We start from the raw sequence: 53,771 nt of genomic DNA on the forward strand, positions 1-53,771 counted from the left end.
AATGCCACACACCGCGCAATTTCATGCAGGGCCTGAAATCGGGTGAGCGCTTCTCGGGCGCGACGCAGGCGGGCTGGCAGGCATACAACATCACGCCGGACCGCGCGGCCGGCATCGGCGGCTGGAGCGACGAGGCGCTCGTGAGCTATCTCGTCACCGGCGTGGCCGTGGGCCACGCAAACGCCGCCGGGCCGATGGCCGAGGTCGTGCAGAACTCCACGCAATACCTGAGCGCCGAGGACCAGCGCTCGATCACCGCTTATTTGCGCGGGCAACGGCCGGTGGCGGGCGGCGTGACGCGCTCGCGCGATTCGTACGGCAAGCCCGCCAACGACGACGTCACCACGCTGCGCGGCGCCACCATCACGAGCGTGAACGGGGCGCAGCTATTCGTGGCGAACTGCGCGAGCTGCCACAACTGGACCGGCGCGGGCGTGGGCGCGAGCGCGCCGCTCGCCTATCCGTCGCTCATCCACAACAGCGTCACGGGCGCGCCGAGCCCGAGCAACCTGACGATGACGATTCTGCACGGCGTGCAGCGCCAGACCAAGAGCGCCGACGTGCTGATGCCGGCATTCGGCAGCGAGCTGAGCAACGACCAGGTCGCGGCGATTGCGAACTACGTGACGAAACAGTTCGGCGACCCTCGGGCGAGCATCACGCCCGACGAAGTGGCGGCGCTGCGCGCGCAGCCGCAATGACGCGCGGCCACAGTTACCCCTGCTGTGCGAAAACCGCTCGCGAAACGATCATTGGCGCGCATACGCTGTGGACACGCAGCGCTATGATGAAGCGATGACTCCCACTCTCGCTCCTGTCGTCCAGCATCACGCAGCCAATGCGGCCGGTCGCGATTTCGTGATCGGCGACCTGCACGGCTGCGTGGACGCCTTGCGCTATCTGCTCCACAAAGTCGGGTTCGACGGCACGCGCGACCGCCTGTTTTCGGTGGGCGATCTCGTCGATCGCGGCGACCAGTGCGAGGAAGCGCTCGCGCTGCTCGACAAGCCCTGGTTTTACGCCGTGCTCGGCAATCACGAAGACATGCTGTGCGCCGTCGCGCAAGGGCGGCTCGCGCGATTCCGCTGGTACGGCATCGGCGGGGGCTGGGCCCAGGGGCTGCCCGATCAGGTACTGGCCGGACACGCGCAGCGGCTGCGCGAGCTGCCGCTCGTGCGCGTAGTGGGCGAGGGTGCGACGCGCTTTAACGTGCTGCACGCAGAATTCTTCGGCGACGACGCCGCGCTCGACACCGGCCAGTTCGACGCCGAAGTGCGCGAGCGCATGCTGTGGGGACGCGAGCTGGCGCTGAACACGGCCATGCAGCCGCCGCCGTTGCATGCGGCGCTGTCGCTCACCTACTGCGGGCACACGCCCATGCGCGAGCCGCGCCAGATCGGCTCGCAGATGTTCATCGACACCGGGGCGTTCATTGCCGAGGGGCGTCTCACGATGGTCGAGGCGCTCACGCCCCGGCACTGGTCGATCTCCGTGCAGGCGGCGCGCGCGATGGGCGCGGCCGCGATGGCGCTGCCCTGAGGGCTTTCCGCTGCCGGCTTTCCAATCTCTTTTCGTGCTGGATTTTTGCCAATTTTGGTTCGATATAATCGCGAGCCGATCCAGGTGGGACAGGAACGATTATTCGAGGAGGGGACGGCGTGCGGGCAGTGGCAGTGATGGTCGCGGCATGGTGGATGTCGACGTCGATGGCATGGGCCGTCGCGCCGACGGTGGCGCAGCACGGTGGACCGGGCGGCAGCGCGACGGCGCACAGGCAGGCCGCTAAGGCTGGGAAGCCGGCTGGGACCGGGATGCAGCATGGCGCGAAGCACACGAAGGGTACTGCGAGCGCGTCACACGTGGCACGATCCACGAAGGCGGTGAAGTCAGCGAAGCCCACGAAGACCGCTCAAGGAGCAGGCCATGCACAACCTCGTGCCAAGGCCACGACCAAGTCGGCGGCCCATCGTGCACCGGGAGCTTCGCAACAGGCGAGTAGCGCACGTGCGCATCCATCCAGATCGGCCACACCGGCCAGGCCCGCCGTGGCGCACCCGCCATCGAACCACAAGCTGATGGTCGACGTGCCCTCAGCCCAGTCGCGGCGCGCGATTCCGCAGCCGCGCGAACTTCCGCCGATTTTGAGCTGATTCCGGGCTAGCGCCGCGACCGGCTGCGTGCCGCTCTGAAAGCTCTTCCTGCCTTCATCCCCCACAGCACCCTTCAAACCGCGCCAAGGCTCGACGCGAGCAACTGCAGCGTTGCTGCCGAACGCGGCTCGCGCACGCGCGAATGCAGCGTCACCCGCGAGACCGGCAACGATGGCAGCGCGTGCTTCGCGCCAACGTCGACGAGCGCTCGCGGCGCCACGCGCCGTGCGAGCGCCGATACGGCAAGCCCTGCCTCCAGCGCCGCACCGACCGCGGCCACGCCACCGCCCACGAACACCTCCTGCCAGGCGATGCCCGCCGCGTCGAGCGCGCTGATCGCCGCCGCGCGCACCGCGCACGGCCCCGCGAGCAGGGCGAGCGGCAGCGGCGTGCCCGGCTCCCAGCGCCATTCGGGCGCGGCGAGCCAGACCAGCGGCTCGTCGAAAAGCGGACGTGCATTGGCGCGCGATGCCTCGCCGGTTTCATAGCCCGCTTCATAGCCTGCTTCATAGCCCAACTCCTCGCGCACGATCACCGCGTCGAGCCGGCGCTCGTCGAACTGCTTGAGCAACTGCGCCGAAAGCCCGAGATGCAGCGCGATCACGAGCCCCGGGTCGTGATCGCGCAGGAGTGCGAGCTGGCGGGCGAGCTGCGCGTCGGCCACATGCTCGCTCAACCCCAGCGACAGCCGCCGCGAGTCGCTGGCGAGCGTGCCGAGCGCGCGCTCATGGGCGCCGAGCAACTCGCGCGCCGCGCCGAGAAACGCGCGCCCGTCCGGTGAAAGCCGCACGACGCGCGGCGTGCGTTCGAGCAATTGCCGGCCGAGATGGGCTTCGAGCCGCTTGAGCTTGAGGCTCACGGCGGATTGGGTGGTGTCAAGCGCATCGGCGGCGCGCGTGAAGCTGTGCAGTTCGGCGACCAGGACGAACGCGCGCACAGCATCGAGATCGAGCGGTTTCATTTCAAATGAAAATGAATGAAATATTCAGTGATATCTTTTTATTATGATAGAGCGAGCCTAAGCTGTTGTCATGGCCAATCGATCACGGGCCATCTCACTCACGCTGAAGGAGCTCGACATGCCATTCACCCGTATTGCCGTACGCGCGGGCAAGCCCGCCACCTACCGCAAGGCGCTTATGCAGGGCGTACACCTCGCGCTCATGGGAGTGTTCAAGGCGCCGGAGGACGACCAGTTCATGATCGTCACCGAACACGATGCCGACAATTTCGTTTTTGGGCGGCACTACCTCGGCATCGAGCGCAGCGACGACCTCGTGATGATTCAGATCGCCGTGAGCAATACGCGCGGGCAGGATCAGAAGAAGGCGCTATTCGCGCAGATCGCCGAAAACCTCGCGCGCGACCCGGGCGTGCGGCGCGAGGATGTGTTCGTCAATCTCGTGGATGTCGCGCGCGAGAACTGGTCGTTCGGCAATGGAATCGCTCAGTACGCGACGTGAACCCGCTCAAAGCGCGCGGCTCACCAGCAGCGGGTCGATCGCACCGATCGCGGCCGAATCGCGGCGCGCATAAGGCAGCTTGTGCAGAACGTAGCGCATGGCGTTCAGCCGTGCGCGCTTCTTGCAATCGGAGCGCACCACGGTCCACGGTGCGTCGGCGGTGTCGGTCTGGGAGAACATCGCCTCTTTGGCCTGCGTGTATTCGTCCCATTTGTCGAGCGAGGCGAGATCGACGGGGCTGAGCTTCCACTGTTTGAGCGGATGCGCGCTGCGCTCCTTGAAGCGCCGGCGCTGCTCGGCGCAACTCACCGAGAACCAGAATTTGACGAGGTGAATGCCGCTGCGGATCAACTGGCGCTCGAACTCCGGCGCCTGCTGCATGAACTCCGCATACTCTTCGGGCGAGCAAAAGTCCATGACGCGCTCGACGCCCGCGCGGTTGTACCAGGAGCGATCGAACAGCACGATCTCGCCCGCCGAAGGCAGGTGTTGCACATAACGCTGGAAATACCACTGGCCGCGCTCGACCTCGGTGGGTTTTTCCAGCGCCACCACGCGCGCGCCGCGCGGGTTCAGGTGCTCCATGAAACGCTTGATCGTGCCGCCCTTGCCAGCGGCGTCGCGCCCCTCGAAGACGATGACCACGCGCTGCCCGGTCTCGCGCACCCACGCCTGAAGCTTCAGCAACTCGACCTGCAACCGGTATTTCTGCCGCTCGTAGGCCCGCCGCGACATCAGGTTGCGGTACGGATACTCGCCGTCGCGCCAGCCCTCCGCAAGCTCTTCGTCGGGATGGCGCGGGCGCGTCTTGCGCCACTCCGACGGGTTGCCTTCGAGGATGAGGCTGCGCAATTGCGCGGCTTCATCGGGTGACAGGCCTTTCATGAGCGCGGCGACCGAATCGAACAGCGAAGCGTGTGATTGGCCCTGCGCCGCGCCGTTGGCGGCGACGAGGTCATGCATCGCGCCGGCGATGACCTCGGTAGCGGCTTCGACAGCGTCGTTGACGGCGTGCAACTCGGCGCTGCGTGCCGTGAGTTCGGCCGAGTATGCGGCCGCGTTGTGTTCGCGTGGTTGGTTTGGCGTGTCGGGCGAGGGATTCTGGGAGGCAGGGGGAGTGACCATCTTGGGCATGGGAGTGGTTTTCGCTACTTGTTGCTACGGCGGTTGCGCCGTAGCTGAGGGGGCCACGGCGCCGCATCGCGCATCGCGCGCCATGCGGCTGTTCCGGTGCTGGCGCCTGAGGTTGACGCCGATCTTTAGACGCTTTCGGCCTTGCGCAGGATCTGGTAGAGCGAATCCTTGAGCTGCAACTTCTCTTTCTTGAGTTGCTCGATGGCCATGCCGTTAGCGGGGACGATGCCCGCTTCCATGTTCTTGATCTGCTGATCCAGTTCGTTGTGGCGATGGAAAAGCCGTGCGAAATGATCGTCGTCCGTTTTGAGGCGGGAGATCAGGTCTCTGAATTCTGGGAACACTCAACACTCCTTACAGAAATACGACACACCGGGTCGATGTGTAAGTATTCATTTTTCCACTTCCGCCTGGCTGCGGTTTTGATCGTGGTCATTCGGATCAAGGGGGGCGGGTTGGCCCATATGGGTTAGGGTTGGCCCATATCGGGCTGCTCCCGAGAGCGCCGGTGCGATCGCGCGTGTACTATCGAGTGCGGTAATCCCATTATTGCCAGCGTCGTTATCAGATTGATCTCACCCCATCTCTTTGCCGTTTTCACCGCTTTCTGCCGCCCCACCGACTCTTCGGAGCGTTCATGAACCGCGTACTGGAAATCGTGCTGGATGTCGTGAGCGTCACGCCGCAAGCCTCGACCGAGGCCGTTGTCCCGCCCGGGCAGATTCCATCCGATGTCGTGGCGGCCATGCGTGCCGCTTTGCCGCAGTGCGTGTCTCAAACCGAGGCGGGCGAACCGGTCGCGACCGTCATGTTCGACCGGGCCGGCGGGCTGGCACGGGCGGGCTGGCGGATCGGCGTCGAGACGCGCGGTGCCACGCATTGCGTCGTCGTTTCCAGCCGGCGCGCATGGGCGCCGGGCATCGTCGTTGTCGAACCGATTTTCACCGCGAGTCTCGAAGCCAACGGTCTCGATACCGCGCTGTTCGATGCCGCGCCCGAGGTGTTTCGCGAGATGCTTGCGGCGGCCGGGCCGCTCGAACCGTCGGCGTCGCTGTCGGCGGTGCGCAACCGCTGGCAGTGGCCGCGCGATGGCGTCGATGTGGGAATCGTGCTCGATGCCGGTGTAGGCGCGCCGCAGGACGCGGGCGCATGCCTGCACGAACTGCGTGTGAATGTGCCGTGGGCCGAAGACGAAGACCCCGCGCCGCTCGTCGACGCGCTGTTCGCCTGCGCGTTCGAACTGGCCGGGGCGCTACCCGCGTTTGTGCGCTTGATCGATGCGCTCGAGCGCGCGGCGGCCGGCAGCGTGGTCGGCGACGCTTGCGCGGTGCGCGCGGAGCCGGTCGATCTGGGCGGCGCGTGCACCGCCGAGGCGGCGCTGCTGGCGATCGGCGCGAACATTAGCGCGCACTGGTTCGGCAACAACTGGGGCGTGCGCGATTCGACAGTCAGGGCAAACGCAGTGAGCACCGAATTCATTCACCAGATGCGGGTGGCGCAGCGGCGCTTGCGCACCGCGATGCGAATCTTTTCGCATTGGCAGGATGAGACGTGGTGTGAGCGCATCAAGCCCGAGCTCGATTGGCTCGGCGCGCTGCTTGGCGAGGCGCGCGACCGCGATGTGTTTGTCGAAACCACGCTGCCCGCGCTCGCTGCCGCCGACGACGAGCCCGCGCGCTGGCGCGCCGTGCTCGACGAAGCCGAGGCGCAGCGGCTCGTGGCGCGCGCGCGGTTGCGCGAAGCATTGGCGGAGCCGCGCTACGCGCACGTCGCGCTCGCATGGCTGCAGTGGCTGGAGGCGCTCGCCCGCAGGGTGCGCGCCGGCGGCACCAACACCCGCGCTTTGCACCGGCATGCAAACAAACGCGTGCGCCGCTATTACCAGCAACTCGCCCAGGCGGAAAAGCTTACCGTCATCGACGATGCGGGCCGCCATCGTGTGCGGATCAACGCGAAGTACCTGCGCTACACGCTCGAATTTTTCGCCCCCATTGCCTCGCGCCGCACGCGCGCGGACACGGTGCGCACGCTCACGCGTCTGCAAAGCGTGCTGGGTGACGGCAACGATGCCGCCGTGGCATTGCGCTATCTCGAGCGCATGGATGCAGAGCCCTATCAACTCGGCTTCGCGCGCGGCTGGTGCGAGGCGATGAAGCGCTATACGGCGAAAGAGGGCGAGCGGCTCCTGCGCGAATTGCATCCGCCGAAGATCACGCGCGGCGCTTGAGTCGAGCTTGAGTCGAGCTTGAGCGGGTTTGATCGCGGCGCGCGGCGTGTTTCGCGCGCCCCCGTCTCTATAATCGACGTCACCGTTTGCACTCGACAAAAGCCCTGCGCGATGACGACTCCCTCTTCGACTTCTTCCCCGGGCGGCTTGGCCGTTGCCGATCAACCCGCTGGCGCGGAATCGGCCTCGCTGGGCGTGGGCGGCTCGGTCTGGTTTCAGGCCGGCCCGCAGGTGCTGGGCGGCGCGGCCCGCATCGCGCTGTTGGCTGCGATTCGCGAAACCGGCTCGATCACCGGCGCCGCCAAGGCCGTCGGCATGAGCTACAAGGGCGCTTGGGATGCCATCGACGCCATGAACAATCTCGCCGGCGAACCGCTCGTCGTGCGTGCGACGGGTGGCAAGGGAGGCGGTGGGACTACGCTCACGTCGCGTGCGCAACGTCTCATCGCCACATTCGGCGCGATCGAGCGCGAGCATCGGCACTTTCTCGAGCGTGCCGCCCAGGCGGTACGCGCACTCGGCGGCGAAGCGCACGGGGAAGCCGACGCGGATACGGCGGGCAGTCTGGGCAACGATCTCGCCGTGCTCGGACGTTTCGCACTGCGCACGAGCGCGCGCAATCAGCTTTACGGCACCGTCACGGCGCTCGTGCGCGGAGCCGTCAACGACGAAGTCTCGATCGCGCTGCCGGGCGGACAGCAACTCGTAGCGGTCGTCACGCGCGAAAGCGCCGAGGCGCTGGGGCTTGCTGTTGGCGGGGCGGTGGTGGCGCTCGTCAAGGCCTCGTCGGTCGTGCTGGTGGCGGGCGGGGCGCAATCATCCGGGTACGCCGCGCGTCTTTCTGCGCGCAACCTCTTGAGCGGCGTGGTGAGCGGCGTGCGCCGCGGCGAGGTCAACGCGGAGGTGATGCTCGAATTGCCGGGCGGCACCGTGATTGCCGCCGTGGTGACGGACGCTAGCGTCGATGCGCTCGGCCTCGAAACGGGAGCGAGCGCGACGGCGGTGTTCAAGGCGTCGAGCGTGCTGCTTGGGGTAGGCGGCTGACCGGCGCGGTCAGCCCGGCAGGCGTACGCGGGAGCGCAGTGGCATCCCGCGCCAGCGATCTCAAGCGTGCTCGCGGCGCGCGGGCGCGAGCGTATTGCGAGTCTGCGAGACCGGCGCGGTGATCGTGCCCGGCTTGTGCACCGGCCGGTTGGCCTTCCACTTGGCGCGGATATAGGGTTGATCGTGCCCCGAGACGGTGAGCGCAAGATGCGTCACCCAACGGTGGGTGGGCACGCGCACGTCGTGCAAGCCAAAGGTGAGCGCCGCGAGGCTGAGCGCGACCACGGCCGCGGAGAGCCGGCCCGATTGCGCTTCCCACCAGTAGCGCACGAACACGAGCGCCGTAAGTGCGCCCACGATGCAGCCCGTGACGGCTTCCGACGGCGAATGCGCATCGAGCACGACGCGCGAGCATCCGACCGCGATGCCGATGGCCAACCCGACGACGACGCCTGCGGCGCGCACCACGGGCCGCACGCCCTGCATCATCAGGAAAAATGCCACCGGATAGACGGCCGTAGACAGCATGGCATGTCCGCTCAGCCCCGTGAAATCGTACGAACGCACGCCGACGCCCCAGCCAAGGAAGGCGATCTTGGTGAGCGTGACGAGACAAATTGCCGCGCCAAGCAACAGCAGCCAGCTTGTTGCCATGCGCCAGGAATAGCCCGTCACGAGCCATAGCGCGATGGCCAGCGCGAGCGGCAGCGTGAGGCCCGCGCTGCCGAGGTTGGTGATCGAATACCAGAGGTGGAGCGGTAAATCAGGCATGACTTGGCGCCGCTGGGGCGCGTTCCAAAAGCATCGTTTGACTGGCGCCTGGGCGCCCCGATAGGGCAACAGGAGCATCGTCGGATCTTCCAGTATAGCGGTGTTCGGGGCCGATTAATGCGATGCGCCGTACATGGCCACGCGGTTGAAATTCGTTACAGCAACCAGATCTCGTAACAACGACGTTCGATGATTGATGTTATTGTGCGTCGCACAATGAAGATCGCCATGGCTTGTGCCTTGGCGTATTCGACCCCCTTTCACGAGGCCACTGATGACGAAAAATCTGACGAAGCTGTGGGCAGGTGGCATACAGCGTCTGCTCGCCATCCAGAACCGCGCTGCCCGTGAGGCACTGCGCGAGGCCGGCCGCCGCGCCCCCGAGGCGCAGGCCATGTGGCGCACTGCCCAGACCGCGGTGGCGCAGGCCGCCGCTGCCGCTGTGGCGGTACCTGCCGCCAGCGAAGTGCACGAGGCGCAAGAAGCGCGGGCGCCCGCCGCGCGCAGCGGTGCGCCGGTGCGCGAGTCGCGCGTGGGGCCGCGTGCCGCCGCCTGGGCGGCAGGCGAATGGCAGCGCGCCGAGCATCTGGCGCCGGGCGCATCGCGCGCACTCGCCTATGGGCTCTACGTACCACCGGGCTGGCCCACCGAGGACATGCCGCTGGTCGTGATGCTGCACGGTTGCAAGCAAACGATGGACTCGTTCGCCGAAGGCACCCGCATGAACCTGCTCGCGGATAAGCATGGCTTTGCCGTGGTCTATCCGGAGCAATCGATGCAGGCGCATCCGCATCAGTGCTGGCACTGGTACGACGCACGCCAGTCGGCGGGCGGCGGTGAGGCTGCGGCGATTGTTTCGCTCGTCGACACGCTGGTGCAGGAGCACGGTTTCGATCGGTCGCGCGTCTATCTGGCCGGACTTTCGGCGGGTGCGGGCCTGGCCGCGCTGCTGGCGGTGCATGCGCCGGGCCGCTTCGCGGCGGTCGCGTTCCATTCGGGGCCGGCTTTCGGCGAGGCGCAGTCGGGCGTGGCGGCGCTCGACGTCATGCGGCGCGGCCTGCACCATGACCCGGTGGCGCTCGTCGAGCGTGCATTGGCGGGCCGCGCGCATCCCGGCATGCCGGCGCTAATCATGCAGGGCGATGTCGACGCGGTGGTCGCGCCGCTCAACGCGGAGCAGCTCGCGACGCAGTTTCTGCGTCTGAACCGCCTCGCCGATGCTCAAGGCGTGCACCAGGGCGTGGTCTCGCACGAGCACGACGGCGACGGCTATACGGTTCAGAACTACGCGCGTGACGGCAGGAGCGTGGTGCGCCTGTGCCGCGTGAGCGCACTGGACCATGCGTGGAGCGGCGGCGACGATGCCGTGCCATTCCATTCCGCGACCGGACCGGACGCCAGCGCGATGATTTGGGAATTCTTCGAAAATCAACGGCGCGAAGCGGTTGACGACGCCTTCGGCGACGAACTGGCCGTGGGAGCGGGCTGAGCGCGCAGCACGCGGCGCAGGCTAGGGGTTTACCTTGACTAGGGTTTACCCTATAATGGCTTCATTCATTCCGAGGGCACTCGCCCGCTTACCGGAGCCAGACCATGTACCTGCTCAGCCGCATTTTCCTGTTCCTCACGAAGTCGTACGAAACCGCTCAAAAAGAGCGCGAGGAAGCATACCTGGCCGAATCGGCCGACATCTACGACCTCGAATTCCGTATGCGCAAGCTCGATCGCGAAAAGGCGGGCCGCAACCCGTCGTGGATGAATCACTACAGCTAAGCAACTGAAGGTTCACGCAGTGTAGATATGAAACGGGGCGCACATAGGCGCCCCGTTTGGTATTTGTGCGATTTGCACGCGGTGGGTACTAGCCGTTCAGCGGCCCGAGTCCGGCATGTCGGCGTCGGTCTTTTCCTGCACGCCGTAGCAGCCGCGATAGGTCGCGTAGAACGAGCAATAGAGCATCGTCGTCACGAGAATCAGCGCCGGCATCAGGATCGCCAGCGCGTACTCGCCCGCACCCATTGCGCGCAGCAGCGTCGAAAGTCCCAGCGACACGCCGATCGACACCGCAAACCACAGCGCGCCATACACCACGAACGCGCCCTTGTTGCGCCAGCAGCTCACGATGCTGAAGAACATCGCCTTGACCGGCGGCACCTCGTGCCAGGCGGTGAGGACCGGCGCGAACCAGAACAGCATCGAAACCGGCACATAGCACGCGAGCGAGGCGAGCACGGCGAGCGGCACGTTGCCGTCCGCGACGGCCTCCGTATCGAGCGTGCCGCCCAGCGTCATCAGGCGCAACAGCGTGCCGCCGTCGACCAGCGCCGACGCCGCGAGCACCACCGTCATCGCCACCACGTAAATCCCGCCCAGCACGAACAGATGCTTCGTGACCGTGTGCCCGTATGAGCGGAAACCGTCGACGAGAATGGTGGGGAACACCGGCTTGCCCGCCACGGTGTCGCGGCACGCGGCCATGAAGCCCACTGCCACGCCGGGCACGAAGATGAGCGGCAGCACGCCGCCGATCACCGGCACGGCGGAGATCAGCGTCATGGCGAGCAGGTAGGAGAAGAACAGCGTGAGAAACGCGAGCGGGTTGCGGCGGAACAGCCAGATGCCCTGGCGGAACCAGACATAGCCCTGCTTCGCGGGAACTTCGATCAGTTGCATGGGCGGGGCAGGTCGGAGAGTGCGTGGAAAGCGGCCGGCGTGCCGGCCGCGCTGCCCGCGCGGCGCGCGCGCAGGATGCGCTCGAAATGGCCGGGGTCGTGCGGCTTGAGCATCTCGGCCGAACGCGGCAAATAAAAATCGTACAGACGCGATACCCAGAAGCGATACGCGCCGGCGCGCAGCATGTCGACCCAGTGCCGGCTTTCGGCGGGCGTGAATGGGCGGACGGTCTGATAGGAGCGTAACAACGCCTCGACGCGCGGCGCGTCGAGCTTGCCCGTCGCGAGATCGACGCACCAGTCGTTGACCGTCACCGCGACATCGAACACCCACTTGTCGCAGCCAGCGAAATAGAAGTCGAAGAATCCGCCGAGGCGCACCGTATGGCCCGTTTCCGGCTTGACGTGCGCGAACAGCGCGTTGTCGCGGAACAGGTCGCAGTGGCACGGGCCGCCGGGCAGCGCCGCGTAATCGTCGCTGGCGAAGAAAGCCTGCTGATGCGCGAGCTCGGTCGTGAGCAGTTCGCGCTGGGCGTCGTCCAGGAACGGCAGCACGGTGGGCACGGTTTCTTCCCACCACGGCAGGCTGCGCAGATTTGGCTGGCCGAGCGTGAAGTCGCGGCCCGCCAGGTGCATGCGCGCGAGCATCTGCCCCACTTCCGCACAGTGCTCCACGCCCGGGGCGAGTTCCGGCGCGCCGTCGAGCTTCGTGACGATGGCCGCCGGCTTGCCGTGCAGCAGGCCGAACAGGCTGCCGTCGGCGCGCGGCATCGGGTCGGGCACCGGCACGCGGTGCGAGGCCAGATGGCGCATCAGCTCGAGATAGAACGGCAACTGCTGCGCCGTGAGCTTTTCGAAGATCGTCAGAACGTATTCGCCGCGCGTCGTCGTCAGGAAGAAGTTGCTATTTTCAATGCCCGACTGAATGCCGCGAAAATCGACTACGTCGCCAAGATCGTAGTCGCGCATCCATTGAATGAGCTGGGGTTCGGTGACAGCGGTGAAGACGGCCATGCCAGAGAGGTCGTGTGGTTATCGTAGTCGGGAGCCTTGCTCGGGGGCGAGGCCGCTTGCGGGAAAGCCGCTTCGGCGCGGCTTCTCACGCTCGTGCAGGCGGCGGCGCGGGACAGCGCACGCCGCCCGCGCGCGAAGGGGGTGGATCAGTAATGCAGGTTGATCGACGGCAGGCGCGTGCTTGCCTGGCCGTTCGGACGCACTTGCGGCGACGTGTCGGGATTCGAGCTCATCGAGTAGCGCGTGCCGAAGTTCGAATGCACGTTGATCTCGACGGGCTTGCCCTTGTCGCGGTATTCGGTGACCTCGGTGCCGTTCGGGCTCACTTCGTGGAAGCTCGGCGTGCGCGGCACGTCGTTGATATTGACCTTCGAGGTGACGTGCGCGGCAGGCTTGTTGTTGATCGCAGCCAGATCGGGCAAGCCGGCCCGTTCATTGGCGGACTGGGCCGATTGGGCTTCAACGGCGGTCTTCGCGTCGTCGGCTGGCGTGGCCATGGCGAACCCGCTGAACGCGAGCGTCGCAGCGAAAGCGGCTAGAAGGTGCGACTTCATGGTGATTCTCCAATTGGATATGCCGATTCTAGCAAATTCGCGTCCCGCTCCCCGTAGCGGTGGGGCCGCGCGAGGGCACGCCGATGTTCGTGTCGGCCGAATCTCCCGGACCGGCGAAGGGCGTTGTCAGAATGTCGTTCTTCCGTGCTAATGTGGTTCCATATGAACCGAGGCGAACGAACATGAACAACGAGATTCACCGGCGCAGCTTCATGACGCCCCCGCACGATTTTCCCGCTGAAGCCTTCGAGGACGCCGCCGACGCCGTCGCGCGCCTCTCAGCCATCTACGAGACGAACACGGCGTTCCTGCGCGATGCGTTCGCGCGCTACCGGCGCGGCGAAGCGTTCGACCACCGCGTGCGCGCCTGTTATCCGTTCGTGCGCGTGCACACGGAGGTCAATACGCACATCGACTCGCGGCGTTCGTATGGTTTCGTCGCGGGCCCCGGCGTGTTCGAAACCACCCTCACGCGCCCGGACCTGTTCGGCAACTACTATCGCGAGCAATTGCGGCTGCTTGCGAAGAACCATCATGTGTCGATCGAAGTCGGGGTTTCGGACCAGCCCATTCCGATTCATTTCGCGTTCGCGGAAGGCATCCACCTCGAAGGCGATCTGGACCGCGAGCGGCTCTTCGCGATGCGCGACATATTCGATACGCCCGACCTTGCCGAGCTCGACGACCGCATCGTGAACGGCACCTACGAGCCAGCGCCGGGCGAGCCGCAGCCGCTCGCGCTCTTCACGGCGCCGCGCGTGGACTTCTCGCTGCATCGCCTCAAGCACTACACGGCAACCGCGCCCACGCACGTCCAGAACTACGTGCTCTATACGAACTATCAGTTCTATATCGACGAATTTGTAAAGCTCGGCCGCGCCATGATGGCGCACACCGACGACGCCGACCTGCGCACTTACCGCAGCGAATACACGTCGTTCGTGGAGCCGGGCGACGTGGTCACTTACAACGCGAATCTCGGCGAGCAGGACGACGAGGGCTCGCCGCCCGCGCGCCTGCCGCAGATGCCCGCCTATCACCTCAAGCGCGCGGACGGCAGCGGCATTACGATGGTCAATATCGGCGTGGGGCCGTCGAACGCGAAGACCATCACGGACCATATCGCAGTGCTGCGCCCGCATGCGTGGATCATGCTCGGCCACTGCGCGGGGCTGCGCAACACGCAGCGTCTGGGCGACTATGTGCTGGCGCACGGCTATGTGCGCGAGGATCACGTGCTCGACGCCGATCTGCCGCTGTGGGTGCCGATTCCGGCGCTGGCCGAAGTGCAGGTGGCGCTCGAGCGCGCGGTCGCGCAGATCACGCGGCTTGACGGCGTGGAACTCAAGCGCGTGATGCGCACGGGCACGGTGGCGAGCGTCGACAATCGCAACTGGGAATTGCGCGAGCATCGCGAGCCGGTGCAGCGTCTTTCGCAGAGTCGCGCGGTTGCGCTAGACATGGAGAGCGCGACGATTGCGGCGAACGGCTTCCGTTTTCGCGTGCCGTACGGCACCTTGCTATGTGTCTCCGACAAGCCGTTGCACGGCGAGCTCAAGCTGCCGGGCATGGCCGATTCGTTCTACCGCGCGCAGGTGGATCAGCATCTGCAGATTGGCGTGAAGGCGATGGAGATCTTGCGTACCAACGGCCTGCACAAGCTTCATAGCCGGAAGCTGCGCAGCTTTGCCGAGGTGGCGTTTCAGTGAGGTAAATTCTGTAATCCGAACGAATGGGGTTCGGCGCTGTTACTGCCCAAACCCCGTCAAGCCGATCAGGCTGCCCGCCGCGAGCAGCCACAGCGGATGGACTTTCGTGCGCAACGCGAGCACCGCGCACACGCCCGTGATGGCCCACGCGATCCACGTGTGATCGGACGCCCTCGAGATCACCATCGCGCTCGCGGCCACGAGCCCGGCCGTCACCGGCACGAGACCGCGTTGCGCGCTGCGCCGCCACGGCCGGTCCTTGAAGCGGTCCCACGCGTGAAGCGCGGCCACCGTCACGAGCGAGGACGGTCCGAACTTCGCCACCGACGTCACCAGCATGCCGGCCCAGCCGGACACATGCCAGCCCACCAGCGTCACGATCATCATGTTCGGTCCGGGCGCGGCCTGTGCGAGTGCGAAGAGCGAGCTGAACTCGCTCGCGGTCATCCAGTGATGCACCTCCACGACCTGGCGCTGCATTTCCGGCAGGATCGTGTTGCCACCGCCGAATGCGAGCAGCGACAGCTGGCTGAAGATCGTGGCGAGTGCGAGTAGCGTGTCACTCATTGCGTTTCTCCCGAGCGGCGGGCAGCGCGGATGGCAACGGCGATGCCGATCGGCGTGAGTACGAGCATGGTGGGCAGCAGTGGCAGGCGCAGCAGGGCAATGGCGATGAAGCCGACCAGCGCGATTGCAGCGGCGGCAGGGTCGCGGCGCAATGGCAGGATGATCTTCGCGGCCATGGCGATCAGCATCCCGGCTGCGGCTGCGGCGAGGCCGACGAACAGATGCCGCACGTGCGGATCGTTCTGCGTGCGCTCGTAGAGCACGCCCAACCCGATCACGATGAGCGAGGGCCCGGCGATTAGCCCGAGCAGGCCGGCGAGCGCGCCGCGCCAGCCGTGAAAGCGCATGCCGAGCGCCACCGAAAGATTGATTACGTTGCCGCCGGGCAGGAATTGGCACAGTCCGAGCAGGTCGGTGAATTCCGCGGCCGTAAGCCAGCGGCGCTGCTCGACGATGGCGCGGCGCGCAAGCGGCAGTGCGCCGCCGAAGGACGTGAGGCCGAGGCCGAGAAAACCGAGGAACAGATCGCGCACGCTAGGCGCGCCGGACACTTCATGCTCGGGCGTGAGGTTCGCTCCGGATGGAGCTGAGACTGGATGTTGTTTCATGCGAAGACCCGGATGGCAAGGTCGAAGCGTAGCGCCGAACCCATCCCGCGCAAAACGATTTCTCGGCCGGGTTCTTGTGATCTAGAATCACAAGCATGGCCCGCTCCCTTCCTCCCTTTCCCGCGCTGCGCGCGTTCGAAGCCGCGGCGCGGCACAACAGTTTCACTGCTGCTGCGGCCGAGCTTCATGTGACTCACGGTGCAATCAGCCGCCAGGTGGCGGCACTGGAGGCATGGGTCGGTGTGCAGGTGTTTCATCGGCACGGCAAACGGGTTGCCTTGACCGAGGACGGGCGGCGCTATCTCGGGGCGGTGCAGGGCGCGTTCGAGAGCATTGCGCGCGCCACGGCGGAGCTGCGCGACACGGGCGTGGTTCACGTACTGCGCGTGAATGCGCTACCCACGTTCGCCATGAAGTGGCTGCTGCCGCGTCTTTCGCAGTTCCAGCGCCTGGCGCCTAACGTCGAGTTGCGCCTCGCCACTTCGAATGCGCCAGTCGAGACGCTCGATGCGTTCGACGTTGCAGTGCGGCGCGGGCCGGCGCACTGGCCCGATTGCGCGAGCGGCTATTTTCTCGACGAAACGGAGTTGCCGGTGTGCAGTCCGGCGTTATTGAAGCGCTCGCCGATTCACTGCGCCGACGATCTCGCGCGCCATGTCTTGCTGCACTCGGATACGCGCCCTGATGCGTGGCGCACGTGGCTGGCCGCTGCGGGCGTGAAGGCCAAGTGCAGGAAGAAGCAGTCGTTCGACCATTTTTATCTGGCCTTGCAAGCTGCCGAAGACGGGCTCGGCGTGGCGCTCGGGCCGCTGCCGCTGCTCGACGAAGAGCTGGCTTCGGGGCGCCTCGTCGCGCCGCTCGCCGGCCCTCACCTCGACGCGCGCGGCTACTGGTGGGTCGCGCGGCGCGAGGTGGCGGACGTGCCCGTCGTCGCGCAGTTTTGCCGCTGGCTGGAGGAGCAGGCCAACGCGCCGACGGGTCACATCGAACCTCAAAGATAGAACATGCGGTCGTCGTCGGATTCGGGGCGGGCCGGGTGTTCCTGCTCGGGTTCTTCGCCGCTGTCCTCGTAGAACTTGAGCACCGCTTCGAGCACCTGGTCCGGATCGTCGATCACCTGCATCAGGTCCATGTCTTCCGGATTGATGAGGCCCATCGGCACGAGTGCGGCACGGAACCACTCGAGCAGACCCTTCCAGAATTCCGCGCCCACCAGAATGATGGGTACGTGACGCGACTTCTTGGTCTGGATGAGCGTGAGCACCTCGGCCAGTTCGTCGAGCGTGCCGAAGCCGCCCGGCATCACGATCACCGCGTCCGAGTTCTTGACGAAGGTGACCTTGCGCGTGAAGAAATGGCGAAAGCGCAGCGAGATGTCCTGCCACTGGTTGCCGGACTGCTCGTGCGGCAACTCGATGTTCAGGCCCACCGAAGGCGACTTGCCCGCATGCGCGCCCTGGTTGGCGGCTTCCATGATGCCGGGGCCGCCGCCGGAGATCACGGCGAAGCCCGCGTCCGACACTTTGCGCGCGATGGTTTTGGCGAGCTGGTAGTACGGCGAGTCCGGTTTGAGGCGTGCAGAACCATAGATGCTGACCGCTGGCCGGATCTCGGACAGGTATTCGGTCGCCTCGATAAACTCTGCCATAATCGTGAACATCTGCCACGATGCGCGTGCCTTTTTGGCCGTCGCGCGCTCTTGATCTGCGAGTGAGCGCAGACTCGGAATCACTTTTCTCTTGTCCATAATGCCTGAAGAACTTCGCGTGGAAACCAAGCTACAAACTAAGCTGGAAGGAAAGACCCTGTTGCTGGTCGATGGTTCTAGCTATCTCTATCGTGCCTTCCATGCGATGCCTGATTTGCGCGGTCCTGACGGCGAGCCGACGGGCGCGCTATACGGCATCATCAACATGCTGCGTCGCATGCGCAAGGACGTTACGGCAGAGTATAGCGCGTGCGTGTTCGATGCAAAGGGCAAGACGTTTCGTGACGACTGGTATCCCGAGTACAAGGCCAACCGGCCTTCGATGCCCGAGCCGCTCGCGGCGCAAGTCGAGCCCATTCACGAAGCGGTGCGCGCGCTGGGCTGGCCGCTCTTGATGATCGAAGGTGTGGAGGCCGACGACGTGATCGGCACGCTCGCACGCCAGGCGGAACAGCAAGGCATGAAGGTGGTCGTGTCCACCGGCGACAAGGACCTTGCGCAGCTCGTGACCGACCACGTCACGCTCATCAACACGATGACCAATGAGCTGCTCGATCGCGAAGGCGTGATCGCGAAGTTCGGCGTGCCGCCGGAGCGCATCGTCGACTATCTCTCGCTCATTGGCGACACGGTGGACAACGTGCCGGGCGTGAACAAGTGCGGCCCGAAGACAGCAGTGAAGTGGCTCACGCAATATGGTTCGCTCGATGGCATCGTCGAGCATGCCGATGAGATCAAGGGCGCCGTGGGCGGCTATCTGCGCGATGCACTCGGCTTCCTGCCGATGGCGAAGAAGCTCGTCACGGTGGAGACCGCTTGCAATCTCGCGCCGCACCTCGAATCGATCGAAGCGTCGCTCGCGACGCGCGGCGAAGCGCGTGAAGAGATGCGCGATATTTTCGCGCGTCATGGCTTCAAGACCTGGCTGCGTGAAATCAGCGAAGCCGATCAGAGCCCGGCCGTGGCTGCTGCAACGGGTGCAGCGGCTGCAAGCGCGCCTGCGCAGGATGCGCCAGTACAGCCCGCGTTGCTCATCAACCCGCCGCGCCACTACGAAACCATCCAGACGTGGGAGCAGTTCGACGCATGGCTCGCGAAGATCGAGGCCGCGCAACTCACCGCGTTCGACACCGAGACCACCGCGCTCGATCCGATGGTCGCGAAGCTCGTCGGCATGTCGTTCTCGACCGAAGCGGGCAGCGGCGCGTACTTGCCGCTCGCGCATCGCGGGCCCGACGCGCCCGAGCAACTGCCGCTCGACGAAGTGCTCGCGCGCCTGAAGCCGTGGCTCGAAAGCGAGCAGCACAAGAAGGTCGGTCAGCACATGAAGTACGACGAGCAGGTGCTCGCGAATTACGGCATCGAGCTGAACGGCGTCGAACATGACACGCTGCTCGAATCGTACGTGCTCGAATCGCATCGCACCCACGACATGGACAGCCTTGCGCTGCGCCATCTCGGCATCAAGACGATCAAGTACGAGGAGGTGGCGGGCAAGGGCGCGCAGCAAATCGGCTTCGACGAAGTGCCGCTCGAAACGGCCGCCGAATACGCGGCCGAAGATGCCGATGTCACGCTGCAATTGCACCTCGCGCTCTATCCGCAAATCGTGCCCGAGAAGGGGCTCGACTATGTGTATCGCGAGATCGAGATGCCGACCTCGCGCGTGCTTCGCAAAGTCGAGCGCAATGGCGTGCTGATCGACACGCAGCGGCTGGAGAAGCAGAGCGCGGAGATCGCGGTGCGCCTGGTCGAACTCGAACAGCAGGCCTATGCGCTCGCGGGCGGCGAGTTCAATCTCGGCTCGCCCAAGCAGATCGGCCAGATCTTCTTCGAGAAGCTGCAACTGCCGGTCGTGAAGAAGACGCCGAGCGGCGCGCCGTCCACCGACGAAGAAGTGCTGCAAAAACTCGCGGAAGACTACCCGCTGCCCAAGCTGCTGCTCGAGCATCGCGGCCTCGCCAAGCTCAAGTCCACGTACACCGACAAGTTGCCGCGCATGGTCAATGCGCAAACCGGTCGTGTGCACACGAACTATGCGCAGGCCGTGGCCGTGACGGGCCGCCTCGCGTCAAACGACCCGAATCTGCAGAACATTCCGGTGCGCACGGGCGAAGGCCGGCGCATTCGCGAGGCGTTCATCGCGCCGCCGGGCTGCAAGATCGTGTCCGCCGATTATTCGCAGATCGAACTGCGCATCATGGCGCATATCTCGGGCGACGAATCGCTGCTCGCGGCGTTCAAGCGCGGCGACGACATTCACCGCGCCACGGCGGCCGAAGTGTTCGGCGTGACGCCGCTCGAAGTGGGCAACGATCAGCGGCGCATCGCGAAGGTCATCAACTTCGGGCTGATTTACGGCATGAGCGCGTTCGGGCTCGCATCGAATCTCGGCATCACGCGCGATGCGGCCACGCTCTATATCGACCGCTATTTCGCGCGCTATCCGGGCGTCAAGCGCTACATGGACGAGACGCGCATGGACGCGAAATCGCGCGGCTATGTGGAGACGGTGTTCGGCCGCCGTCTGTGGCTGCCCGAGATCAACGGCGGCAACGGTCCGCGCCGCCAGGCCGCCGAGCGCTCCGCCATCAATGCGCCGATGCAGGGCACGGCAGCCGATCTCATCAAGCTCTCGATGATCGCTGTGCAGAAGTGGCTCGATCAACGCAAGACTGGCACGAAGATGATCATGCAGGTTCACGACGAACTGGTGCTTGAAGTGCCTGACGAAGAGCTTTCCGAAGTGCGCAAGTGCTTGCCGGAGCTGATGTGCTCGGTGGCGAAGCTGAAGGTGCCGCTCGTGGCCGAAGTGGGTGTGGGCGCGAATTGGGAAGAAGCGCACTGAGCGCACACAGCGGGCGCACTGAAGTGCTGACTGAAGACGCGCGAGCACACCGCTTGTGCGTCGAACGATCGTGCTGCGTTGCAGCTCCCTGTAACCGCAGCCGTGCCGTTACGCAAGCGGCTGGTGCAGATGTCGTTAATGCGCACCGTGCGTCTTGCCGTGCTGCGCCGCATCAGCCGACAATGGGCCAAAGACCGACGCCGCGCAGCAGCGAATGCGCGCCGATATGGAATATCGGATGAGCGTCGGAGGTTCTATTGCCTTTCGACATGCACGGAGAGTCTATGCACCGCTTTATCGTTGTGGGAGGGGGCGCCGGAGGCCTGGAGCTGGCAACCCGGCTGGGCGACCGGTACGGCGAAACGCGTGCGAAGCGCGGCAAGCCGCGCGCCTCGGTCACGCTGGTCGACCGCAATCCGACGCATATCTGGAAGCCGCTCCTGCACGAAGTGGCGGCGGGCAGCATGGACCCTTTCACGCAGGAGCTCGAGTACGCGGCGCAGGCGCGCTGGCACGGTTTCGAGTTCCAGCAGGGCGAGCTGGTCGGGCTCGACCGCGCGGCAAAGCGCATTACGCTCGGCGCGGTGCAGGACGAAGACGGTGGCGAAATGCTGCCCGAGCGCGTGCTCGAATACGACACGCTCGTGCTCGCGATCGGCAGCACGACGCACTTTTTCGGCGTGCAAGGCGCGGCGCAAAATTCCATCGCGCTCGACACCGTTGCGCAGGCCGAGCGCTTTCGCAAGCGCCTCATCGCGGCGTGCATGCGCGCGGAGCATCAGGAGCCCGAGCCCTGGGTTCACGGTCAGCAAGACCACGAAGGCAACGAAGTGCCGCGCGTGCAGGTGGCGATCGTCGGCGCGGGGGCAACGGGCGTCGAGCTTTCCGCCGAGTTGCGCAACACCGCCCAGGTGCTTTCGGCGTATGGCCTGCACAAGCTCGATCCGCGTCACGACGTGGGCATCGTGCTGATCGAATCGGGTCCGCGCATTCTGCCCGCCCTGGCCGAGCGCGTTTCGTCGGCCACTGCCGAACTGCTGCGCAAGCTCGGCGTGCGGATCATGACCGGCGAGCGCGTGATCGAGGTGGCGCCGGGCGTGATACGGACCGCGAGCGGCAAATCCGTGCGTGCGGACCTCACGGTCTGGGCGGCGGGCATCAAGGCGCCGTCGGTGCTTTCGCAGCTCGATGGCCTGCCTGTCAACAAGCTTGGCCAACTGATCGTGCGGCGCACGCTGCAAACGGAAGCCGACGACAATGTCTTCGCGCTCGGCGACTGTGCCGCATGCGAGTGGCCCGGCAATGAACGGGGCGTGCCGCCGCGCGCGCAGGCCGCGCACCAGCAGGCATCGTTTCTGTTCAAGTCGATGGGTGAGCGGCTTGCCGGGAAGCAACTGCCCGAGTTCACCTATCGCGACTTCGGCTCGCTCGTTTCGCTCGGCCACTTCAGCGCGGTCGGCAATCTGATGGGTGGGTTGATCGGCGGGAGCATGCTGATCGAAGGGCTGTTTGCCCGGTTCATGTACATGTCGTTGTACCGGCTGCATATCGCGGCGTTGCACGGCTATGCGCGCATGGTGCTCGACACCTTCGCACATTGGCTGCGGCGCACGACGCTGCCGCGCGTGAAGCTACACTGACGCGCTTTCCGGGGGCGTGGCGCCGGTTCGTGCGAGGGTGCAGTCCTTTTGCGTCGTTCTTTTCGCAAGGAGCGTTGCATGCTTAAACCTGAAATCGACAGCCTCGTCCCGCATGTGCCATTCGATCGGCGCACCTTCATTAAGGCAGCATTGGGCAGCGGCTTTGCCGCTGCGGTGCTTCCGGTCTCCGCACAAACCATCCATACCGACAGCGAAGGCCTCGAAGCCGGCGAGATCGCGTTCCAGTCGAACGGAACGCTGATTCCGGCGTATCGAGCGCAGCCGAAAGGCAAGACGCATCTGCCGGTGATCATCGTGATTCACGAGATTTTCGGCGTGCACGAGCATATCGCCGACGTGTGCCGGCGCTTCGCGAAGCTCGGCTATCTGGCCATTGCACCGGATCTTTTCGAGCGCGAGGGCGATGCGTCCGTGTATCCGACCGTTCAGCAGATCGACCAGAACATCGTGAGCAAGATCGCCGATGCGCAGGTGCTCGGCGATATCGATGCGGCGCTCGTCTGGGCCGGCCAGCACGGCGGCGATCTCAAGCGCGTGGGGATCAACGGGTTCTGCTGGGGTGGGCGGTACGCGTGGCTTTATGCCGAGCACAATCCGCGCGTGAAGGCGGCGGTGTCGTGGTATGGGCGCGTGGCTGGCGCGCACACCGAAAACACGCCGCAGAATCCGCTCGATCTCGCAGGCAATTTGCAGGTGCCGGTGCTTGGGCTCTACGGTCTTCAGGACAAAAGCATTCCGCAGGACACGCTCGAGCAGATGAAGGCCGCGATCGCGCAGGGGCCGCAGGGTGGGCGCGGCTCGCAGTTCGTCGTGTACGACGATGCGGGCCATGCGTTCTTCGCCGACTATCGGCCGAGCTATCGCAAGGCCGATGCGGAGGATGGCTGGAAGCGCGCGATCGCCTGGTTCAAGGAGCACGGCGTCGGCTGAGGCCGGCGCCGTGTCTCATGTGGCTCAGGGGTTCGGGCCCGTCGCCACGGGCCGTGACGGGTCCGAGCACCACTCGCTCCACGACCCCGCATAAAGCGCCGCGCCATGCATGCCGGCGATCTCCATCGCCAGCGCGTTATGGCAGGCGGTCACGCCCGAGCCGCATTGCAGCACCACGTGTTCGGGCGTCTTGCCCGGCAGTAGCGCGCCGAATTCGTCGCGCAGCGTGTGGGCGGACTTGAAGCGGCCGTCGTCAGTGAGGTTGTCCTTGAAGAAGCGGTTGAGCGCGCCGGGGATATGACCGCCCACCGGATCGATCGTCTCGTTCTCGCCGCGATAGCGGTCGGCGGCGCGCGCGTCGACGACGGTGAGTTCATGAGTGGTGAGATTGCGCTCGATGGCCTGCGCATCCACGGTCACCTGCAGCGGAGCGCCTGCCTTGAATGTGCCTTGCGTCGCGGCGGGGACGTCCTTCGAGAGCGGGAAGCCGGCAGCCTCCCAAGCCTGCAGGCCGCCGTCGAGCACGGCGACCGAGTCGTGGCCGAGCCAGCGCAGCAGCCACCAGAGACGTGCGGCATACATGCCGCCCTGTGCGTCATAGGCGACCACCTGTTGTCCCGCGTTAAGCCCCCAGCTCATGAGCGTGGCGACGAGCGAGGCGCGGTCGGGCAGCGGGTGGCGGCCGTTCTTGCCGGTCGTCGGACCCGAGAGGTCGCGCTCGAGGTGGAGATAGCGCGCGCCCGGCAGATGGCCGGCCGCGTAGGCGGTTTCGCCAGCGGCGGGATTCGCGAGGTCGAAGCGGCAGTCGAAGACGAGCACGCTGCCCGGCGCGGCGGTGAGGCGCTCGTGCAGGTTGCCGGCCGAGATCAGTGTGGTGTAGTGCGTGTGGGGCATGACGGCTCCTTGAATCGTGCGTGGCCGGTGGCGCGCGAGTGCATCTGCACAGGCGCGCGAAAAGTGCTGGCCCGATGCCGTCAGTCTAAACAAAAAGACGGGCCTAAGCCCGTCTTTCCGTGAAGCGTCGAATGCGCATTGTTTGGCCTGCGAAGGCCGCGCTCAGATCGTGCCGAGCTCGCGGCGCAGGAACTCGTGGAAGTGCTGCATGCCGTCTTCCATCGGGCTCTGGTACGGGCCGACTTCGGAGACGCCGCGCTCGAACAGCGCGCGGCGGCCGGCGTCCATGCGCTCGGCGATCTCGTCGTCTTCAACGGCCGTTTCCATATAGGCGGCGCGCTCGGCCTCGACGAACTCGCGCTCGAACAGCACGATTTCCTCGGGGTAATAGAACTCGACGATGTTGGTGGTCTTCTGCGTGCCCTGCGGAATGAGCCAGGAGCAGACGAGCACGTGCGGATACCACTCGATCATCAGACCGGGGTAGTACACCATCCAGATTGCGCCGAACTCGGGCGGCACGCCATTGCGGAAGCGCAGGACCTCGTCGTGCCACTTGCGATACGTAGGGCTGCCCGGCTTGCCGAGATGGTTGTGCACGCCCACCGTCTGGACGCTATACCATTCGCCGAATTCCCACTGCAGGTCGTCGCACGACACGAAGTTGCCGAGGCCCGGGTGGAACGGCACGACGTGGTAGTCCTCCAGATAGACCTCGATGAAGGTCTTCCAGTTGTAGTTGCACTCGTGGACCTCGACGTGATCGAACATGTAGTCCGTAAAGTCGAGATGCTTTGCCGGCCCAAGGCGTGCAAGGTCGCGCGCGACGTCGCGCCCGGCCGACTCGAACAGCAGGCCGTTCCACTTTTGTAGCGGTGTGCTGCTCAGGTTCAGGCAGGGCTTGTCGGCGAAATGCGGTGCGCCGAGCAGCTCGCCCTTGAGGTCGTAGGTCCAGCGATGCAGCGGACATACAATGTTGTCGGCCGTGCCGCGACCGTTTAGCATGATGGCCTGACGGTGGCGGCAGACGTTCGAGAGCAGCTCGATCTCGTTGCTTTGGTTGCGAACGAGCACGCGACCCTCTTTCTCGCTGGGCAGCGCAAAATAATTCCCCGCCTCGGGCACCATCAATTCGTGGCCGACGTAGCGAGGACCTTTCTGGAAAAGCGTGTCGATTTCGCGCTTGAGAAGCGCTTCGTCAAAGTAAGCCGTGACTGGCAACTGACTGTGAACGGACTTCAGCTGCAAAGCATTGCTCAGATTGGACATTCCCACTCCCGATGAAGACGTGAAAGCAGTGAACAACCCAACCATCGAAGATTCGATTTAGGGAGCCGGGCATTATATCCTGGTCGGTCCCAGTGGGCTAGCTAAGTTGCTGATTTTTGCAGGAATTGCGCCGGGAAGGCGGTCGGAATACGGTATAAATCGCGACAATGAAGCGCAGAATACGACCTTCTGGTCCCGATTCAGGCAAACCCATTCGTGTCGCCGGGAGGGGACACGAACCGGCGAGCGGGGCGGCGAGGGGGCTTTTGCCGTAGAATGTCCGCCTTGTTTCATTTTGGCGACCATCCATGGCGAAATCCGCATCGAAAGACCGCGCCGGAACAGACTCAAGCGCGGCCAAAAGCACGGAGCCAGGCGCGGACGAGACGGCCCAGGCCGATCTGCCGCAGAGCTACGAGGCGGGCCTCGCCGAGCTCGACGAACTGGTGGCGCGCATGGAAGGCGGCAGCTTGAGCCTCGAGGAATCGCTGGCCGACTACCGCCGCGGTGCCGTGCTGGTCAAGTTCTGCCAGCAGCAGCTCGAAAAGGTTGAACAACAGGTGCGCGTGCTCGACGGCGAAACGCTGCGACCCGTGCCCCTCAATACGACAGGCAGTTCCGCCGCTGGCGGAGACGACGATCTATGACATTTGACCAATGGACCCGGCAGGTGCTCGACCGGGTCGAAAGCGCGCTCGATCACTATTTACCGGCTGCCGATGTGCAGCCCGCCCCGCTGCATGACGCCATGCGTTATGCCGTGCTCGGTGGCGGCAAGCGTGTACGCCCGCTGCTGTGCCATGCCGCGGGCGAACTGACGAACGCGGCGCCCGAGGCGCTCGACGCGGCGGCCTGCGCGCTGGAGATGATCCACGTGTATTCGCTCGTGCACGACGACATGCCCTGCATGGACGACGACGACATGCGTCGCGGCAAGCCCACCGTACACGTCAAGTATGACGAACCGACGGCGCTGCTGGTCGGCGACGCACTGCAGTCGCAAGCTTTCGTGACGCTGACGTCGCACATTCTCGACGCACAGCATCAGGCATCGCTCGTGCGCGAACTCGCGCTCGCGAGCGGCTCGATCGGCATGGCCGGCGGCCAGGCGATCGATCTGGCGAGCGTGGGCCACGCGCTCACGCGCGAGCAGCTCGAAACGATGCATCGCCTGAAGACCGGAGCGTTGCTGCGCGCCGCGGTGCGCATGGGCGCGCTGGCCGGTGAAACGCCGTCGGCCGACACGCTCGCCTCGCTCGACAAGTACGCGGCCGCTGTGGGCCTGGCATTCCAGGTCGTGGACGACATTCTCGACGTCACGGCCGACTCGGCCACGCTGGGCAAGACCGCCGGCAAGGATGCGAAGGACGGCAAGCCGACCTACGTGTCGATCATCGGCCTCGATGCTTCGCGTGTGCTCGCGCAGCAGTTGCGCGCCGATGCCCACGCGGCGCTTGAACCGTTCGGCGCGCGCGCGCAGCGCCTCGCCGAACTCGCTGATCTGGTTGTGAACCGGGTGAGCTGATTGCGCCAACCCGCCTGCGCGCATGAACGGGAAGTCATGCGCGGACAGAAGTGCGGGAGCGCTCGATTTCCTACAATGGAACGACGATGTACGACTTGCTGAAAACCATTGACGACCCGGCGGATTTGCGCCGCCTCGATCGCCGCCAGTTGCAGCCGCTCGCCGACGAACTGCGTGCCTTCGTCCTCGACAGCGTTTCGCAAACGGGCGGCCACCTGTCGTCCAACCTCGGTACGGTCGAGTTGACGATCGCGCTGCACTACGTGTTCGACACGCCGCGCGACCGCATCGTCTGGGACGTGGGTCATCAGACCTATCCGCACAAGATCCTGACGGGCCGCCGCGACCAGATGCACTCGCTGCGTCAGCTCGGCGGCATCTCGGGCTTTCCGAAGCGCGACGAGTCCGAGTACGACACGTTCGGCACCGCCCACTCGAGCACCTCGATCTCGGCGGCGCTCGGCATGGCCATCGCGAGCAAGCTCAAGGGCGATAACGCCATGGGCATCGCCGTGATCGGTGACGGCGCAATGACCGCCGGCATGGCCTTCGAGGCGCTGAACAACGGCGGCGTCGAAGACGACGTGCCGCTGCTCGTCATCCTTAACGACAACGACATGTCGATTTCGCCGCCCGTGGGCGCGCTCAATCGCCATCTCGCACGCCTGATGTCGGGCCGCTTCTACGCCGCCGCACGCGCGGGCGTGGAGCGCGTGCTGCGTCATGCGCCGCCGGTGCTCGACCTCGCGCGCAAGCTCGAGGAGCACGCGAAGGGCATGATCGTGCCGGCCACGCTGTTCGAGGAATTCGGCTTCAACTACATCGGGCCGATCGACGGCCACGATCTCGACTCGCTGATCCCCACACTGCAGAACATCAAGGAACTGCGCGGCCCGCAATTCCTGCACGTGGTGACGAAGAAAGGCCAGGGCTACAAGCTCGCCGAAGCCGATCCGGTCCTGTACCACGGCCCCGGCAAGTTCAATCCCGCCGAGGGCATCAAGCCGTCGACGACGCCCGCGAAGAAGACCTACACGCAGGTGTTCGGCGAATGGCTTTGCGACGCGGCGGAACTCGACTCGCGCGTGGTGGGCATCACGCCGGCCATGCGTGAAGGCTCGGGCATGGTCGAGTTCGAGAAGCGCTTCCCGGACCGCTATTACGACGTGGGCATTGCCGAGCAGCACGCGGTGACGTTCGCGGGCGGTATCGCGGCCGAGGGCTTGAAGCCCGTGGTCGCGATCTACTCGACTTTCCTGCAGCGCGCCTACGATCAACTGATTCACGACGTGGCGCTGCAGAACCTGCCGGTCGTGTTCGCGATCGACCGCGCGGGCCTCGTCGGCGCGGACGGCGCGACGCATGCGGGCGCGTACGATCTCGCGTTCATGCGCTGCATCCCGAACATGATGGTGATGGCGGCATCGGACGAAAACGAATGCCGCCAGATGCTCTACACGGCGCTCCAGCAGGACTGCCCGACGGCCGTGCGCTATCCGCGCGGCGCGGGCACGGGCGTCGCGACCATCAAGCAGATGGCCGCGCTGCCGGTCGGCAAGGGCGAGATTCGCCGCGAGAGCAACGCACCGGCTGGTCAGCGCATTGCGATCCTCGCGTTCGGCACGATGGTTGCGCCGTCGCTCAAGGCCGCCGAGGAACTGGACGCCACCGTCGCGAACATGCGCTTCGTGAAGCCGCTCGACGCCGAGCTCGTGCGTAAGCTCGCCGAGACGCACGATTACCTCGTGACCGTCGAGGAAGGCTGCATCATGGGCGGCGCGGGCTCGGCCTGCGTGGAAGCCCTGCTTGAAAGTGGGGTTATTAAGCCCGTACTACAATTGGGTCTCCCCGACCGCTTCATCGACCATGGCGACCCGGCCAAGCTGCTGGCCAGCTGCGGCCTCGACGCGGCTGGGATCGCGAAGTCGATTCGCGAGCGTTTCCTCGACAAGGCCGCGAGCGCGTCCGGCAAGTCGGTGATGCGCGTTGCCTGACCCGGATTAGCGCTTCGCGGTGGCTGGCCTCGTATGCACCAGGCCGGCCAGCAAGCCGCTGCAATCCACTTCTAAATTGAACCGGCGGCCGGGTGTGTACCCGGCAACGCCCGCAAGCGCCGGCTCGTGCCGGCGCTTGCCATTTGCGCGCCGCAAGTTTGCCGGCGCGGCCTGAGGACAAGAACATGAATCAGATGAACCCGGCTTTCGTGATGCCGGACGTGCAGAGCTCCGTCGATACCCGTCAGATCCCGATCCAGCGCGTGGGCGTGAAGGGCGTGCGCCATCCGTTGACGGTCAAGACCGGCGCGGGCGACGTCCAGCCGAGCGTCGGCACGTGGAACCTCGACGTTCATCTGCCGGCGGACCAGAAGGGCACACACATGTCGCGTTTCGTGGCGCTGCTCGAAGAAAACAAGGCGCCGCTCGAAGCGGCGACGTTCCGCGCGATGCTGGCCGCGATGCTCGAAAAGCTTGAATCGCAGGCAGGCCGCATCGAGGTTTCGTTCCCGTACTTCGTGAAGAAGGTCGCGCCGGTGTCGGGCGTGGAAAGTCTGCTGGACTACGAAGTCACGCTCACGGGTGATGTGCGCAACGGTGAGACGCGCATTTTCCTCAAGGTGCTCGTGCCGGTGACGAGCCTGTGCCCGTGCTCGAAGAAGATCTCGCAGTACGGTGCGCACAATCAGCGCTCGCATGTGACGATCGATGCCGAGCTCGCTGGCGACCTGCCGGTGGAAGACCTCATTCGCATTGCCGAGGAGGAAGCATCGTGCGAACTCTGGGGCTTGCTCAAGCGTCCGGACGAGAAGTTCGTGACGGAGCGCGCGTACGAGAACCCGAAGTTCGTCGAGGATCTGGTGCGCGACGTGGCGGTGCGTCTGAACGCGGACGCACGCGTGATGGCCTATACGCTCGAAGCCGAGAATTTCGAATCGATCCACAACCACAGCGCGTATGCCGTGATCGAGCACGACAAGCGTTGATGCGGTGATTGAGCAAGGCAGATAGGGGCCGCTTAAGAAGCGGCCCCTATCATTTGCGCTTCTGCATATGAGGTGCTGGAAAAACGGATTGGGGTATACCCGTTTTGCCTGGTTATCCTGATGTTATTTTTTTCCGCTTTCCATCAAACAGGCCGCGATATCGCCATTATTTGAGGTGTGGCAACACTGCCGTCTACCTTCGCCGTTATAACTCGATTGCAACGCAATGTCATAACGAGTCGGCGTGCGTTCCTTGCGAACGATGACCGATCCAGATCCATCCATAAAAAGATGACGAAGGAGACATAATGCGCTTTTGCAGAAAAGGCATTTGCAGTGCGGCGTTAATGTTGGCAGCAGGCGGCGCGAATGCTCAATCGAGCGTTACGCTGTACGGCATCGCAGACGCGTTTGTCCAGTTCCTCAATAACGGCGGCAAGTCATCCTGGTCGCAGCGCAGTGGCGGAAGCGCGCCGTCGCGTTTTGGCTTGAAAGGCACCGAGGATCTTGGCGACGGCTTGAAGGCCGCATTCACGCTTGAAAATGGTTTCAACATCAACAATGGCACTGGCTTTGGCGATACGAGCGCCATGTTTTATCGCCAGGCGTGGGTGGGGCTTGCGCACGAGAAATACGGCACGTTCACGCTGGGCCGCCAGTATCAGCCGACTTTCTGGGTGCTCTACCCAGGCGATCCGTTTTTCGCCAATGAAGTGCTCTCGCCATTAGCCGCAGCTGGCAATGTCGTCGATCGCAATACGATAGGCATGCAGACCAGCGGCGGGCGGTCGAGCAATTCGGTTGTGTACAAGTCACCGACGCTCAAGGGGCTGCAACTGATGGCCATGTATGCGTTCCAGTCCAGCGTGACGCAGCCGGCGCCGCAAACGAACGGCAATATCCTCGATATTGCCGCAACCTGGTCGGGCTATGGCCTATATGCGGGATTCGCGTACCAGTACCAGCATCCGGGCACGAAGACCCTGGCCAGCTTGCCGTCCGTTCTCAATACGGTGGGAACCGAGCACTTCAATAGCGCGCTCGCTTATCAGATCGGGATCGTCAATCTTCAGTTTATCTACGGATATCATCGTCCGAAGCATGACGATTCGAGTCCGCTCGCGACGCGGCTCTCGGCCGTGCACTCCTATAACCTGATGCAAGCGGGCGCCACGATTCAGGCCACGGTCGCGGACACGATCGAGATCGTGGCCCTGCAACGCAACGTGCGTGGCGTGCATGACAACATGTGGGCAGTGCAACTGGGCGTCGACCACAGCCTTTCGAAGCGGACGGCCGTTTATGCGCGCGCGGGCTATATGAAGAACAACGGCTCGTCCACGATGAGCTGGTCTGGTGTTCCCGTCACGGCCCAAGGCACCAGTCAAACGCTCGGGGCCATTGGCATCACGCAGCGTTTCTGACGCGCAGGCGCTCCGCTATCGCGCGTCCTGCGCGAGCGACGCGAGATCCCAGCGCGGCTTCACCGTGAACGCATAGTCCTGGGTGGCCTGCTCGGGCCAGCGCGCGAGGCGCAGCGCACCCGCGAGCGCGATCATCGCGCCGTTGTCGGTGCACAGTGAAAGATCGGGGTAGTGGACTTCGAAGCCGCGCTTCTGCGCCGCTGCCGAAAGCGTTTCGCGCAGCTGCTTGTTCGCGCCCACGCCGCCCGCGACCACGAGGCGCTTCATTTTCGTGCGCTTGAGCGCGGCGATCGATTTGGCGGCCAGCACCTCGACAGCGGCATCGACGAAACCGCGCGCAATGTCGGCCTTGCCTTGCTCGCAGATGTTCGTGCCGAGCTTCTTCACCTGCGTGAGCACGGCGGTCTTCAGGCCGCTGAAGCTGAAGTCGAGGTCGCCCGAATGCAGCATCGGACGCGGCAGTTCGATGGCGCCCGGCGTGCCGAACTCGGCGAGACGCGAGACTTCCGGTCCGCCCGGATAGCCGAGGCCGAGCAGTTTGGCGGTCTTGTCGAAGGCTTCGCCGGCGGCGTCGTCGAGGGTTTCGCCGAGCGTCTCGTAGACGCCCACGTCGGTTACGCGCATGAGTTGCGTGTGGCCGCCCGAGACCAGCAGCGCGACGAAAGGGAAAGGCGGCGGCGCGTCGACGAGCAGCGGCGAAAGCAGATGCCCTTCGAGATGGTGGATGCCGACGGTCGGGCGGTTCCACGCCATGGCGAGCGCGTTGGCGATGCTCGCGCCGACCAGTAGCGCGCCGGCGAGCCCTGGCCCCTGGGTGAACGCGATGGCGTCGATGTCGCTGCGCGCGGCGCCGCTTTTCGCGAGCACTTCCTCTAGCAGCGGCAGCGCGCGGCGGATATGGTCGCGCGACGCGAGTTCGGGCACGACGCCGCCGTACTCGCGGTGCATGGCGATCTGCGAGTGCAGTGCGTGGGCGAGCAGGCCGCGCTCGCTGTCGTAGAGCGCGAGGCCGGTTTCGTCGCAGGAACTTTCGATGCCGAGAACAAGCATGGTGTGGCGGGCGGCGGCCTTGCCGGGACAAGGCAGTCCAGGCGAAAACCGTCGCTAGATCAAAGTGATAGGCAGGCCTGAAAGTATAGCAGTGCGGGCGCAACCCGTTTGACGGCATCCGGCGCGCGGGCGCATCGCCTTGCCGCTGCTTCGCCGCCGCCGAGGCGCCATCGCGGCGTCCGGCGCGGGTAGAATGCGCGCCATGGAATCTTTCGACATCGCCGTAATCGGCGCTGGGGCGGCCGGCATGATGTGCGCGGCGGTGGCCGGCCAACAGGGCCGCCGCGTGGCGCTGATCGATCACGCCCCGCGCCTCGCGGAAAAAATCCGCATCTCGGGTGGCGGACGCTGCAACTTCACGAATCTGCACGCGGGCCCCGCCAACTATATCTCGAACAATCCGCATTTTTGCCGCTCGGCGCTTGCGCGCTACACGCCGCGCGACTTTCTCGCGCTGCTGCGCCAGCATCGCGTGACGTGGCACGAGAAGCACAAGGGCCAGCTCTTCTGCGACCAGTCCAGCGACGCGATCATCGACGTGCTGCGCGCCGAATGCGATGCCGGCGGTGTGGCGTGGCGGCGTCCGCTGCCCGTCGAGGCGGTGAGCTATGGCGACGGCGCGGGCTTCACGCTCGGCACGCCGCAGGGCGAGATTCGCTCGAAGGCGCTGGTGATCGCCACGGGCGGTCTCTCGATCCCGAAGATCGGCGCCACCGATTTCGCCTACCGCATCGCCAAACAGTTCGGCCACAAGCTCGTCGATACGCGTCCCGCGCTGGTGCCGCTCACGTTCGCGCCGCAGGACTGGGCGCCCTACGTGCCGCTCGCTGGCGTCTCGCTCGAAGTGCGCGTGGCAACCGGCGAGCGCAAGGCCGCTGGGGCTTTCGACGAGGATCTGCTGTTCACGCACCGGGGGCTTTCCGGACCCGGCGTGTTGCAGATTTCGAGCTACTGGCAGCCGGGGCAGCCGATTCGCGTGAATCTGCTGCCTGAGCAGGCTGCCAGTGATGCGCTGATCGAGGCGAAGGGCGCGACGAAGCGCCAGATCGGCAATCTACTGGCCGAGTGGGTGCCGACGCGTCTCGCGCACGCCTGGCTCGAGGCGCATCAGGTGCCGCTCGAGGCGCGGCTCGCCGATCTGCCCGACAAGACGCTGCGCCGCATTGGCGAGGGCCTCGCGCAATGGTCGCTGACGCCGACCGGCACCGAGGGCTACAAGAAGGCCGAGGTGACGCGCGGCGGCGTGGATACGCGCGAGTTGTCCTCCGCGACGATGATGAGCCAGCGCGTGCCGGGCCTGTATTTCGTGGGCGAGGCGGTGGACGTGACGGGCTGGCTCGGCGGCTACAACTTCCAGTGGGCATGGGCTTCGGGCGTGGCCGCTGGTGAGGCCGCGGTGGAGTTCACGGCGGTGGCGGCCAGCGGCTGAGGCCCGATCATATCGATCGATTGCGATTTTTCGCCGGCCCGGGGCATCGAGTTTCAACGAGTTGATGCTCGTCATTGTTGGTCGGGCTGAGGAGGTTCACGCTCGAACATTGATCCATTGTGGAGAGGTGTGAAACGTGAACCAGCAAGCAGAGCAGGTGAAACAAGAGCCGGCGCAGCACGGTATGCCGCTGCGGCGGATCATGATTGCAGTCGACGATTCGAATGCATCGAAGCAGGCGGTGCGGTTCGCTGCGCGCGTAGCGCCGCGCGACGCCGATGTGCGTATCGTCTGCGCCGTCGGGCAGCCGCGCTCCTGGCAGGCTGGCGGCGCCTACACGGCGGGCGACGCCTGGTTGAGGGAGTCGCTTGCCGCCGCGCGCCAGGAGTTGCGCCAGGAGGCCGAGAACACGCTCGAGCAGGCGGTGGCCGCATTCGACGGACAAGTTGCCTCGGTTTCCGGACATGTGCTCAACCTCACCGGCGAGTCCGGCGCGGTCGTGCAGGCACTGAGCGCGGCGGCCAGCGAATGGCGTGCCGACCTGCTGGTGGTCGGCGCCCGTCATCAAGGGCGCGTGAAACGCTGGGTCGACGGCTCGGTGTCAGCCGCGCTGGCCGTGTCGGCTCCCTGTCCGCTGCTAGTGGTGCCGGCCGAGTACGAGGCGTGCGATGCGCCGCGCTTTACACGCATGCTGCTGGCGACTGACGGCAGCGAGGCTTCCACGCAGGCGATACAGGCGGCCATGCGGCTCGTCGAGCCGCAGCTTGCGTTGCGCGCGATCTACGTGGTCGACCGCAGCAGCGTGACTGGCGGCCCCGTGGCCGCTCCGGGGCTGGAAGAGGCACTCACCGGGCTCGGGCGCAGGGCGCTCGCCGCAGCACAAGAGCAACTTGAGCCGACGGGTTGCGTCTGCGAAACGGCGCTCGTGGCGACCGGCCTCATGCGCGACGACATCGCCCACACGGTCCTGCGCGACGCGAAGCAGTGGAATGCCGATCTCGTCGTAATGGGCACGCACGGCCGCCGCGGCGTTGCGCGCTGGCTGCTCGGCAGCGTGGCCCAGCGCGCCGTCGAGGTCACGCATTTGCCGCTGTTGCTGGTCGGGCCTTGCGAAGGCTGATCCTCCAGGTCTGGCCACGCTCGCTGCCCGAATCCGGTTCTTGGGGCACACTGGAATTTCGCTTCACGAGAGGCGGCTTGACGGGCAACAAACTGGGCAACAAATGAAGCGGTGAATGCGGGTGGAACAGGCCGCAGAGGTTCGGGTTTTCCTCCGAGGCGGCCTGTAATCCCCCGACATGGAACTGCTATACTTGACTCTCTTTACCTCACGATCCGTTATTGGAAAATGACGACCATCCGCGTAAAAGAAAATGAACCCTTTGAAGTTGCCATGCGCCGCTTCAAGCGCACGATCGAGAAGAATGGTCTCCTGACTGAGCTTCGTGCGCGTGAGTTTTACGAAAAGCCTACGGCTGAGCGCAAGCGCAAGAAGGCTGCGGCGGTGAAGCGCCACTTCAAGCGCATACGCAGCCAGATGCTGCCGAAGAAAATGTATTGATTCCGGCGTGCCATGGTGCAAACCCGTGGCGCGCAAACAGCCGGCACTGCCGCCGGCCAGTCCTGGAGCAACCCGGGCCGGACCGGCAACAACGCCTGCGCTGTCTATTTGGTGTGGCCGCAGCCGTATCGAACCCGCACCGACCCGCCTGGAAACGCTTCCAGGCGGGTTTTTGCATTCTTGTGATGTTTCGGTGCGAGGGTTTGGCGTATAGGTGAGCGCGGTGGCCGCGCTGCCCGGGGGTTCCCCGGGGATTGTGCAACCCCAACGCATTTCAGGTGAGTAATGAGTCTCAAAGACCGGATCAACGACGACATGAAGGCCGCGATGCGCGCGCGCGAAAGTGAGCGCCTCGCCACGATTCGTTTGCTGCTCGCCGCCATCAAGCAACGTGAAGTCGACGAGCGTGTGACGCTCGACGACGCTGGCATCACGGCGGTCATCGACAAGATGATCAAGCAGCGCAAGGACTCGATCAGCCAGTTCGACGCAGCGGGTCGCGCGGACCTCGTCGAGAAGGAAAACGCCGAGCTGCAAATCCTGTCCGCTTATATGCCCGAGCAGTTGTCGGAGGCGGAAATCGCGGCCGAAGTGCAGGCGGCGGTCGCCCAGGTGGGCGCCAGTGGTCCGCAGGACATGGGCAAGGTGATGGGCGTGCTCAAGCCCAAACTGGCGGGCCGCGCCGACATGACGGCGGTGTCCGGGCTCGTCAAGGCCGCGCTTTCGAAGTGAGGGCCGCGCTTCGCGCGGTGCTGGCTGTTGCCGTGCATCCTTGCGAGGTTTGCCGCGGGCCGCGCGAATGCGCGCGCCCAGCCCTTGTTACCCGAGCGACCGAGCCCTGATGATTCCGCATTCGTTCCTGCAGGATCTGCTCAACCGCGTCGATATTGTCGACGTGGTGGGGCGCTACGTGCAGCTCAAGAAGGGCGGCGCGAATTTCATGGGCCTCTGCCCGTTTCACAACGAAAAGAGCCCTTCCTTTACCGTTAGTCCAACGAAGCAGTTCTATCACTGCTTCGGCTGCGGCGCGCATGGCACCGCCATCGGCTTCCTGATGGAGCACGCGGGCCTCACGTTTCCCGAGGCCGTCAACGAACTCGCGCAGTCGGTCGGCCTCAGCGTGCCTCAGGAGCCGTCGCCGATGCGTGGCGGCGCCTACGGCGGCGGTGGCGCGAGCGCCGGGGCAGGCGGCTACGCACCCGGTGTCTCGAAGGCCGTCTCCAACGCGCTCTCGGACCTCATGCAAACGGCTTGCGACTATTACCGCAAGCAGTTGCGCAGTGCGCCGAGTGCCATCCAGTACCTGAAAAAGCGCGGCCTCACCGGCGAAGTCGCGGCCCGTTTCGGCCTCGGTTACGCGCCCGATGGATGGCAGAACCTCGAATCTGCGTTTACCGATTATCGCGACGATGGGCTGGTCGAAGCCGGTCTCGTTATCGTCAGTGAAAAGCAGGATGCGCAGGGCCAGTCGCGCCGCTACGACCGCTTCCGCGACCGCGTGATGTTCCCCATCCGCAACGTGAAGGGGCAGGTGATCGGCTTTGGCGGGCGCGTGCTCGACGGCGGCGAGCCCAAGTATTTGAATTCCCCGGAAACGCCGCTATTTAACAAGGGTAGCGAACTGTACGGGCTGTTCGAGGCGCGTCTGGCGATTCGCGAACAGCACTACGTGCTGGTGGTCGAGGGGTATATGGACGTGGTCGCGCTCGCGCAACTCGGATTCCAGAACGCGGTGGCGACGCTGGGCACCGCGTGCACGCCCATCCACGTGCAGAAGCTGATGCGCCAGACCGACACGGTGATCTTCAGCTTCGACGGCGATTCGGCAGGCCGCCGCGCGGCAAGGCGTGCGCTAGATGCGTGCCTGCCCCATGCGGCGGACAATCGCACGATCCGCTTCCTGTTCCTGCCCTCGGAGCACGATCCGGACAGCTATGTTCGCGAGTATGGCGCCGAGGCGTTCAAGGAGCAGGTCGACCGGGCCATGCCGCTCTCGCAGTTCATGCTGAACGAAGTGCTGGTGGGCAAGGAGCTCGATCAGCCTGAAGGGCGCGCCCGCGCGCTGTTCGATGCGAAGCCGCTGTTGCAGGCGCTGCCGGCGAACGCGCTGCGCGCGCAGATCATGCACATGTTCGCGGATCGCCTCGACGTGCCGTTCGAGGAAGTCGCGGCGCTCTGCGAGGTCGACGCCCGCATTGCCCGGGCCGCGCGCCAGGCGCCCGCGCGCAAGGACCGGCACCTCGTGACCGGGATCGAGCGCAAGGCGCTGCGCAACCTGGTGATGCATCCGCGCATCGTGGCGCAGCTCGACGAGGAGGCCGAACAGGCGCTCATCGGGCTCACTCGACACGGAGAATTGTTCGAGGAAGTGACCACGCACGCGCGTGCGCTGGGCGACGCGGCTGAGTTCCAGTTGCTTTCGGACCTGTTGCGAAACGGTGCGAACGCCCCCACCTTCGAGGAGATTTTTCGCGAAATTCTGGACTATGATGAAAACGTCCGGGATTTGTTAATGAAAAATCCAGAAGATGGCGCCGTGCTGGAGGAGCGCCGCGAGCAGGAGCGGCTCGTGGGCGAGGAGATGGCGGCGGCAATCCTGAAAATGCGCTTCGACGCCTGCAGCGAGCGGCTTGAAGTGCTTTCGCGGCAGTCGCGCCATACGCCCGAGGAGCTAGCCGAATATGTGAAACTGAATCAGACGCGGGCTGACATGAAACGTCAGCTCGGGCTGTAGGGCAGGAACGTGCGCTGGGGATTATTACCCTGCGTGCTACAATAAAAGGTTTTCAGCGGTTTGTTTTTGTTGTTTGTTTTTGTTTTTTCCGGGCAGTTTCCAGCAAGGGCGGAATGGCAATGGCAAAGACTACAGGCGGAAAAAAAGCGACAGGCAAGGGTTCGACGGATTCGACCAGCAAGGTCACGAAGGCCCAGGATGCACCATCCGCCAGTTCGCGCCGCAAGGCGGCGAACGCCAGTCATGAAGTTCCCGCAGTCCGGCAGAGAGCAATGGCTGCTTCGGCCGCGCGAGCGGCGCCAATACGCGCGGCGAAAGCCTCTACGCATCCGGCAACGAAGCGGTCCGGTGGTCCGAGTAGTGCAAGGCAAGTGCCTGCCGTTGCGGACGATGCGGCAGAGCGCGAGGCTCCAGTATCCACGGTTCACGAGGCTGATGTCCAACAGCCGAGAGTCGAGACTACAGCCGGTACGGCGAACTCCATGACGAAAAAGCTGAATGAAGTGTCCGTCGATGACGACGCAAACCAGAGCGAGGAAAGCACGCCCACCGCGGGCAAGGGTGAGAAAACCACCCGTGCGCGCGACCGGCGAGCGAAGGAAAAGGCGCTGCTGAAAGACGCATTCGCGTCATCGCAACCCGGGACCGTCGAGGAACTCGAAGAGCGCCGCAACAAGTTGCGCGCGCTCATCAAGCTTGGCAAGGAGCGCGGTTACCTCACCTACGCCGAAATCAACGATCACCTTCCGGACAACTTCACCGAGACCGAGGCGATCGAAGGCATCATCAGCACGTTCAACGACATGGGCGTGGCCGTCTACGAGCAGGCCCCCGATGCCGAAACGCTGCTTCTGAACGACAACGCGCCCAACGCTTCTTCGGATGACGAAGTAGAAGAAGAAGCCGAAGTCGCGCTGTCCACCGTCGACTCCGAATTCGGCCGCACGACCGACCCGGTGCGCATGTACATGCGCGAAATGGGCACGGTCGAGCTGCTTACGCGTGAAGGCGAAATCGAAATCGCCAAGCGCATCGAAGACGGCCTCATGCATATGGTCATGGCAATCTCCGCTTGCCCGACCACCATCGCCGACATCCTCTCCATGGCCGAACGCGTCGCGAACGATGAAAGTCGCGTGGACGAGCTCGTCGACGGTCTGATCGATCCGAACGCCGAGGACACCGACGGCTTCAATGCAAAGGAAGCCGAAGAGATCGAGAACGAGGTGGAAGAGGAAGAAGAGAGCGAGGAAGAAGAGGAAGAAGAAGAGGACGACGGCACGGCTCAGGCCACGGCCAACGCGGCGCAGCTTGAAGCGCTCAAGCGGACCTCGCTCGAGAAGTTCTCGCACATTAGCGAGTGGTTCGACAAGATGCGCCGGGCGTTCGAGAAGGAGGGCTATAAGTCGAAGTCCTACCTCAAGGCGCAGGAAACGATCCAGAATGAGCTGATGTCGATCCGCTTCACCGCGCGCACCGTCGAGCGGCTGTGCGACACGTTGCGCGCGCAAGTAGATGAGGTGCGCCAGGTCGAACGTCAGATCCTGCACACGGTCGTGGACAAGTGCGGCATGCCGCGCTCGGAGTTCATCGCGCGCTTCCCGGGCAATGAAACCGACCTCGAATGGTCCGACAAGATCGTGGCTGAGAATCACGCGTACAGCGCGATTCTCTCGCGCAACATTCCGGCGATTCGCGAGCAGCAGCAGCGCCTGCTGGACCTCCAGGCGCGCGTGGTGCTGCCGCTGAAGGACCTGAAGGAAACCAACCGCCAGATGGCGGCGGGCGAACTGAAGGCGCGCCAGGCAAAGCGCGAGATGACCGAGGCGAACCTGCGTCTCGTGATCTCGATTGCGAAGAAGTACACGAATCGCGGCTTGCAGTTCCTCGACCTCATTCAGGAAGGCAACATTGGCCTGATGAAGGCGGTGGACAAGTTCGAATATCGGCGCGGCTACAAGTTCTCGACCTACGCCACATGGTGGATCCGCCAGGCCATCACGCGCTCGATCGCGGACCAGGCGCGCACGATCCGCATTCCGGTTCACATGATCGAGACGATCAACAAGATGAACCGCATTTCGCGGCAAATCCTGCAGGAAACCGGTCTCGAGCCGGATCCGGCAACGCTCGCCGAGAAGATGGAAATGCCGGAGGACAAGATCCGCAAGATCATGAAGATCGCGAAGGAGCCGATCTCCATGGAAACGCCGATCGGCGACGACGACGATTCGCATCTGGGCGACTTCATCGAGGACAACAACACGGTCGCGCCAGCGGATGCCGCGTTGCACGCCTCGATGCGCGACGTGGTGAAGGACGTGCTCGACTCGCTCACGCCGCGCGAGGCGAAGGTGCTGCGCATGCGCTTCGGCATTGAGATGAGCACGGACCACACGCTCGAAGAGGTCGGCAAGCAGTTCGACGTCACGCGCGAGCGGATTCGCCAGATCGAAGCGAAGGCACTGCGCAAGCTGCGTCACCCGAGCCGCTCGGACAAGCTCAAGTCGTTCCTCGAAGGGAACTGATGCTTGTTTGAGATGCGGCCGAGGCGCATGTAATTGGCTTATTTGGGGCTGATTTGCATGCGCCGGATGGTCAGGCTGGAGTGGTTCGTGTAGTATGTCGGCCTGCCGTCGAAAAGCCCGGCCTCTGTGTAGACCGGGCTTTTTTGTTGACTTCCCCTCGTTGTAGCTTCGTGGGCCGGACGCCGTGTTGGTTGCAGGCAGCGGACTCATAATCCGCCGGAGAAATCCCGTCGTCGGTTCGAACCCGACCCGGCCCACCAATAAAAACAACATTGCTTCAAGCGTTTAGCGCAGCGCCAACTGCCCTGAACGCCTTTGTGCCACAAAAGTCCGTTCGGTACTGTGTCCGGAGTGTGCCTCACTCCGGACGCTTCACTTCACCGCTACGAGACGCGGGACACCTTCCGTTCGACTCCCCATCAATACGACGTCAGCATGCGGCCGCAAATGGTCCGGTGCGAGATGCGCGTAGCGCAGCACCATCTCATAGCTTGCCCAGCCGCCGAGTTCCATCAGCCTGTTCAGAGGCGTACCTCCCTGAACGTGCCACGATGCCCATGTATGCCGGACATCATGAAACCGGAAGCGCTCAATCCCGGCCCGTTTGCAGGCCGCGTTCCAGTCCTTGGTTTCCCAGTACGGCATTGCCTCGCCGGCCCGCGTGAAGACGTGCGTTGGGTGCTTCCCGAGCTGACGACGTACGGCGGCCACCGCCTCGGCGTTCAGCGGGACGCCGATCGCCTTTCGTGCCTTGGCCTGATCGAGATGGATCCATGCCCGCCGCGCCTGCAGGTCGACCTGCGACCATTCGAGCCCGATGATGTTGCCCTGTCGCAAGCCCGTCGCGAAGCCAAAGGCCGCGACCTCGCGCATCCAGTCGTCGTTGATCGCATCCAGCAGTCGCCGTGCATCTTCCCGCGTAATCCACCGGATGCGGCCATCTGGCTCCTTCGCAGCGCCCAGCTTCGGCGCTTTGTCGATCCACTCCCATTCATTTGATGCATCGTTGAAGAGGGCGCGTATCGTCGAAAGATACCGGTTGCGGGTTGCTGGCTTCAGGTCCGTATCGACGCCGCGCTGCGAGCTCTTGACCGGCAATGCGGTCAGAATCTCGTCGCGCGTGATCGAGTTCAGATCGCGCCCGCGAAAGACATTCTGGAAGTGCTTAATATGGCGATGCTTCGAACCATAGTCCGCCATGCCGGCCTGCTCACGCAGGTATCGCAGGGCCGCTTCCTCGAACATGCGCGTCGGCTTTTCGCCGAGCTTGGACACGCGCCATGCCTCGTGCTTCAACTTGTCGTGGAACTCCTGCGCCTCCTGTTTATCGGTTGTGCCAGCAGTTTGTCTAATTCGGCCGCCGCCTGGCTTGCGGATATCGACGTGCCATACGTCGGAGCCTTTGCGCTTTCGGATGGACATTTTTTGTGCTCCAGTTCCTCCTGCGCCGGTCGGTCGGAATTGTACCGCCCGGTCGCTTCCCTCAATTTTTCCGGCCAGATGCGCCAGACAGACCCGACCTGGAAGAAGCCGAGCTCCCTGCGGTGCGCGTAAACGGTGCCGTAGCTCACGCGCAGCAGCTGCGCGGCCTCGCGCAGGCCCAGCGCGCGGTCGCCGATCAATGGGATAGCTTCAGCCATTCAGTTCCCTCTCTGCAGCCTGCAGCGCCGCGTTGAGCTCGCTCATGGCCTCATGTGTGCCACCCTTGTCCGGATGGGCCGCGGCTGCGAGACGTCGGTAGACCTGCTTCACGAGCACGAGATCGCGCTCGTGCGGATGCACGCCGAGTACTTCCCGCCATGTGCGTGAAGCGTTCGGTGCGGCGATGGCAGTGAATCCGGTGAAGGCCGCCTCGAGCATGTCCCCGGTGCCCCAGCGCGCGATGCCGCGAAGCGCCTCGATCGTCTTCGCGATCGCCTGCATGTTGTGCTCGATCTTCAGCCACCGGTCGCAGGCGAACGACATCTGCTTGCCCTTGTAGGTGAAGTAGACGGCGACGCCCAGATCATCGGGCTGCCGTTGGTTTGCGAGAGGCAACCCATCGCGACGCAGCGCGAGGTTCGAGCTGATGACGATGTTCGGGTCGCGGGCGTATCGGCCACCGCACAAAAGCGTGATCTCCGCGACGATGTTGTCGCGCGCTCGCGCGAGCGTTACATCGAATTTGGCGTGCTCTCGCGAGTAGCGGCCGGTACGCTTGCGGCCAGCTGGCCATTGAAGCGGGTAGGCGATCGTCATGCGATGGCTCCGAGCTCATGCATCTGGCGAAGCTGTGTCGCGATGTCTTCGGGGACGTCGAAGAACTGCAGCGCGCCCTTGCATTCGACGAATGGCACCGGCTTCACGTTTTCGAGCCGGAAGCCCCACTGGCCATCCATATGCCACCGAGAGTTCCGTCTCGCAGACGGAATGCAATCAGTGATGGTCGCCGCCCCGACGATCCCGCCGCGGTCCAGCTTTCCCTGCCCAGGCAGCGCGATGTCGATCTCGAAATAGTCGAGGAAGGCCTCGACGTCGTCGTATTCTGCGCGCGTCATGCCCTTGCTCGCATGGATCAGGAAACGCCCGCGCAGCCTCGTCGGCCAGGTCCGGTTCTCAATATCCTTCAGGTCGCAAGCTTCGATCGCGGCCACGCGTGCCGCGCCGGTGAGGTCTGGGCGAATGATGAGCCACGCCCACGGCTGGCGGATTGACAGGGCTTTCATTGCTCATCCCCATTACTGGCGCCCACCCGATCGATGCGTTCGATCTCAGCGAGGATCAGCGCGCCAGCTTTCACAAGGTCGCGGCGTGGTGTGGTCGGCTTCCACCACTCAAGCATCCATGGCCATTGTCCTGGCACATTGCCGGAATTAAACCCTCCGGCCGAACGTGCATAGCAGATCGCGGCTCGAATGAGATCGTGGTCGATGTAGCGATCGTCATCCTCCGGCGAATTGCCTTCCACCTCTACCTGCCGACGACGCTCTGCGAGGACGTCGCGCGCGGCTTGGGTGTCGCGCAGCTTCCACGCCGGCGGTCGGCCACGCGGCGGTCGCCATTGCTCAGCGCCATCGGTGTAGGTGTAACCGCGCGCCTTGAGCGTACGCACGGCCGCGGTGCTCGCGCGTTCGGCAGCAGCGCGTGCCTCGCGCTCGGCTGCGCGCTCCTTGAAGTGATCGCATGGCTCGACCGCACCGTCTTCGATGCGCTTGTAATCGTCGCCGCAATCGTTGAGGCAGTCGCAGCGCGGCTTTTCAGAGGTCATTGAGGCCTCCCGTACGCGCCTTCACATGGGCAGCAAGTTGGAGTGCGGCGAGATAGCTTTCACCGTCCATGCTCGTGCCACGCGAGCGAATCCATTCATCGACGAGAGGTTTCACGTCGTCGAGCGCTGCGCGCTCGTCGGGCTGCGCCTCAAGGTGCGCGAACTGGCGCGCTGCCTCTGCTTCTTTCCACGACTCGCTCGGCGCTGCCGCATCTGCGGCGACGGTAGGCGTAGGGGCGACGGCGCGCGCATTTACGAGCGCGTCGAGGCAAGCGTTCCAGCCAATGCGAAACTCGATCGACTTCTCGTAGCGGTCCTGCGAGTCGCGGAAGTAGTCATGCGCGTTCGCGACCAGATCCCCCTTCGAAAGGATCGCGTCGAGCGCGGCCGATGCGCGCTTCGCATCCTCCAGCATGTCGCCGGTGTCCAGGTTGCTGTCGATCTTGTTGATCAACTCAAACAGCGCACTTTCGAACGGGAGTGTCTCGTTTCGCGGCGCTGCCGCAGCAGGGGCGACGGGAGCGGCGTAGAGCGGCATCGAGTAGGCGCCTCCGGGTGTCGCGACGGCCAGTGAGCTTGAGCGCGCGCCACGCTGCATCTGCTCGACCTCGAACTTGTGCATGTAGACGCTCGGCGCTTGCGCTGCAGCGGAAGGGACGGGAGCGGCACCGCGCGCGACGCCGATGCCGTACATGTCGATCGTTCCATCGGCCATGAATAGATGGTCACAGCCGCCGGCGCGGAGCTTATCGGAGATCTCCTGAAATGCGATCGCCGAGATTTCGAGTGTTGCAACTGTACGTGTCATCGTTTTCCTCGACTCGTCTAGCGCATGTCCGGGAGTGCCAACTGATCACTCGGCATGACTACTTCGGATGCTTGAATCATGGATAGCTCGAGCTCCGGCGCCGCGCCGGCTATGTAGCGCATACTTCGGCCGCCATAATGGCGCTCACAGGCGATAGATTCGCGCATGAGCTTGAGGACCTGCATCGCCTTATCCGCGTCGAGCAGGTAATGTTCAAAGCCAATGCGGATGCATGCGACATCGCGGCTTCGTGGGCCTTTCGCTCTCGTTGCCATTTTCATCGGGCTCCTCGATAAGTCTTCGTGAGATTGAAATTGACTGCCCGGCCGCGCGAGAGGACGACGTTGGCGAGCTGCGCGCGATCGTGATGGCTGGCGGATGCTTGTCCTAGCAACCCGAAGTAGGAGTTGGCGACCGGCATCAGATCAGCGGCCGGCGTCGCCGCGACGCGACGCAATGCTTCGTTGCGCGTGCGCTTTCGCGTCTCGCGGCGCCACGGCTTGATCACCTGTCCGACGAAGTCGACGCCGCGATCAATCGGTTGCAGGATCGTCTTGCGCGGGTTGATACGCACGGAGAGCCGCGCCGGCAAGAATTCCGTCAGGTCGGCGAGGACCGCGTTCAGCCAGTCAGTCGACTCGTGCAGGAACAGGAAGTCGTCGACATATCGGATGTAATACCGTGCGCCGAGCACATGCTTCGCTCGCTGATCGAGCACGTTGAGTAGCACGTTCGCACCGAACTGGCTGAACAGGTTGCCGATTGGCAGCCCGAGATGCGCGGGCTGCTCCATCAGCCGCTTGTGCGGCGGCACACAAACCATCTTTGCCGGGTCGCCGCGATATGCGAAGTCGGCCCGTGGGTCGTGCATCAGCACGACGTCGGTCAGCCATCGCCAGAACGGCTCAGAAATCTTCTCGAACAGCAGCTCGCGCAGGATGCGCCTGTCGATGCTGACGAAGAAATTCGCTAGGTCGAGCTTCAGGTAGTACGCGCGTTGCGACCAGTTTTGCGTGATCGACCGCACCTTAGCCTCGAGACGCTCTGCGGCATACAGCGTGCCGCGACCCTTGATGCACGCGCATGAGTCCGCGATGAACGAGCGCTCGAAACGCGGCGCGATACGATGGTAAAGCAGGTGATGCACGACGCGATCGCGAAAATCCGCTGCCCAGACTTCACGGGGCTTTGGTCGGGTGATTACGAAGCAGATGGAGCGGCCCGGTGTGTAGCTGCCGTCGATCAGCTCGTCGTAAAGCAGCCGCAGGTTACGCTCGAGGCATCCCTCGAACGCGAGGGCGCTGCGGCTATTGCGCTTCGTGCGCCGGCAGGCGAGATAGGCCTCGACCAGCTCGGCGAACGAAAACGGGTTTCTATCTGCGGACGGCGCGGGCGCGAAACTCGTTGTTCTGGTTGTTGTAGTTCTGGTTGCCGTTTTTGAAGTTCTGATACCAGGCCCAGCCGGAAGTATCGTGCTATCTACGTCGCCCGGCCGATTGCTCAGCGGGGAAACTGCGCCGGACCGGATCGCCAGTTGGCGGTCGGTATCCGTGGTGCGCATGGCGGTGGCCTCGTGGGCCAGCGGCACGACCAGATTGAAAGATCGCTCAGCCATGGAAGCCTTGACCTCCATGGAGCGGGCGATTGCCTGCGGATTTTCTCCATGCGGTGGCCTGCTTGCCGATGCTCGTCGTGAGCTCGATCGCACGAGCATATGCGCCCTTGTCGAGCTTGCGTTTGTTGAAGCCGAGCCGGAGCAGAAGGTTGATCACCTGCAGGCGCTCGACGAGCTCATTCAGATGAGGCGACTTGTCGCCGGCGACGTTCGCGCGATACACGAGCACGATGATCTCGATGCATTCGAGATTGATTTTCTCGCCTATCGAGCGCTTGAAGTTTCGCTGCATGTTCGTGACGACATCGGTCACGACATCCAGTAGATCTTCGGCAGCGCGATAGATCGGCAGTTGGGTATGTAAGGCCACGGTGGTTTAAATCATTAAATTACTGAAGGAATGAATCTGCGGACGGCGCGGGCGCGAAACTCGAGGGTCTGGAGGCTGTAGTCCTGGAAGCCGTCCTTGAAGAGCTGACACCAGGCCCAGCCGGAGTTTTCCTCGTGTGGCTCTCCCGACCAATACCAGGCTGCTTCGAACTCGTCCTTCAGGTTGGCGAACAGAAGTGACTGTTCGCGGCGCGTCGGCAAAGACGCATCGCGCTCGCTGGCCCATTCGCATGCAGCCTTCCAGTCAACATCCTCGGCTTCTCCCGGCAACAAAATCAGGTGATAGTCCTGCTTGCCTTCCTCACCGAGCATAAGGCCGGCGTAGCGCTCGCCTGGCGCAAGTGGAATCTTCACGCCCGCGACGACATATTCCGTCGGCATTGGCTGCTTTCTGAAAGCCTCGATCAGCGCGACGATTCGCGTTTGCTCGATCTCGATCTGTTCAAGCGTGATCATGTTGTGATGCACTCCTGATGAATGAAGAATTAAATGGGCAATCTGCGGACGGCGCGGGCGCGAAACTCGTTGTCCTGGTCGCCGTAGCCCTGGTAGCCGCCTTTGAAGCCCTGATACCAGGCCCAGCCGGAATTGCGGTGATGGATTTCGTTGCTCCAGTAGAAGTCCTCGTTGAACTGGTCGCGGAAGTTGTTCCAAAGCATGGCTTGCTCGATACGGTTCGGAAGATCGCCGCCGATCGATTTGGCCCACTCCATCTGCGCCTTCCACTCGCCATCCACGTTATCGCCGGGCAGCAGGATGATGTGGTGAAAATCACAGTTGGCGTTGCCGATTGCGCCGATGTAGATTTCGCCTTCAGCGAGGGGCGGAAGAGAAAGTTGTTGCATGACTTTCCTTTGAATAACTAAATGAATTAATTTTTGAATCTGCGGACGGCGCGGGCGCGAAACTCGTAGTCCTGGCTGTAGTAGCTCTGGTAGCCGTGTATGAAGTCCTGATACCAGGCCCAGCCGGCATATTCGGGATTGTCGTCCGGCGTATTCGACCAGTAGGCGGTTTTTTGAAACTGATCGCGATGCTTCTCATACGCGATCACGAGTTCGGCGCGCGTGGGCAAATCGCCGCCAATGCTTTTTGCCCATTCCATCTGGGCTTGCCACGATGCGCGGTCGTTGTCGCCGGGAAGCAGGACGCTATGCTCGACCTCGCCATTGGCGTCGACGAACCCACAGAGATAAATCTCGCCTGCGGCAAGCTCTGGGAGCTGGATCTTTTGCATTGCATCTCCTTATGACGGTCACCTTTTATGGTGCCGGGTTACCTTCGATTCAAACGTGTTATCGATTGCCGATCTGGCCGCGACCGACCGGAACCTTGCCGATCATCACCATCACTGGCTCACCGCGATCGCACGCCACCATGTCGGCAAAACTCGATGCAAACGCATGGAGCTGCTCAACCGTCGGCTCCTTCGCGAAGAGATAGCGCCGCGATGCTTCGAGGAACGCCGCGCGATGGCGTGTGCGCGCATTCATGCTCAATTTCCCGATGCGATCCGAGTTGACGGCGGCTGCGTATCGGTGCGCGATTGCAGCTCTGCAGGTTTGAGCGAGCAGTCGAAGCCAGCTGCGCGATAGGCCTCGTAAACTTCCTGGCTCACCTGGCAGCGGATGAGGATTGCGGCCTTTTGCAGGCTGGTCTTCGTGGCTTCGTCCGATGTGACGGTCGACTGGCGCACGGTCTCGGCGGCCGCGACCTCGAGCTTGCAGTCCAGCAGGCTGTGCGAGGCTCCCCCCACGACCGACACGCCGGCGATCGCGCCGCCGAACTGGACCGTCTGGCCGCAGTTCATCTGCGAGAAGCTCGCGGCATATGCGCCGAGCACGGGCGCCGAGACGTTGCGAATGGTCTGCGTCGTATGCTCGGGCTGCTGGCTGAACTGGATCGTTCCCTGCGCCGTGGATGTGGCCGCCGAGTTTTGCGTTGCGCTCGCGGACGTCGATGTTTGCGCGATCGCACTGGCGGCATTTCCCAGGAGTAGAATCGATGCCGCAACGATGAGAAGCTGTTTCATTGTTGTCACCCCCAACGGTGGTTGTGCGGGGCCTTCGGTATTGGCCGTACCGAAGGCCCTTCTCGTTAGTAGCTGTAGGAGTAGCTTCCGGCGCCGTTCGAATAGCCGTACGACGAGACGTCGGTGCCCACCCCCGACTTGCTGTCGCCGTAGCCGCTGCCGTTCGTATAGCCGCCGGCATTCGCGCTCGACGTGCTGCCCGTATAGCCGAACGAGCCCGACACGCCTGCGCCAAAGGCGCCCACTCCGAAGCCGCCAACGCCCGCGCCGAGCGCCGTGCCGCCGATGGCATATCCACCGCCGCTCGAATTGCTCCATTGCGACGAATAGCCGTTACCGTTCTGGCCGGCTGCTGCCTGTGAGCCGCCGGACGTGCTGACCGATGAGCCGAAGGCGCCGTTCACCGAGAACGTGCCGGAGCCGCCGTTATTGCCGTAGGCGTTCCCGTTGCCATTGCCGTTACCTGCGAATGCGGCCGGTGCGGCAGCGAGTGCAAAAGCTGCTGCGATTGCGATGGTGATTTTCTTCATGTTGATCTCCGTAGGTTGGTTTGCGCGGTGGTCCGGCCGTGCCCGGTCCTTCAGTTGTTCTGTTTCGGCGGCTGCCCGTCGCGCTGCGCGTTGCTGTATGCCTCGGCGAAGCGCTGGAGTGCATCGAGCGAGCCACTGACGCTCGAGTACTGCTGATTGCCGATCACGGCGTCGAGTTTTATGGTCAGGCCTGCGGTGCGTGCCAAGGCGATCAGATCGTCGCTCATGGGCGCCCCGTATTCGGAAACGGCCAGGGTTCGTTCTTGCGGTCCTTAAGCGACGGTTTTGCGTTGTCGGCCTGCGCGGGTGCGGCGCTCGAGCTAGCCTTTGAAGCGGGCTTCGCGACCACCTTCTTGGCCGCCGGCCTCTTCGCAGGCGCGCGTTTCGCCGCCGCAGCTTTCGCCGTTGGCTTCGGCGAGGCGGGAGGCGCTTTCTTCGCAGGTACCGGCTTTTCCTTAGGCTTCGGACGCATGTCGGTTTCGACCTGCTTGCGTACGGCGCCCGGGTCGATGCCGCGATCGCGCGCCGTCGCCTCGAGCAGTTCGGGCTTGCCGGTCGAGTAGGTCGCGGCGACAGATTCGTCGATCAGCGCGATGTCCATCACCAGGCGCCCGAGGCCTTCAGGGTCCTCGCGCGACGCTGCCTCGATCGCGTCGACCTTCTTCGCAAATTCGGCTTCGGTGATGGCCTTGCTCCCCCAGCCGTGCAGCTTGCAGATGCGCTTCTGGTTTTCATTCCACAGGCGGCGATAGAAGGTGACGGCCACGATCTTCAAATCGAAGTCGCTCAGGCCGGTGCCTTCGTGCTTGTCACGCACCTGATTGAAGAGTTCGCCGCGATATGCGTCGGCCGCTTTCTTCTTCGCGAGCTCCGCGGACTGCGAAGGATTCGACGTGCCCGTGCTGCGCGCCTGAATGCCCTTGTCGGCGAGCATCTTCTTCAGGTCCGCCTTCGGCATGACGTCGATCAGCTTGCCGTCATGTGGGCTCTCGAGGAGCGCAGCGGACTTGACTCCCTTGGCGCCGATGATCTGGCGATACGAACGGTGCTTCAGATCGTCATAGCAGGTCTCGTCGAGCTTCACGAGTCCGCCTTGCAGGCTGCTGTACTTATCCGGGAGCGCAGCTTTTGCCTCCTTGCCCGTGATCACTTTTCGCCCCGCGGCCTCGGCTTCGGCGCGTTTCAGCGCGGCACCGGCTTCTTTCTTCTTCGCGTAGCAGGAAGGATCCGTGCAAATTTCTTTGCTCTTGACGTCGCCGAACATATCAACCTGGTTGCCGGTGCGTTTCGGGCACGGGCCGCATGCACCGGCCGACGGCACGAGGGTCTCGTCGGACGTCTTGAATGGAGCCTCATCCAGGCGAAGCATGTACGTGCGCTGGATGTGCTCCGATGCCGCCCTGATCGATCTCGGCTCACCGTTCGCCCAGGGCGCTGTCAGCTCCTTCGCCGCTTTGTCCTGAAGGTCGGTGGGCAGTCGCGCGATCATCAGCGCGGTCGAGGCGTTCAGCTTCTCCTCGTGGAACAGCTTGCGCGTCGACGCATTCAGTGCGCACAACTTCAGGCGCTGCGCGACGTAGGTACGCGTCTGGCTGACTTCCTTCGCGATTTGCTCGAGCGTATGCCCGCGATCGGACAGCACCTTGTAGCCGTCCGCCTCCTCAAGCGGATGCAAATCACGACGCTGGAGGTTCTCGACGATCTGAATTTGAAGTACTTCGTCGTCGGAGAGATCGCGCACGAGTGCGGGAACCGTCTCGAGCTCGACCGCGGTCGCCGCGCGAAAGCGGCGCTCGCCCGCGACGAGCTCGAACATGCCCGGTTCTTCGGGCCACGGACGCACGAGCACCGGCTGCAGGATGCCATGCACGCGCACGCTCTCGACGAGTTCGAGGTGCTCGGCCTCGGGGAAGCGCTTGCGCGGGTTCGTCGGCGACTTGCGGATGGCGCTCAGCGGCAGGAAGTCGATGGATGCCTGTTCGGTCTGCACGAAGGGATCTCCTGGTCTATTCGGATCGTTCACGCTCATTCAGCAGCGTTCAATGCACTACGCGGGCGAGGGGAGCTACAGGCGCGCCGGCGATCGCCTCAAGGATCCGGCCGAGCGCGGCGTCGCTGAAACGAACATCGGAGAGGCACGGCTTCGAGGGATGCCGATGGAAAATCTCGATGGCTTTCAGCCATGCATCATTTTTCGTGGGGGCATCGAGCCAAAGCGGCATCCAGTTGCCGCTGCCATAGATGCGGTCGTATGCGGCGAACATACCGGTGCGTGTAGCATTGAGCGGATCGGCGACGCTCTCTTCGAGGTCCGCGGGCAGCGAATGTGCGCAACCGAAGGCGTAATCGATGTGCTCCCGCGTGCGGCCGTCGAATTCGACGCGTGCGAAAAGGCAGGCATCCTCACCCAAGGCGACGATGCATGGCAGGCGGTCGGTGGGACGAGAATCGTTGAAGATGAAGATCGTTTTCATGGCCTGGGCCTTTTCGTGTGGTGCGTCATGCGCTGGCGCTTGGCGGCGCGCAACTGCACGCGTGCAATTCTGTATGCGTCCCTGAAATCCATGCTTCCGTCGTCCACTGCGGCGAAGAGCTGGAAGAGAGTGGGTCGCGGCTCGCGCCTTTTAGTACGGCGGGTTTTCATCGGAGAGCTCCAGCTGGGGCGCCCCAGCCGGCAGATCGCGAAGTGCGCGCTTAAGCTCCCATGTACTGATCGGCTGGATGCGCAGCTGGCGGACATACATGCGCGCAGCGGCTTCGTCGAGGAATGTGATCGCGTAGATCGCGCCGTTGCCAAACGCCTTCGTGAATGCCTGCAGCGCGGGCTCATCGTCGGTGGCCTCGCATTCCGGGATATCGACGCGCACGAGCGACTGGCCGCCGATCGTGAGCTCGGAAACTCGGCCCGCAATGCGTTGGTGTCCGAACAATTCGACGAGAGCCCACTGCTCGAATTTCTGATCAGCCATTTCAAATCCTTAAAAAGTGGGGCGCTGTGAGAGCCGCCCACCGAAAGTCGCGCGGTCGGGGTCAATGCCGCGCGCCTGAGAGCCTGGTTAGATGCGTGTATCGATGGAGATGCGGATGGGCTTCAACTGGTGCGGCGTGAGCTCGATGAATACGCCATCGGAACGTACGGTCACCCGGCCGTCAGGCCAGACGGTGAGCATTGCTTCTTCGGTTGCCAACGCGAAATCCGGCTTGCGCTGCAGCGGTGCAGCGCGGAGAGATTCGACGGGTGCAGACATCGGCGCACGCGGCGCGACCGACGCCTGAGCCTGTGGTTCGGAAGGCCTCGACTCCAGTTCCGCGTCGGCGCACGTGCGACGTACGGCGTCTGGAAGCATGTAGAGTTGGCCATCGCGGATGATTGACCCGTTTTTGAGTGCGCTGTCGATATACGGTGTTATCCCTCCGCCCACGTTAATACCGAGTGCCTCGCGGAGCTTCGCAGCGGTCATCGGGCCGTTGTTAGTCAGCAGCTCGATCACCTGATCTGCGCGTGTCGGTCGTCTTTCTTTCGCACCCGTCGCAGCCGGCGTCTGAGTAGTGTCATTTGAATCTGACGCGCGCTGGAGACGCGTGGCCGGATTTGCCCACGGATCGGCCTTCGCCGCGGCTGCGGTGGCTTGCTCTGGTGCCGCATTCGGGTTGCCGTTCAGGTCGACCGCGATGACCGCGGATTCACCTGCCACGGGGAACATGTTCGGATGGCCCGCGTCGCTCATGCCGATCTCCCGGAGAACGCAGCTGCCGCATGCGGCGGGAAGAAGCGCGTCGCGCGCGCCACCGCCGTATCGAGCTCGAGCACGGCAGCTTCGCTGTCCGCGTGCGCGAGGTCATAGAGGGCTGGCAACCCGGCTTCGACGGAAGCCATGACCTCGCTGCGGCTCGCGAGACGTCCTTCGGCATACCAGAAGGTCTGTTCCGGCTCGCCGATATCGAACAGCACGCCGTCATCGGCGCGCACCGCGTGAAAGCTGCGCGTTACCCATACGAGCGCTACGCCCGGATTGCGCTTGAGCATGATTCCGCTGACGCGCAGGTCATCGGGCATGCCCGTCTCGCGACGCGTTGCCTTCGGCAGCGTCAGGAACGGGCAGGCCTGCGCAGCGAACTTCGCGCAATCGGTGTGCGACGGCGGCTCCGCGGACACGCGATTGACGGCGCACATCGGGCCGATGACGAAAGCCTTGTACTGGCCCAGCGGCTCGCCACAGATCCAGCAGCGCTTGTAGTAGACGCACGCGGCGAGCTTGCGGCTGTCCATCACCCGAAAGTCCGGCTTTCCATCGATCCAGTCGACGAAATAAGGCACCGGGTAGCCGCGCGAATCGACGGGCAGCGCGCGCATGCGCTGCGGAAGCTCCGGCAGCCCTTGCCGGAGTGCGGTAGCGGTCATCGAAACCCCACGCGGAAGGCGCGCCGCGGCCGCGCCTCCGTGAATGCCCGATGAATCGTTCGCGGGGGCGGGAAAGTGACGATCGAAGCGCTTGGCGGCAGCGACCGCCGACCAGGCGGCGCAGCCGAATGCAAGCGTCGCGGTGCCGAGGAATCCGAGGGCGTCCATGTTCACTCCTCGTCACCGTCGTTGGCCGCGCGCTTTTTGAGGTCGACGATGGTGTCGTCGAACGCGAAACACGTCTGCGTGAGCGATGTGCTGCGCGGCGTCAGCTGCCGGCCGACATGGCGCTG

59 protein-coding genes and 1 tRNA gene (2 of these 60 cut by a window edge) are annotated in these 53,771 nt (G+C 64.2%); 24 read left to right on the forward strand and 36 right to left on the reverse strand.

All coding sequences use genetic code 11. The features are described from left to right. Together HV773_RS07525 and HV773_RS07530 are read left to right on the forward strand one after the other, a co-directional pair. Positions 1-701, forward strand: partial view of a c-type cytochrome gene (locus HV773_RS07525; RefSeq protein ID WP_175194474.1) — the 3' portion only. The gene continues 694 nt to the left of window position 1, outside the view; the window shows 701 of its 1,395 coding nt (coding positions 695-1,395); the start codon falls outside the window, past its left edge; its stop codon occupies positions 699-701. A 94-nt stretch (positions 702-795) separates the two neighbouring features. Continuing rightward, positions 796-1,539, forward strand: a complete 744-nt coding sequence (locus tag HV773_RS07530; protein WP_175194476.1) for a metallophosphoesterase — start codon at positions 796-798, stop codon at positions 1,537-1,539. A 684-nt stretch (positions 1,540-2,223) separates the two neighbouring features. Here the strand turns inward: HV773_RS07530 and HV773_RS07535 are convergent. Beyond that, positions 2,224-3,111 carry a LysR family transcriptional regulator gene (locus HV773_RS07535; protein ID WP_175194477.1) on the reverse strand — a complete coding sequence of 296 codons (888 nt, stop codon included), beginning with the start codon at positions 3,109-3,111 and terminating at the stop codon, positions 2,224-2,226. A gap of 118 nt (positions 3,112-3,229) precedes the next feature. Between HV773_RS07535 and HV773_RS07540 the strand changes: the two genes are divergently transcribed. Next, positions 3,230-3,613, forward strand: a complete 384-nt coding sequence (locus HV773_RS07540) for a tautomerase family protein (RefSeq protein WP_175194479.1) — start codon at positions 3,230-3,232, stop codon at positions 3,611-3,613. 6 nt (positions 3,614-3,619) lie between these two features. On the opposite strand, the gene ppk2 is transcribed toward HV773_RS07540, so the two are convergent. Then, positions 3,620-4,738, reverse strand: a complete 1,119-nt coding sequence (gene ppk2, locus HV773_RS07545; protein ID WP_175194804.1) for a polyphosphate kinase 2 — start codon at positions 4,736-4,738, stop codon at positions 3,620-3,622. 134 nt (positions 4,739-4,872) lie between these two features. Continuing rightward, entirely contained in the window at positions 4,873-5,091 is a 219-nt protein-coding gene (locus tag HV773_RS07550) for an HP1242/YdcH family protein (protein ID WP_175194480.1), read from the reverse strand. Positions 5,092-5,384: 293 nt separating this feature from the next. Here HV773_RS07550 and HV773_RS07555 point away from each other — a divergent pair, with 293 nt between their 5' ends. Further along, positions 5,385-6,974: a CHAD domain-containing protein gene (locus HV773_RS07555; protein ID WP_175194482.1), complete on the forward strand. Its 1,590-nt coding sequence runs from the start codon at positions 5,385-5,387 to the stop codon at positions 6,972-6,974. 111 nt (positions 6,975-7,085) lie between these two features. Then, complete coding sequence (locus HV773_RS07560) at positions 7,086-8,018, forward strand: TOBE domain-containing protein (protein ID WP_175194484.1); 933 nt, start codon at positions 7,086-7,088, stop codon at positions 8,016-8,018. Between the two features lie 60 nt (positions 8,019-8,078). On the opposite strand, the gene HV773_RS07565 is transcribed toward HV773_RS07560, so the two are convergent. Then, on the reverse strand, positions 8,079-8,789 hold the full coding sequence (locus HV773_RS07565; RefSeq protein WP_175194486.1) for a phosphatase PAP2 family protein: 711 nt from the start codon (positions 8,787-8,789) through the stop codon (positions 8,079-8,081). A gap of 274 nt (positions 8,790-9,063) precedes the next feature. Between HV773_RS07565 and HV773_RS07570 the strand changes: the two genes are divergently transcribed. Both HV773_RS07570 and HV773_RS07575 read left to right on the forward strand, forming a co-directional pair. Continuing rightward, positions 9,064-10,278 carry an extracellular catalytic domain type 1 short-chain-length polyhydroxyalkanoate depolymerase gene (locus HV773_RS07570; protein WP_175194487.1) on the forward strand — a complete coding sequence of 405 codons (1,215 nt, stop codon included), beginning with the start codon at positions 9,064-9,066 and terminating at the stop codon, positions 10,276-10,278. A 104-nt stretch (positions 10,279-10,382) separates the two neighbouring features. Continuing rightward, the gene (locus HV773_RS07575; protein WP_175194488.1) at positions 10,383-10,562 is read left to right on the forward strand and encodes a DUF3563 family protein; all 180 of its coding nucleotides are present in this window, start codon (positions 10,383-10,385) and stop codon (positions 10,560-10,562) included. Between the two features lie 96 nt (positions 10,563-10,658). Here HV773_RS07575 and HV773_RS07580 read toward each other — a convergent pair whose 3' ends face one another. The 3 genes from HV773_RS07580 to HV773_RS07590 form a co-directional block, all read right to left on the reverse strand. Then, positions 10,659-11,462, reverse strand: coding sequence for a BPSS1780 family membrane protein (locus HV773_RS07580; RefSeq protein WP_175194489.1), 804 nt, complete (start codon positions 11,460-11,462; stop codon positions 10,659-10,661). After that, entirely contained in the window at positions 11,453-12,475 is a 1,023-nt protein-coding gene (locus tag HV773_RS07585; RefSeq protein ID WP_175194490.1) for a homoserine kinase, read from the reverse strand. The genes HV773_RS07580 and HV773_RS07585 overlap by 10 nt, the downstream gene beginning before the upstream one ends. A 146-nt stretch (positions 12,476-12,621) precedes the next feature. After that, entirely contained in the window at positions 12,622-13,029 is a 408-nt protein-coding gene (locus tag HV773_RS07590) for a hypothetical protein (protein ID WP_175194491.1), read from the reverse strand. 182 nt (positions 13,030-13,211) lie between these two features. On the opposite strand from HV773_RS07590, the gene HV773_RS07595 reads away from it, so the two are divergent. Further along, positions 13,212-14,738 (forward strand): AMP nucleosidase, encoded by a 1,527-nt coding sequence (locus HV773_RS07595; protein ID WP_175194492.1) that lies wholly within the window; start codon positions 13,212-13,214, stop codon positions 14,736-14,738. A 39-nt stretch (positions 14,739-14,777) separates the two neighbouring features. Here the strand turns inward: HV773_RS07595 and HV773_RS07600 are convergent, their stop codons facing one another. After that, positions 14,778-15,305 carry a chromate transporter gene (locus tag HV773_RS07600; protein WP_175194493.1) on the reverse strand — a complete coding sequence of 176 codons (528 nt, stop codon included), beginning with the start codon at positions 15,303-15,305 and terminating at the stop codon, positions 14,778-14,780. Continuing rightward, positions 15,302-15,913 (reverse strand): chromate transporter, encoded by a 612-nt coding sequence (locus HV773_RS07605; protein WP_175194494.1) that lies wholly within the window; start codon positions 15,911-15,913, stop codon positions 15,302-15,304. Before HV773_RS07605 ends, HV773_RS07600 begins: the two co-directional genes overlap by 4 nt. Positions 15,914-16,008: 95 nt before the next feature. On the opposite strand from HV773_RS07605, the gene HV773_RS07610 reads away from it, so the two are divergent. Continuing rightward, positions 16,009-16,914 (forward strand): transcriptional regulator GcvA, encoded by a 906-nt coding sequence (locus HV773_RS07610; RefSeq protein WP_175194495.1) that lies wholly within the window; start codon positions 16,009-16,011, stop codon positions 16,912-16,914. Here the strand turns inward: HV773_RS07610 and HV773_RS07615 are convergent. Then, positions 16,905-17,660: an LOG family protein gene (locus tag HV773_RS07615; RefSeq protein WP_175194496.1), complete on the reverse strand. Its 756-nt coding sequence runs from the start codon at positions 17,658-17,660 to the stop codon at positions 16,905-16,907. The genes HV773_RS07610 and HV773_RS07615 overlap by 10 nt on opposite strands. A gap of 1 nt (position 17,661) precedes the next feature. Here HV773_RS07615 and polA point away from each other — a divergent pair, with 1 nt between their 5' ends. The 3 genes from polA to HV773_RS07630 all read left to right on the forward strand — a co-directional run bounded on the left by polA (position 17,662) and on the right by HV773_RS07630 (position 23,060). Continuing rightward, positions 17,662-20,469 (forward strand): DNA polymerase I, encoded by a 2,808-nt coding sequence (gene polA, locus HV773_RS07620; RefSeq protein ID WP_175194497.1) that lies wholly within the window; start codon positions 17,662-17,664, stop codon positions 20,467-20,469. A gap of 284 nt (positions 20,470-20,753) precedes the next feature. Next, a complete protein-coding gene (locus tag HV773_RS07625) occupies positions 20,754-22,109 on the forward strand; it encodes an NAD(P)/FAD-dependent oxidoreductase (protein ID WP_175194498.1) in 1,356 nt (451 codons plus the stop codon). A gap of 78 nt (positions 22,110-22,187) precedes the next feature. Continuing rightward, positions 22,188-23,060: a dienelactone hydrolase family protein gene (locus HV773_RS07630; protein ID WP_175194499.1), complete on the forward strand. Its 873-nt coding sequence runs from the start codon at positions 22,188-22,190 to the stop codon at positions 23,058-23,060. A gap of 24 nt (positions 23,061-23,084) precedes the next feature. On the opposite strand, the gene HV773_RS07635 is transcribed toward HV773_RS07630, so the two are convergent. After that, positions 23,085-23,954 carry a sulfurtransferase gene (locus HV773_RS07635; protein ID WP_175194500.1) on the reverse strand — a complete coding sequence of 290 codons (870 nt, stop codon included), beginning with the start codon at positions 23,952-23,954 and terminating at the stop codon, positions 23,085-23,087. A gap of 162 nt (positions 23,955-24,116) precedes the next feature. After that, positions 24,117-25,223: an aromatic ring-hydroxylating oxygenase subunit alpha gene (locus HV773_RS07640; protein WP_175194501.1), complete on the reverse strand. Its 1,107-nt coding sequence runs from the start codon at positions 25,221-25,223 to the stop codon at positions 24,117-24,119. A 308-nt stretch (positions 25,224-25,531) separates the two neighbouring features. Between HV773_RS07640 and HV773_RS07645 the strand changes: the two genes are divergently transcribed. The 5 genes from HV773_RS07645 to HV773_RS07665 all read left to right on the forward strand — a co-directional run bounded on the left by HV773_RS07645 (position 25,532) and on the right by HV773_RS07665 (position 31,152). Then, positions 25,532-25,870, forward strand: a complete 339-nt coding sequence (locus HV773_RS07645; protein WP_175194503.1) for an exodeoxyribonuclease VII small subunit — start codon at positions 25,532-25,534, stop codon at positions 25,868-25,870. Beyond that, positions 25,867-26,748, forward strand: coding sequence for a polyprenyl synthetase family protein (locus HV773_RS07650; RefSeq protein ID WP_175194504.1), 882 nt, complete (start codon positions 25,867-25,869; stop codon positions 26,746-26,748). The genes HV773_RS07645 and HV773_RS07650 overlap by 4 nt, the downstream gene beginning before the upstream one ends. Positions 26,749-26,834: 86 nt before the next feature. Then, positions 26,835-28,742 (forward strand): 1-deoxy-D-xylulose-5-phosphate synthase, encoded by a 1,908-nt coding sequence (gene dxs, locus HV773_RS07655; RefSeq protein WP_175194505.1) that lies wholly within the window; start codon positions 26,835-26,837, stop codon positions 28,740-28,742. 185 nt (positions 28,743-28,927) lie between these two features. Then, entirely contained in the window at positions 28,928-29,728 is an 801-nt protein-coding gene (gene folE2 / locus HV773_RS07660) for a GTP cyclohydrolase FolE2 (protein WP_175194506.1), read from the forward strand. Between the two features lie 308 nt (positions 29,729-30,036). Then, a complete protein-coding gene (locus HV773_RS07665; RefSeq protein ID WP_175194507.1) occupies positions 30,037-31,152 on the forward strand; it encodes a porin in 1,116 nt (371 codons plus the stop codon). Between the two features lie 15 nt (positions 31,153-31,167). On the opposite strand, the gene tsaD is transcribed toward HV773_RS07665, so the two are convergent. Continuing rightward, positions 31,168-32,202, reverse strand: coding sequence for a tRNA (adenosine(37)-N6)-threonylcarbamoyltransferase complex transferase subunit TsaD (gene tsaD, locus HV773_RS07670; protein ID WP_175194508.1), 1,035 nt, complete (start codon positions 32,200-32,202; stop codon positions 31,168-31,170). A gap of 202 nt (positions 32,203-32,404) precedes the next feature. On the opposite strand from tsaD, the gene HV773_RS07675 reads away from it, so the two are divergent. The 5 genes from HV773_RS07675 to dnaG all read left to right on the forward strand — a co-directional run bounded on the left by HV773_RS07675 (position 32,405) and on the right by dnaG (position 37,926). Beyond that, a complete protein-coding gene (locus tag HV773_RS07675; protein ID WP_175194509.1) occupies positions 32,405-33,631 on the forward strand; it encodes a BaiN/RdsA family NAD(P)/FAD-dependent oxidoreductase in 1,227 nt (408 codons plus the stop codon). Positions 33,632-33,767: 136 nt separating this feature from the next. After that, complete coding sequence (locus HV773_RS07680; RefSeq protein ID WP_175194510.1) at positions 33,768-34,751, forward strand: universal stress protein; 984 nt, start codon at positions 33,768-33,770, stop codon at positions 34,749-34,751. A gap of 228 nt (positions 34,752-34,979) precedes the next feature. Then, on the forward strand, positions 34,980-35,192 hold the full coding sequence (gene rpsU, locus HV773_RS07685) for a 30S ribosomal protein S21 (protein WP_035531398.1): 213 nt from the start codon (positions 34,980-34,982) through the stop codon (positions 35,190-35,192). A gap of 285 nt (positions 35,193-35,477) precedes the next feature. Next, complete coding sequence (locus HV773_RS07690) at positions 35,478-35,924, forward strand: GatB/YqeY domain-containing protein (RefSeq protein ID WP_175194511.1); 447 nt, start codon at positions 35,478-35,480, stop codon at positions 35,922-35,924. Between the two features lie 109 nt (positions 35,925-36,033). Then, positions 36,034-37,926, forward strand: coding sequence for a DNA primase (gene dnaG, locus HV773_RS07695; RefSeq protein ID WP_175194512.1), 1,893 nt, complete (start codon positions 36,034-36,036; stop codon positions 37,924-37,926). Positions 37,927-37,978: 52 nt separating this feature from the next. Here the strand turns inward: dnaG and HV773_RS36780 are convergent, their stop codons facing one another. Continuing rightward, positions 37,979-38,152 carry a hypothetical protein gene (locus HV773_RS36780; protein WP_246282229.1) on the reverse strand — a complete coding sequence of 58 codons (174 nt, stop codon included), beginning with the start codon at positions 38,150-38,152 and terminating at the stop codon, positions 37,979-37,981. Positions 38,153-38,408: 256 nt separating this feature from the next. Here HV773_RS36780 and rpoD point away from each other — a divergent pair, with 256 nt between their 5' ends. After that, positions 38,409-40,454, forward strand: coding sequence for an RNA polymerase sigma factor RpoD (rpoD, locus tag HV773_RS07700; RefSeq protein ID WP_246282231.1), 2,046 nt, complete (start codon positions 38,409-38,411; stop codon positions 40,452-40,454). Between the two features lie 172 nt (positions 40,455-40,626). Next, a tRNA-Ile gene (locus tag HV773_RS07705) sits at positions 40,627-40,714 on the forward strand. A 112-nt stretch (positions 40,715-40,826) separates the two neighbouring features. Here the strand turns inward: HV773_RS07705 and HV773_RS07710 are convergent. The 22 genes from HV773_RS07710 to HV773_RS07810 all read right to left on the reverse strand — a co-directional run. After that, complete coding sequence (locus tag HV773_RS07710; RefSeq protein ID WP_246282232.1) at positions 40,827-41,729, reverse strand: tyrosine-type recombinase/integrase; 903 nt, start codon at positions 41,727-41,729, stop codon at positions 40,827-40,829. A gap of 17 nt (positions 41,730-41,746) precedes the next feature. Next, positions 41,747-42,094 carry a helix-turn-helix domain-containing protein gene (locus tag HV773_RS36785; protein WP_246282233.1) on the reverse strand — a complete coding sequence of 116 codons (348 nt, stop codon included), beginning with the start codon at positions 42,092-42,094 and terminating at the stop codon, positions 41,747-41,749. After that, positions 42,087-42,692, reverse strand: a complete 606-nt coding sequence (locus tag HV773_RS07715; protein ID WP_175194515.1) for a J domain-containing protein — start codon at positions 42,690-42,692, stop codon at positions 42,087-42,089. The genes HV773_RS36785 and HV773_RS07715 overlap by 8 nt, the downstream gene beginning before the upstream one ends. After that, positions 42,689-43,159, reverse strand: a complete 471-nt coding sequence (locus HV773_RS07720; RefSeq protein ID WP_175194517.1) for an ASCH domain-containing protein — start codon at positions 43,157-43,159, stop codon at positions 42,689-42,691. Before HV773_RS07720 ends, HV773_RS07715 begins: the two co-directional genes overlap by 4 nt. Then, positions 43,156-43,701 (reverse strand): hypothetical protein, encoded by a 546-nt coding sequence (locus HV773_RS07725; RefSeq protein ID WP_175194518.1) that lies wholly within the window; start codon positions 43,699-43,701, stop codon positions 43,156-43,158. Before HV773_RS07725 ends, HV773_RS07720 begins: the two co-directional genes overlap by 4 nt. Beyond that, positions 43,691-44,509, reverse strand: coding sequence for a hypothetical protein (locus HV773_RS07730; RefSeq protein ID WP_175194519.1), 819 nt, complete (start codon positions 44,507-44,509; stop codon positions 43,691-43,693). Before HV773_RS07730 ends, HV773_RS07725 begins: the two co-directional genes overlap by 11 nt. Positions 44,510-44,526: 17 nt before the next feature. After that, entirely contained in the window at positions 44,527-44,790 is a 264-nt protein-coding gene (locus HV773_RS07735) for a hypothetical protein (protein WP_246282234.1), read from the reverse strand. Next, positions 44,787-46,142 carry an RNA-directed DNA polymerase gene (locus tag HV773_RS07740; RefSeq protein WP_465263010.1) on the reverse strand — a complete coding sequence of 452 codons (1,356 nt, stop codon included), beginning with the start codon at positions 46,140-46,142 and terminating at the stop codon, positions 44,787-44,789. Before HV773_RS07740 ends, HV773_RS07735 begins: the two co-directional genes overlap by 4 nt. Further along, a complete protein-coding gene (locus HV773_RS07745) occupies positions 46,117-46,494 on the reverse strand; it encodes a four helix bundle protein (protein ID WP_175194520.1) in 378 nt (125 codons plus the stop codon). The genes HV773_RS07740 and HV773_RS07745 overlap by 26 nt, the downstream gene beginning before the upstream one ends. Positions 46,495-46,508: 14 nt before the next feature. Beyond that, positions 46,509-46,970, reverse strand: a complete 462-nt coding sequence (locus tag HV773_RS07750) for an Lcl C-terminal domain-containing protein (RefSeq protein ID WP_175194521.1) — start codon at positions 46,968-46,970, stop codon at positions 46,509-46,511. Positions 46,971-46,999: 29 nt separating this feature from the next. Beyond that, positions 47,000-47,359 carry an Lcl C-terminal domain-containing protein gene (locus HV773_RS07755; protein WP_175194522.1) on the reverse strand — a complete coding sequence of 120 codons (360 nt, stop codon included), beginning with the start codon at positions 47,357-47,359 and terminating at the stop codon, positions 47,000-47,002. 26 nt (positions 47,360-47,385) lie between these two features. Next, the gene (locus HV773_RS07760; RefSeq protein ID WP_175194523.1) at positions 47,386-47,751 is read right to left on the reverse strand and encodes an Lcl C-terminal domain-containing protein; all 366 of its coding nucleotides are present in this window, start codon (positions 47,749-47,751) and stop codon (positions 47,386-47,388) included. A gap of 58 nt (positions 47,752-47,809) precedes the next feature. Next, positions 47,810-48,007, reverse strand: a complete 198-nt coding sequence (locus HV773_RS07765) for a hypothetical protein (protein WP_175194525.1) — start codon at positions 48,005-48,007, stop codon at positions 47,810-47,812. A 2-nt stretch (positions 48,008-48,009) separates the two neighbouring features. Then, positions 48,010-48,546, reverse strand: a complete 537-nt coding sequence (locus tag HV773_RS07770; RefSeq protein WP_175194527.1) for a hypothetical protein — start codon at positions 48,544-48,546, stop codon at positions 48,010-48,012. A gap of 65 nt (positions 48,547-48,611) precedes the next feature. Next, a complete protein-coding gene (locus HV773_RS07775; RefSeq protein ID WP_175194528.1) occupies positions 48,612-49,076 on the reverse strand; it encodes a hypothetical protein in 465 nt (154 codons plus the stop codon). A gap of 50 nt (positions 49,077-49,126) precedes the next feature. After that, positions 49,127-49,303: a hypothetical protein gene (locus HV773_RS07780; protein ID WP_175194530.1), complete on the reverse strand. Its 177-nt coding sequence runs from the start codon at positions 49,301-49,303 to the stop codon at positions 49,127-49,129. Beyond that, positions 49,300-51,066 carry a ParB/RepB/Spo0J family partition protein gene (locus HV773_RS07785; RefSeq protein WP_175194532.1) on the reverse strand — a complete coding sequence of 589 codons (1,767 nt, stop codon included), beginning with the start codon at positions 51,064-51,066 and terminating at the stop codon, positions 49,300-49,302. The genes HV773_RS07780 and HV773_RS07785 overlap by 4 nt, the downstream gene beginning before the upstream one ends. A 49-nt stretch (positions 51,067-51,115) precedes the next feature. After that, the gene (locus HV773_RS07790; RefSeq protein WP_175194534.1) at positions 51,116-51,550 is read right to left on the reverse strand and encodes a hypothetical protein; all 435 of its coding nucleotides are present in this window, start codon (positions 51,548-51,550) and stop codon (positions 51,116-51,118) included. Between the two features lie 150 nt (positions 51,551-51,700). Beyond that, a complete protein-coding gene (locus HV773_RS07795; protein ID WP_175194536.1) occupies positions 51,701-52,045 on the reverse strand; it encodes a hypothetical protein in 345 nt (114 codons plus the stop codon). A gap of 87 nt (positions 52,046-52,132) precedes the next feature. After that, positions 52,133-52,804 (reverse strand): hypothetical protein, encoded by a 672-nt coding sequence (locus HV773_RS07800; protein WP_175194538.1) that lies wholly within the window; start codon positions 52,802-52,804, stop codon positions 52,133-52,135. Beyond that, on the reverse strand, positions 52,801-53,646 hold the full coding sequence (locus tag HV773_RS07805; RefSeq protein ID WP_246282235.1) for a hypothetical protein: 846 nt from the start codon (positions 53,644-53,646) through the stop codon (positions 52,801-52,803). Before HV773_RS07805 ends, HV773_RS07800 begins: the two co-directional genes overlap by 4 nt. A gap of 2 nt (positions 53,647-53,648) precedes the next feature. Beyond that, positions 53,649-53,771, reverse strand: partial view of a hypothetical protein gene (locus HV773_RS07810; protein ID WP_175194540.1) — the final stretch only. The gene runs 150 nt beyond the window's last position; 123 of the gene's 273 nt are visible here — the last part of the coding sequence; its start codon lies off the right edge, out of view; the stop codon is at positions 53,649-53,651.

The sequence above is a fragment of the Paraburkholderia caffeinitolerans genome, from assembly GCF_902859945.1.
Classification (GTDB): Bacteria; Pseudomonadota; Gammaproteobacteria; order Burkholderiales; family Burkholderiaceae; genus Paraburkholderia; species Paraburkholderia caffeinitolerans.

What these genes read in the sequence shown, in the direction of transcription:
- HV773_RS07530 (WP_175194476.1), top strand. Translation starts at nt 796, where the DNA reads ATGACTCCCACTCTCGCTCCTGTCGTCCAGCATCACGCAGCCAATGCG.
- HV773_RS07535 (WP_175194477.1), bottom strand. Translation starts at nt 3,111, where the DNA reads ATGAAACCGCTCGATCTCGATGCTGTGCGCGCGTTCGTCCTGGTCGCC.
- HV773_RS07540 (WP_175194479.1), top strand. Translation starts at nt 3,230, where the DNA reads ATGCCATTCACCCGTATTGCCGTACGCGCGGGCAAGCCCGCCACCTAC.
- ppk2 (WP_175194804.1), bottom strand. Translation starts at nt 4,738, where the DNA reads ATGGTCACTCCCCCTGCCTCCCAGAATCCCTCGCCCGACACGCCAAAC.
- HV773_RS07555 (WP_175194482.1), top strand. Translation starts at nt 5,385, where the DNA reads ATGAACCGCGTACTGGAAATCGTGCTGGATGTCGTGAGCGTCACGCCG.
- HV773_RS07560 (WP_175194484.1), top strand. Translation starts at nt 7,086, where the DNA reads ATGACGACTCCCTCTTCGACTTCTTCCCCGGGCGGCTTGGCCGTTGCC.
- HV773_RS07565 (WP_175194486.1), bottom strand. Translation starts at nt 8,789, where the DNA reads ATGCCTGATTTACCGCTCCACCTCTGGTATTCGATCACCAACCTCGGC.
- HV773_RS07570 (WP_175194487.1), top strand. Translation starts at nt 9,064, where the DNA reads ATGACGAAAAATCTGACGAAGCTGTGGGCAGGTGGCATACAGCGTCTG.
- HV773_RS07575 (WP_175194488.1), top strand. Translation starts at nt 10,383, where the DNA reads ATGTACCTGCTCAGCCGCATTTTCCTGTTCCTCACGAAGTCGTACGAA.
- HV773_RS07580 (WP_175194489.1), bottom strand. Translation starts at nt 11,462, where the DNA reads ATGCAACTGATCGAAGTTCCCGCGAAGCAGGGCTATGTCTGGTTCCGC.
- HV773_RS07585 (WP_175194490.1), bottom strand. Translation starts at nt 12,475, where the DNA reads ATGGCCGTCTTCACCGCTGTCACCGAACCCCAGCTCATTCAATGGATG.
- HV773_RS07590 (WP_175194491.1), bottom strand. Translation starts at nt 13,029, where the DNA reads ATGAAGTCGCACCTTCTAGCCGCTTTCGCTGCGACGCTCGCGTTCAGC.
- HV773_RS07595 (WP_175194492.1), top strand. Translation starts at nt 13,212, where the DNA reads ATGAACAACGAGATTCACCGGCGCAGCTTCATGACGCCCCCGCACGAT.
- HV773_RS07600 (WP_175194493.1), bottom strand. Translation starts at nt 15,305, where the DNA reads ATGAGTGACACGCTACTCGCACTCGCCACGATCTTCAGCCAGCTGTCG.
- HV773_RS07605 (WP_175194494.1), bottom strand. Translation starts at nt 15,913, where the DNA reads ATGAAACAACATCCAGTCTCAGCTCCATCCGGAGCGAACCTCACGCCC.
- HV773_RS07610 (WP_175194495.1), top strand. Translation starts at nt 16,009, where the DNA reads ATGGCCCGCTCCCTTCCTCCCTTTCCCGCGCTGCGCGCGTTCGAAGCC.
- HV773_RS07615 (WP_175194496.1), bottom strand. Translation starts at nt 17,660, where the DNA reads ATGGACAAGAGAAAAGTGATTCCGAGTCTGCGCTCACTCGCAGATCAA.
- polA (WP_175194497.1), top strand. Translation starts at nt 17,662, where the DNA reads ATGCCTGAAGAACTTCGCGTGGAAACCAAGCTACAAACTAAGCTGGAA.
- HV773_RS07625 (WP_175194498.1), top strand. Translation starts at nt 20,754, where the DNA reads ATGCACCGCTTTATCGTTGTGGGAGGGGGCGCCGGAGGCCTGGAGCTG.
- HV773_RS07630 (WP_175194499.1), top strand. Translation starts at nt 22,188, where the DNA reads ATGCTTAAACCTGAAATCGACAGCCTCGTCCCGCATGTGCCATTCGAT.
- HV773_RS07635 (WP_175194500.1), bottom strand. Translation starts at nt 23,954, where the DNA reads ATGCCCCACACGCACTACACCACACTGATCTCGGCCGGCAACCTGCAC.
- HV773_RS07640 (WP_175194501.1), bottom strand. Translation starts at nt 25,223, where the DNA reads ATGTCCAATCTGAGCAATGCTTTGCAGCTGAAGTCCGTTCACAGTCAG.
- HV773_RS07645 (WP_175194503.1), top strand. Translation starts at nt 25,532, where the DNA reads ATGGCGAAATCCGCATCGAAAGACCGCGCCGGAACAGACTCAAGCGCG.
- HV773_RS07650 (WP_175194504.1), top strand. Translation starts at nt 25,867, where the DNA reads ATGACATTTGACCAATGGACCCGGCAGGTGCTCGACCGGGTCGAAAGC.
- dxs (WP_175194505.1), top strand. Translation starts at nt 26,835, where the DNA reads ATGTACGACTTGCTGAAAACCATTGACGACCCGGCGGATTTGCGCCGC.
- folE2 (WP_175194506.1), top strand. Translation starts at nt 28,928, where the DNA reads ATGAATCAGATGAACCCGGCTTTCGTGATGCCGGACGTGCAGAGCTCC.
- HV773_RS07665 (WP_175194507.1), top strand. Translation starts at nt 30,037, where the DNA reads ATGCGCTTTTGCAGAAAAGGCATTTGCAGTGCGGCGTTAATGTTGGCA.
- tsaD (WP_175194508.1), bottom strand. Translation starts at nt 32,202, where the DNA reads ATGCTTGTTCTCGGCATCGAAAGTTCCTGCGACGAAACCGGCCTCGCG.
- HV773_RS07675 (WP_175194509.1), top strand. Translation starts at nt 32,405, where the DNA reads ATGGAATCTTTCGACATCGCCGTAATCGGCGCTGGGGCGGCCGGCATG.
- rpsU (WP_035531398.1), top strand. Translation starts at nt 34,980, where the DNA reads ATGACGACCATCCGCGTAAAAGAAAATGAACCCTTTGAAGTTGCCATG.
- HV773_RS07690 (WP_175194511.1), top strand. Translation starts at nt 35,478, where the DNA reads ATGAGTCTCAAAGACCGGATCAACGACGACATGAAGGCCGCGATGCGC.
- dnaG (WP_175194512.1), top strand. Translation starts at nt 36,034, where the DNA reads ATGATTCCGCATTCGTTCCTGCAGGATCTGCTCAACCGCGTCGATATT.
- rpoD (WP_246282231.1), top strand. Translation starts at nt 38,409, where the DNA reads ATGACGAAAAAGCTGAATGAAGTGTCCGTCGATGACGACGCAAACCAG.
- HV773_RS36785 (WP_246282233.1), bottom strand. Translation starts at nt 42,094, where the DNA reads ATGGCTGAAGCTATCCCATTGATCGGCGACCGCGCGCTGGGCCTGCGC.
- HV773_RS07715 (WP_175194515.1), bottom strand. Translation starts at nt 42,692, where the DNA reads ATGACGATCGCCTACCCGCTTCAATGGCCAGCTGGCCGCAAGCGTACC.
- HV773_RS07720 (WP_175194517.1), bottom strand. Translation starts at nt 43,159, where the DNA reads ATGAAAGCCCTGTCAATCCGCCAGCCGTGGGCGTGGCTCATCATTCGC.
- HV773_RS07725 (WP_175194518.1), bottom strand. Translation starts at nt 43,701, where the DNA reads ATGACCTCTGAAAAGCCGCGCTGCGACTGCCTCAACGATTGCGGCGAC.
- HV773_RS07730 (WP_175194519.1), bottom strand. Translation starts at nt 44,509, where the DNA reads ATGACACGTACAGTTGCAACACTCGAAATCTCGGCGATCGCATTTCAG.
- HV773_RS07735 (WP_246282234.1), bottom strand. Translation starts at nt 44,790, where the DNA reads ATGAAAATGGCAACGAGAGCGAAAGGCCCACGAAGCCGCGATGTCGCA.
- HV773_RS07740 (WP_465263010.1), bottom strand. Translation starts at nt 46,142, where the DNA reads ATGGAGGTCAAGGCTTCCATGGCTGAGCGATCTTTCAATCTGGTCGTG.
- HV773_RS07750 (WP_175194521.1), bottom strand. Translation starts at nt 46,970, where the DNA reads ATGATCACGCTTGAACAGATCGAGATCGAGCAAACGCGAATCGTCGCG.
- HV773_RS07755 (WP_175194522.1), bottom strand. Translation starts at nt 47,359, where the DNA reads ATGCAACAACTTTCTCTTCCGCCCCTCGCTGAAGGCGAAATCTACATC.
- HV773_RS07760 (WP_175194523.1), bottom strand. Translation starts at nt 47,751, where the DNA reads ATGCAAAAGATCCAGCTCCCAGAGCTTGCCGCAGGCGAGATTTATCTC.
- HV773_RS07765 (WP_175194525.1), bottom strand. Translation starts at nt 48,007, where the DNA reads ATGAATGCGCGCACACGCCATCGCGCGGCGTTCCTCGAAGCATCGCGG.
- HV773_RS07770 (WP_175194527.1), bottom strand. Translation starts at nt 48,546, where the DNA reads ATGAAACAGCTTCTCATCGTTGCGGCATCGATTCTACTCCTGGGAAAT.
- HV773_RS07775 (WP_175194528.1), bottom strand. Translation starts at nt 49,076, where the DNA reads ATGAAGAAAATCACCATCGCAATCGCAGCAGCTTTTGCACTCGCTGCC.
- HV773_RS07780 (WP_175194530.1), bottom strand. Translation starts at nt 49,303, where the DNA reads ATGAGCGACGATCTGATCGCCTTGGCACGCACCGCAGGCCTGACCATA.
- HV773_RS07790 (WP_175194534.1), bottom strand. Translation starts at nt 51,550, where the DNA reads ATGAAAACGATCTTCATCTTCAACGATTCTCGTCCCACCGACCGCCTG.
- HV773_RS07795 (WP_175194536.1), bottom strand. Translation starts at nt 52,045, where the DNA reads ATGGCTGATCAGAAATTCGAGCAGTGGGCTCTCGTCGAATTGTTCGGA.
- HV773_RS07800 (WP_175194538.1), bottom strand. Translation starts at nt 52,804, where the DNA reads ATGAGCGACGCGGGCCATCCGAACATGTTCCCCGTGGCAGGTGAATCC.
- HV773_RS07805 (WP_246282235.1), bottom strand. Translation starts at nt 53,646, where the DNA reads ATGGACGCCCTCGGATTCCTCGGCACCGCGACGCTTGCATTCGGCTGC.